The sequence below is a fragment of the Thalassospira sp. MIT1004 genome (genome assembly GCF_001858545.1).
Classification (GTDB): domain Bacteria; phylum Pseudomonadota; class Alphaproteobacteria; order Rhodospirillales; family Thalassospiraceae; genus Thalassospira; species Thalassospira xiamenensis.
In genome coordinates this window covers 115,344-173,014 of sequence record NZ_MCAO01000043.1, presented here as the reverse complement: position 1 = coordinate 173,014, position 57,671 = coordinate 115,344, and the positions used below count along the sequence as shown (strand labels likewise).

The window sequence follows — 57,671 nt, the reverse complement described above, 5'->3', positions numbered from 1 at the left end:
TGTCGCCCGCATCACGACGGAGGATGAAAAGTGCGGCCCCTTCGCCGATATTGATGCCGTCGCGGTTAAGGCTCATGGGATTACAAAGGCCGTTTGAAACCGATTGCAGGGCATCAAAGCCGCGCACGGTCAGACGGCAGAGGCTATCGACGCCCCCGACCAGAACCGCATCACACAGCCCGGTATTGATCAGGCGCGCCCCGGCGGCAAAACCCTTGGCACTGGACGAGCAGGCGGTTGAAATCGCGTAAGACGGCCCGCCAAGATCAAAGGCGTCGCGCAGGAAATCGGCAGGCGATCCGATTTCCTGATGGCTATACAGGAACGTTTCAGGGAAGGCCCCGCCATCAAGGGCGGCTTCGTAATCGGTTGTGCCTTCTTCGATGCCCGATGTGCTGGTGCCGATGATGACGCCAATGCGGTCGCGGCCAATATCGGCAATCAGATCGGTGATGTCGGTTTCGATCTGCTGCGTTGCGGCCCAAAGCAGGCGGTTGTTGCGGGTATCGTGACGGGCAAGGTTTTCGGGCAGAGGGGCCGGATCGGTGACGACAGTGCCAAGGATCGTGGCGCGGTCGGGCAGGAAGCCATCGCGCGCGATCATATCCGCCGGGCGGTCGCCAAACAGGGTTGTGCGGCTTTCATCAATCCCGCTGCCAAGGGCCGATACGATGCCAAGGGCGGAAAGATAGAGCGAACCCGGCGTCATGACGACGATCCAGTGTGTTTTGACTGGATCGTGATGACATAGCCGAAACGTTCGTTGCGGATTTTGGCAAAACCCTGCCAGACATCGCGTACCGGGCGTTCGATCCGGGCATAGAAGCGTCCGTTGCTATCGATGCGAAGCGTGCGTTCCCCCATGGTTTCGCGGATCGACAGATCGCGGGGCAGGGCATCGCGCACGACATCGAGCGGCCAATAGACCATGACGATATCGGCCAGCATACGGCGTGCATCAAGTGTTGCGGGCAGCCGGTCGGCGGTTTGGACCGACAGGGCATCGGTCGACCAATCGATATCAATCGCGCGACGGCCCAGATCATCGATCATGACGATGCGGGCGTGATCGCGTTCAAGCGATATGCGGGCCTGAAAGGTGCCGGTTTCGGTTTCGTTGCTGCTGGTGTTTTTCCAGTTTGCGGTGACCTGCTGGGTGACGTCGATGGCGTCATCATCGGTCCATGGCTGTTCGGGCAGGGTGAACTCATAGCCCTCGTCAAGCATCACGGTTTGCGCCGGTGTTGATGTGAAGACATCGGGCATGGAAAAGTCAGGCATCGACAGATCGGGCATGTTCATTGTCTCACAGGCGCTCAGGCCCGTGGCAAGCATGCCAGCGACAAGGGTTTTTACGACGACGGAGCGCATAGATCGTGCAACATCTCAAGATAGCGTTCGGTTTTGGCGACCAGCGGGTTTTCCATATTCCATGCATAACCTGCAAGGATCGATACGACCATACGTTTCAGTTGTGAATCGTCATCGGGCTGATTGAAAATAATCGTCTGTAACCGTCCATCATACCATGCATCGACGTAAGCCCGGAACGTATCGACCCCCTTTGACAGCGGTTCGGCGAAATCCATGTTCCAGTCGACAGCATTGCCATTATGACGCGCGATCAGGGCCTTGGCGGCCAGTTCGGCGGAATGCAGGGCAATGGTGACCCCCGATGAAAAGACCGGATCAAGGAAGCCCGCCGAATTGCCGAGCAGGACATAACCATCGCCAAAAAGTTTTTCCGACTGCGCGCTATATCCGGCGATGGAATTGAGGTCACGGATCGGTTCTGCATTGACAAGCAGCGAATCAAGGCGTGTATCATGGATCAGCTGATTGAAAATGTCCTGATCCGACATGCCGGCAAAGGCCGGATCGTTATCGGGATAAATCGCGCCGATGGATGCGGTGCCATCGGAAAACGGGATCAGCCAGTACCAGATTTCATGACGGGTCGGATGCACCGTGATCAGGATTTTTTCGCGGTCATAACCGGGATCGGTGATGTGATCGCGCATATGGGTGAATAACGCGCGGCGTTCAATCGACTTGCCGGGCCGGGCAAGGCCGAGCATCCGGGGAAGCACCCGGCCATAGCCACTGGCGTCGACAACGAACCCGGCGCGAAGTTCACCCGGATTGCCATTTTCATCGGTGAAGCCAAGACGGCAATCGCCATCGGCAAGTTGTGCGGATGTGACGCGATGGCCAAAGCGGATATCGACCCCGGCGCGGGCGGTTTCACCTGCCAGAATGTGGTCAAAGCGGGCTCGCTTAACCTGAAAGGTCGTGCCCCAGCAATCGGATGGTTCGAAATTCTGGCGGAAATCAATCGACATATATTGGGGGCCGCATTCGAAAACGGCACCGTTTTTGAACTGGAACCCGGCATCGGTTACGGCATCCAGAAGCCCGGCGCGTTCGAGCACATTCATGCAGTTGGGCAGTAGGCTTTCGCCGATCACGAAGCGCGGGAATGTTTCGGCTTCGAGCACGGTAACGGCCATGCCGGCATCATGCAGGAATTTGGCAATGACCGATCCGGCAGGCCCGGCACCGATGACGGCGATATCGCAATCGGGTTTCACTGTTCCTGTCCCCGTTTGTTTTGGGTTTGCACGTTATTGTTCGTTGGTGCGGTCATCCAGAAGGCAAGGAACCACGCCCCGATCAGGCCGATTGCAATCACCGATCCGATATCACGCACCAGTGGCACGGACGATGTGGCAAGAAGGCCAAAGGCCAAGACGCTGCTGATCAGCGACAAAAGGACTGCAAGGCGCGTGTCATCATCGTGGGGGCCGTTGCGGCTTTCGGCCAGAAACAGCACGTAATCCGCCCCGATGGCAAAGACCAGAAACAGCGCCATGGTGGTAAAGAAGCTTTGCGGGATGCCAAAGACATAACCGCCCAGCACCGCAAACAGGATTGCCCCGGCGGGGGCGGCAAAAACGCAGATGCCGGTTTGAAGCCCGTAGCGCAGAATGGCAAGGATGGCGGCAACACAAAGTGCGCCGCCCAGGGCAATCCATGCCCACAGGCGGTAGGCGGCAAACTGATCACTGATCGCGGTGGGTGGGTTGATCAGGGTGACGTTTTGGATATCGGCAAGGGTGGTGCGAATTGCATCGATATCGGTGGTGTTGCGAAGCCGGATGATGTCCGATCCGCCGGAATGCAGGCGGGTGATTTCGGGCAATGTCCTTGTCGCATTGTCATCGGGGACAAGATAATCGGCGTCCATGTCCGGTGCGGTGATATTGACCGGCAACTGATCGGACAGGGCCGAGCCAAAGCGATCATAAAGCGCTGTTGTGACCAGATCGCGGTTTTCGGTTTGCCGGGTGATCGAGGGGGTCAGATCGGACAGGCCGATCATGCCGCCAAGCCGGTTATCCATGATCAGCGGTGCCAGGGCATCGCGGATTGCTTCGCCGGTTTCAAGGCGGGCCTGGGGATCGTCGCTATCAATGCGGATGAAGACGGGGCTGCCACCAAGGCCAAGGATATCGGCGATGTTTCCGGCGTCCGATATCAGGGCGTCATTGCCGTGGCCGAACTGGCGGATATCGTTATTGCCGGGGATCAGGAAGGCCGCAAGGGCAAGGGTGACGATGATCGCGGCACTTGCGATCAGCCGCACGCGGATCGGGGCAAATGTTTTGCCAAGGACGGTTTGCAACCCGTCATGCAGTTTGCGGATCGGCGAGGATGGCCGGACATCGCGGGCCGGGATCAGGGGCAGCAGGAACAGCACCGAACAATAGGCTGCGACCAGACCGGCAACCGAATAAACCGCGATCTGGGATAGCAATTGGGTGGGGCTGAGTGACAGCGCGCCAAAGCCGATCACGGATGTCAGAAGGCCAAGGCTTAGCCCCGGTCGGATTTTGTGCAGTCGGTCCGTGGGTGATCCAGCGGCAGAGCGCAGCACAAGGTAATGCAGGGCATAATCGACCGAAATGCCGATCATGGTCGCGCCAAACACCAGCGCAATCGCATGGATGGCGGGGAAGATCACCACCACGGCGGCAAGGCCTGCCAAAAGGCCGCTGCCGACGACCAGAAGGGCACCGAAAAGCGGGATGGGCGAGTAGAACACCAGCCCGATCATCACAAGGATGCCGATGGTCGCGATGATGGCGATGCGTTGCACATCGGATTGCGCGCGGGCGGCCTCCGCCACGGCAAAGAAAATCTGGCCGGTTTTGGCGGTGCTCAGGCCGGGTGTGGCATCGGTGACGGATTGCAGGGCAGCGTTGGCATCCATGACCCAACGTTGATCGTTGCCGGAGCTGCGCAGATCGGGTGACAGGCTTGCCATCACCGGCAGGTAAAATTGCCCGTCGCGGGTGATGATCTCGTTACCGGTGCCGAGCTTGGTGCCAAGGTCAGACAGGAAGGTGGGCAGCAGGGCAAACGGGTCCTGTTTTAGCGACTGGCTGCTGAGTGTCGTTGCCGGGGAATAGAGGTTCTGAAGCGCACGGCGATAGAGCGCTTCGGCGTTGCCATTTGCCAGCTTTTCGCGATCAGACGGGGATAGCAGGCTGTTGGCATGAGGGCCATAAAGCGCCATCAGATCGGCAAATCGATCATTGTTGTGACCGGGAAGGGTGATGCCCTGCGTGCCATCAAGGGCCGCGATCCGGCCCGCGAAATCATTGGCGGCGGTTTCAAGCGTGTCGCGATTGGCGTGCGAAAGCATGAAGATCACCTGCCGACCATCATTTGCCAGCAGATGACGGACGGTGGAGATGTCACTTTGCAGCCCGTTTTGGTCGGCATTTTCCTGCCCGATCAGGGACAGGATATCGGCATCGATCCCGGTATGTCCGCCGCGCAATTGCCAAGTGGCAAAAAACGCCATCGCGATCAGGCAAAGGGCCCAGAGGGTTGCGCGCAATGCCATTACTGATCCGCGCCGGTCAGAAGATCGGCAAATTCGGGCGGTAGCGGCAGGCCTTGCAATGATTGATCGGAAAGGGTGATGGCATCATGATCGCCGGTCGGTTTTTCCAGTCGGACATTTTCAACAAAATCGGTGCCGGTGGCGGTGATTTTGCTGATCTGGTTTTGGATGGTGCTGCCGTCCTTTGGCGTCAGGATGACCTTCCATGCGCCGTTTTCGGTTGTGTCCTTGGCGATGTCAAAACGCTGTTCCAGCGGTTGCCAGTTTCCGGCAAGAACGGCCGAAATCAGTTCGACAAACTGGCGGAACTGATCGCCGCGGGCCAACTCATCGCGGTTGCCCTGATCATCGATCCGGGTGATGCCGTGATCATCAAGGATCGTGGTGCCGGGAAACGGTTGCAACGTGCGCCACACCAGCCCGCGTGACGGGGACAGGATGAAATCGCCGTTTGAGGAAAGCGGTTTGTCAAAGCCGTCAAGATGACGGTCCATGGTGAAGGAGCCGCCAAGATATTGATCCTGATTGATGGTAGTGGGGGCCGGAATATCATCCGCGTGCGCAGTGCCAGCCATGCCAGTTGCCAGCAGGGCGGCGGTTGCGAGGGATGCGAACAGGCGGCGGATTGGGATCAAACAAGGGCCTCCATCTTTGCGATGAAGAAATCGGGGCTGCGATAAAGCATTTCGCCGCTGGATTTTTCGACCGCGACCTGAATGGTGAAGCCCTTGGTCAGTTTTTGACCGGTTTTGGTGTCGCTGATGAGGTAGTCGATTTTAAGCCGGTTTTCATATTCGCGAAGCGTTGCGGTGATCGTGATGTTTTGCCCGAAGGTGCAGGGGCGGACATATTTGACCCGCATATCCACCACCGGCCAGACATAGCCCGACGCATCCATTTGCGGATAGTTGTAGTCGATCTGATCCAGCAGCGCGCAGCGGGCATTTTCAAAGAACTGCACGTAATTGCCGTGCCAGACGACATTCATCGGGTCAAGGTGATAGAACTGCACCGTTTCGGTGACGGATGCACTGATCATGATGTCAGCCCCCCGCCATAAAGCGCCCAGTGGCGCGATTGAATGCGGTCGATCAGAAGGCGGAGTGTTGCTTCGAGCGGCTGATCTTCGGCGATAAACGGGATGTCGTTGCCAAGGGCGTCAAGGAAGGCGGTGATGTCACTGCCAAGCTGATCGGGTTTGATGTCACCGTTTTTAAGGCGCAGCGTGATCGCCTGTTTGACGGCGATAAGGTTGGCAGCCGCGACCTGTTCGGTCAGTTGCAGGATGCGCAGGCAATCACGCGCGGCAATCGTTCCCATGCTGACCTTGTCCTGATTGTGGCATTCGGTCGAACGCGAAAAGACGCTGGCGGGCATGGTGTTTTTAAGTGCCTCGGCCGTCCAGGCGGAAACGCCGATCTGCACGGCCTTTAGCCCATGATTGATCGAGGCGCGATCCGCATCCGATCCCGACAGGTTCGATGGCAGGCCATGATTGAACTTGGTATCGACCAGAAGCGCCATCTGCCGATCCATCAGATCGGCCAGGTTGGCGATCAGGGTTTTCATGCCATCGGCGACAAAGGCAACATGCCCGCCATAGAAATGACCACCATGCAGGATGGTTTCGCCTTCGACATCAATCAGCGGGTTGTCATTCGCACTGTTAAGCTCGGTTTCAAGCGTTGCGCGGAAGGTCGGCATCATGTCGGCAAGAACACCGATGACATGCGGCGCACAGCGCAGCGAATAACGATCCTGCAACCGGGCCGGGGTATAATTGGTGCCGAGATCGGCAAGGTCATCCTCGATAAAGGCGGCGATGCGGGCCTGCCCCGGATGGGGTTTGGCAGCAAACAGGCGTTTGTCAAAATGGGCGGGATTGCCCAGCAACCCGATAGAGGCAAGTGCTGTGATGCGCGCGGTCAGGCGGCAGAGGTAATCCGCACGCACGAATGCCTGACACATCATGGCGGTCATGACCGACGTGCCATTCATGATTGCCAGGGCTTCCTTGGGACGCAGCGTTAACGGCGTTAACCCGGACGCGCCAAGCGCATCCAATGCGGTCATTTTCTGGCCGCGATACAGCACGTCGCGTTCGCCGATCAGGGCGGCGGCCACGTAGGAAAGCGGGGTCAGATCGCCGCTGGCGCCGACCGATCCTTCTTCGGGGATCAGGGGTGTGATGTCGTGTTCGAGAAGACCTGCAAGCTGGCGCAGAAGATCAAGGCTGACACCGGAATAGCCGGTGCAAAGGGATGCAAGCCGGACCGCAAGGACAGCGCGCGCCTGATCGGGGCGCAGGATATCGCCAAGGCCGCAACCGTGAAACCGGCTGAGATGAAGTGGTAATTCGGCGACCAGTTCGGGCGGGACGCGGCGCGATACGGAATCGCCATAGCCGGTGGTGACCCCGTAAATATGGCCGTGATCGCGCAATTCCCGATCAAGGAAATCGGCCCCGGCCTTAATGCGGGTGGTGAATTCCGGGTCGGATGACAGGACGGGCAGGGCACGCTGTTCGGCAAGGGCAACGATATCTTCGATGCGCAGGTTTTCATCGCCAAACTGCACAGTGGTGCGGCTGTTATTCATTCTCGTCCTTTTTCTTCGCCCAGAAGTCATAGAAATTGAACCATTGCAGCGGTTTTGTAACAACAAGCTTTTCAAGCCAGTTGGCATATTGCCCGGCATATTCAGTGATTTTACCGATCCGGTTGGCGCGCGGCAGGGTGATTTGATCGGCCAGTTTTTCCCAGACGATTTCAAAGCGTTTCCCATTGCGCCATGCCGCAACCATATAGACCGGACATTGCAGCAGATGGGCCAGAACAAACGGCCCCTGCGGGAACGGAGCCGGATCACCCAGAAACGGGACGCGCACCGATTTATCGCGTGCGCCAATGGCAACGCGGTCGGCGGCAATGACGACCCATTCACCGCGTTCGACCTTTTCACGCAGCAGCATCGCGGTATCGGGGCCGATATCGGTGACTTCGATCAGATCGACTTGGCTTTGCGGGGCGAATTTTTGCAAGACGCGGCCAAAGCGGGCGGCGTTTTTTTGATGCAGCAGCACATTGACGCGAAAATCGCGGTCGCGGCTGGCAATCGCACGCACCAGTTCGATATTGCCGAAGTGGGACACGAACAGGATGAGGGCCTGATCACGCGGGATATAGGCAAACAGGCTGTCGGCGTGGTTGGGCAGATCAAGATCATCAATCTTCATTTCGCCCGACCATGCGGCGATTTTATCCAGTGCACTTTCGCCGAAATTCATGAAATGGCGGAAACTGTCACGCAGGCCCGGTTTGGGTTGACCAGTGATGGCGGCAACGCGCGACAGGAAATCCTGCGATGCGCGGCGCGCGACCCGTCCGGTGGCAAAGAAATAAGTGATGACCGGAAACATCACCACCAGACACAGCCGACGCCCGCCATAACGATAAACCGCGCCGAGGAACCGGATGCCCCAGTAAATGCCGCGTTCGTCAATTTCCGACCAGTGTTTGGCGGGGGCTCCGATGGTTTCGGGATGTTTTTCGGGATCAATACCAGTGCGGTGTTTCTGCCCGAAATGGCCACCACGCGCAATAAATCCCGGCAGGCGGGCCAGCATGCCAAAGAACAGCCGGGTGTGCATCCAGCTTATCAGGACATTGTCCTTCCACATGCGGAAGTTAGACGTGTTGTTTTCGGGGTAGGTGACTTCGGTCGGGACGTGATGGACCGGAACACCGCGCCAGTAGAGGCGCACCATCAGTTCGGTATCGAAATCCATTTTATGGCCGCAGCCTTCTTCGCGCCAAACGGCAAGGCTTTCGGAAACCGGGTAGACGCGAAAGCCGCACATGCTGTCGCGGATGTGGGTCGACAATGTTTCGATCCAGACCCAGACATGGGAAATCCAGCGCCCGATACGGCGTTTTTGCGGGATGCTGTCATCATAGACCGGAAGGCCGGTGACAAGCGCCGTTGGGTCTTCTTGTGCGATGCGGATCATTTCCTTGATCCGGTCAAGGTTATGCTGCCCATCGGCATCGACCTGAATGGCGTGGGTGAAACCGGCGCGTTCGGCCATGGCAAGGCCGGTCATTACCGCCACACCCTTGCCGCCATTTTCATCCAGATGCATGCAGGTGATGCCGTTTTCGGGATCGTGCAGGGCGGCGACAACATCGTGTGTTTGCGTGTTTGACCCGTCATCAATAATGATCACCGGAAGGTCATATTCGCGCAGACGCGCCACCACATCGCCAAGTACATCATGATGGTTATGGGTCGGGATGACGGCACAGATTTTCATGAGGGGGCCTCGCGCCATTTCAGAATACCGGAGCTGTGATCGCCTTCGGCGTCGGAATGATAGCGGAATTTGATTTTTCTGTTTTTCCGGTCGCAATCAAGTTCAAGCATCAGTTTTGACCCCGGTGCAATCGGTTTGCGGTATTTCAGTTGTGTCACCTCGCCGATGGTGACCGGTACGTCAAAAAGCGTTGCGGCCTGATCCACCGCCCAATGCAATTGGACCACACCGGGCAGGATCGGCATGCCGGGGAAATGGCCCCGGAAATAAAGCAGATCCTTGGGCAGGTGCAGCGCCAGATTGACGCGGTCATCATCGCGATTTTGTATAACGATTTCAGGTGTCACAGGTTCCATATCGGCAAAAAGCGCACGCAGCAAATGAAGCGGGCGTTTGCCCTGACTGTCGGATGGTAACCGATCGACAAAGCGCCAGCGTTGCGGCAAAGCAGCGTCGTCTTCGAATTTGGCGATTTCACGCCGCAATTGCCGGCCCATGCGAAACCGCCCGATATCGGCCAGCATATCCCTGCCAGCGGGCGACAGCACGGCCACCACGCCAAGGCGGCGGTCATTATCATCGGGGATCAGCGCAATGGCGTCTTTGACCAGATGGCTTTGACGCAGATGGCGTTCAACAGCACCCAGCGAAATGCGTTTGCCTTCGACCTTGACCACCCGGTCGGCCCGGCCATGCAGGGTGAAGGTGCCGGTTGTGTTATCGATCTTTGCGATGTCTTCGGTCTGATACCAGTCATCGCCCGCGATATGGGCGGCACGCACGCGCAGGCATCGGGCGTCATTCAGACCAATGTCGACACCGGGCAAGGGATGCCACGGACAGTTGTCGCCGGTCTGCTGGCGATGGGCGATGCCGCCGGTTTCGGTGCTGCCGTAAATTTCGGTCGGGCTGATGCCGAGCATGGCGGTGGTTTCGGTCGCGGCGGCAAGGTCAAGCGGGCCACCCGATGAAAAGATCAGGGATGGGCGCGGCACACCGGCCAGATCGGGATGCAGGTTTTTGAGGTGGGCGGGGCTTGTGATCAGGACATCGCCATTATTGATATCGCCCTGCATCATTTCCCAATAGGGGGCGGGATCGGCGGTAAAGACACGGCTCGTGATCACCGGCCAGACGATGCGGAAAATCAGGCCATAGATATGCTGATGGGATACCAGCCCGACAATGCGCGCGCCTTTGGGGATGTGCGGCTGCCACAACGGTTCCTGTATGGTTATTTCGGCTTCGATCAGGGCGAGGGTCTTGGCGATGGGTTTGGCATCCCCGGTCGAGCCGGAGGTAAAGAACACCGCTCTGCAATCGGATGCGGCGGGCAGTGTGGTTGACAGCGTCGCGTCATTGCCTTTGGCGAGCTTTGCAAGGATTGCAGTATCGTCGAGATAGAGATCGAACTGATCGGCAATGCCATCAAGATAGGCCGGTCGGTCGGTCGCGGGTAAAATCACGGTGGCGCCCGCGCGCCATGCGGCGGTGATTGCGATCAGGAACAGGCGGGCCGACTGGCAATGGATGGCGATGCGTGAAGATGCGGACAGGGCGGGGCAAAGCCGGTCGATATCGGAACGCAGATCGCCTGCGCAAAACACCCGGTCGCCTTCGATGCAAAGGGCGGTATCGGCGTTTTGCGGATCATGCAGTTTTTCGATAAAGCCGGTCATCAGGACTCTTTGATCTTGCGGTCATGGCGGGCGCGCAGAATGCGGCGGACCGGCCATTCGCCAATAAACAGAATGCCGATCAGCAGATAGGACAGAAACCCATTATAAAGCGTCCATATTTCCATGCTCGCATAAAGTGCCGTCCATGTGGCAATCATCGCGTTGACCGCGAAAAACCCGATCCAGACCTTGGTCAGTTTGCGCGTGTAGGCAATCGAATAGTCGTCAAGATCGGGCATTCTCAGCCGGGCGAGGCGTTCGACCATCGGTCGGTCGGTAAAGAGCGTGACGGTAAAAACCGCCCCCATCGTCAGGCTGACAATTACCGGATAAAAGCGGATGGCGAGAAGTTCGCTTGCCAGACCACCCGCGGCAACGATACCCGCGACCAGAACCGCAAGACCGGCAGGCCCATAACGTTTTTGCACCGCAAATGTCACGGCACGCAAAAGCACCACGATCAAAAGGCCGATCAGGATGAATTGCGGGGAAAATACCGACAGCCCGAAATAGACCAGAACCGGATAGGCGACACCCAGTGCGGCAAGCAGAATGGTCGCGACCCGTTTAGGAACTGACCAGGACATGGATCTTCTCGACGACGTCATCGACGGTGCGGACAGACCGGAATTCCATGGCCGGGATTTTCTTGCCGGTGATTTCCTGGAATTTGACGATCAGGTCGACGGCATCAATGCTGTCGAGGTCAAGGTCTTCGAACAGGCGGGCGTCAGGGGTGATATCCTCGGACGGGACTTCGAAAAGTTCGACAAGGTAATCGTGAAGCTGTTGATAGACGTCCTGGCGACTGTGCATGATTACCCCTCCTTGCCCGAAGCCTGAATGAATTTCGCCAGATTGCGCACGGATGCAAAATGGGTTTTGACATCTTCGTTCTTGGCATCGATCCGGACATCATATTTTTTCTGGATCGCAACGCCAAGTTCAAGGGCATCGATGGAATCAAGGCCGAGCCCATCGACAAATAGGGCTTCTTCGCTGTCGATATCCTCGACACTTATGTCTTCGAGATTGAGCGTCTCGATAATGAAGGCTTTAAGTTCTGTTTCCAGCGAAGTCATGCGTCAGTCTGTCCAGATAATAATCCTTGATGATCCGGGTCAGCAAACGGGCCTGTTTAGCACGGCTTAATGTCGGATCAGCAATGTCCCCAAATGATAGCGGTGCATCGACCACGAGGCGAAAACGGATTTTCGACGGCGGAATGCGATACCACGGTACCCCCTTTTTCAGGGTATCGTGATTACAGTGCACAACCACAGGAATCAAGTCGACTTGTGTTTCTATCGCGATATTCGCTACCCCGCGTTGCAATTGGCCCAGTTTGCGGCGGCTGGGCGTGCGCGTGCCTTCGGGGAAAATCAGGATACAGGCACCGTTTGCGAGATGATCGCGCGCCTGCGAAATCAGGTTTTCCGGGTCATCATTATTGCGAATGAAACCAGCCGCACGTACCACACCGGCCATGAACGGATTGCGAAACAGTTCGTGTTTGACGACACACTGGCAGCGATCCATCTGGGCCAGGATCATCACGACATCGAGCAATGTCGGATGATTGGCGATGATCAGCGCACCACGTGCGGATCGCAGGCGTTCAATATTTTCGGTCTGGGCGACGGCCACACCGGTGACATCAAGCATCCATGTGAAAAGGCGAAAACCGCGACAGATGACAAACTGGGCGTATTTGCGCCGTTTGGCGCGGTCGCGCAGGATGATCATCATGGCGGGGAAAATGGTGATGGCCAACAAAAGCCCGCCCAGACCAAAGGATGAAAAGGCAAATCCGGTCGCCAGCAGCCGCCAATACCAGTTAAAGCCCTTTGACGACCGTGTCGGCCTGCTGTGTTTATCAGCCATGCGGTTGCATGGCCCAGCCGCCGGATTTCCCCGGCAGGTTCAACCCGGTTTTTGACGATGCCCCCAGACAGGCGGCGATGGCGCGTGCCTGGCGGTGTGGCATGGGGGCGGGATCATGATCGGGGATCGGATCGAACCAGAACATTCTGCCGTCCGGTTTCGTTGGCTGGTCAAAGCGGATGGCAAGGGCGGTGCCGGAAATGTCGTCCGGGTCCTCGGCATGGTAAATGTCGGGCAGCGGCAGATCGACATAGCACAGGATGACCGGGCCATCTTCGCTGGTGAGCTGGCATAATGTTTCGGTGAGGGCGGCTATCAGGCTGTCATTCCCGGCCGAAATCGCGGTGTGGCTTTGGGTGATCGACCAGTTGATCGAGGCAACCCCGACAAGCGCGTTATGCACCGACATGCTGAAATCGGCGGGGGAGAGGGTTTCGTTTGTCGCGACCTGATGGAGGAGTTTCAGCGTGCGATCAATATTGCCGTGGCGGGAGGCAAAAACGATATGCGGATTATCGCCATCACGGATGGTATGGTCGAGCACCTCGGCGGCGGCGCGACCATAGAGGTCCAAGCGCCGCCGCCAGGCGGGTTTCAGGCTGCGCGCCAGATTGGCACCGGTCATATCGTCAATCGGGATTGCGGTATGCGGGATTTCGGTATGCCCGGCTGTTCCGGATTTCAGGACCGCGCGATCATCGCGGTCTTCCCAGAAAGCCCAGTGCGAAATTCTGGCGTGCAGCAAACTCATATCCAAACCTAGTTCGCGAGTACGGCCTTTGCCGAGACTTCGCGCAAGATATCCTGTCGCAGATTGTTGACCCAGCGATTGTAATTATAATGGATCGACGTGCCATCATAGTTCAGATTGGTGCTGTCGACATAGGAAATGGAAAATTCGGACTGGTCAAAATCGATTTCGACTTTGGCCAGATGGTTGCGTGGGGAATAGGTGGCGATCAGTTCACCTTCGGCCTTGCGTTGAACGATCCATTCACGTTCGCCTGCGGCCTTGATGATGCTTTCTTCGATCTGTGCCATGCTGAGTTTTGCTGCATCAGCCGGGAAGGGCTGACTGCTGACATTCTGAACCGGGGCTGTGCGGCACGCGGCAACAACAAGTGCCAGCAAACCGACGACTGCAAATTTCAAACTGCGCATATCCAACCTGCCTTTTATTGATATTATCAGATTGATCCGGTTGATCGGATCAATTATCGCGTTTTTTATTGCCCGAGCCGGGCAGACGTCCCTGATTTAATGAACCCGTCGCCAACAAAACAACCAAAACTTGCCAGATACATGAAAAAAAACGCAATCATCGATGTCAAGACCGCGTTCGGGGGCGACGTTTTATGGTGCTGGCAGCGGGTCGATGATCTGAAGGGTGACCGCGCGGAAAAACGCCGCCAAAGTTCGGCCCAAGCGTGGCAGATGCTGGGCGATCTTGGACATTATATCTGGCCGGATATCGCCGGGGATGGGACATATGAAACCGTGCGGCAAAGTTCGGGGCAGCCGGGCCTGATCATCGATGGTGTGACCCATTGTGCGAGTATCAGCCACAGCCGCGATCTTGTGGCGGTGGCGATTGCCAAAGACCCGGATGCCATGATCGGCATCGATATCGAATATCGCGACCCGAGCCGTGATATCGACGCCCTGTCGCGCTGGCTGTTTGACGGGGATGCGAATGGCCGGGATTTTTATCAGGGCTGGTGCGATTACGAGGCGGCATTCAAGGCGACGGGCGAAACCGACCCGGTGATGCAGTCACGGGCCACATTGATCGCGATTGAAACGATGGATGGGTTTTCTGGTGCGCTGGCGCGTTTAGCGGCTTGAATTTGCGCGATATTATTGCGACAGGTAAAGCAGTCGGCAATTGGGGCGGAAAGAAACATGACGCAAAATGTCTGGGTCGGTCAGAATATCACGTCGGGCGCGCGGATGCGGCTGTTCTGTTTTCCGTTTGCCGGGGGCGGGGCGTTGGCCTATCGGCCGTGGCTGACACAGTTCCCCGATGACATCGATGTGGTGCCGGTCAATCTGCCGGGGCGTGAGCAGCGGTTTGGCGATCCGGTGATTGATGATCTTTCGGCGATGGTTGCGGCGGTGGCCGATGGGTTAAAGCCGGTTATGGATCGGCCATTTGCGTTTTTCGGGTATTCGATGGGGGCGCTGATTTCCCATCATCTGGCGTGTCATCTGCAACAGGCGGGGATGGCAGTGCCGGTTCATCTGTTTGTTGCCGCAAGGCGGGGGCCGAATGTGGCGGGGCATCGCGCACCGTTACATCATCTGTCATCAGATGAGTTCTGGCAGGGGATTGCCAATTATGGCGGGACGCCCACCGAAATTCTGGAAAATGCGGAATATCGCGCCCTGTTCGAGCCGGGGCTTCGGGCGGATTTCAGATTGTCGGAAACCGCGGTTTCGACCGGATTGCCCAAACTGTCCTGCCCGATTACCGCCTTTGGCGGGGCGGATGATCCGAACCCGGTGCCGGATGAACTGGATGACTGGGCGGCGGCGACCACGGGTGATTTTGCCAAGCATGTTTTGCCCGGCGGGCATTTTTTCCTGTGCGATGGCGGGGATGACATCGTGCACGTGGTCCGGGACGCGCTGATGGTGGCGTAACAGATCAGGCGGAGGTGGTTTGACGCCCGTCGACAAATTCGCCGTCGCGGACGTGATAGATCGTATCGGCCGCGTCAAACCAGCGGTCATCATGGGTGACACAGATGATGATCTTGCCCTGCTTGCGTAAGGATGGCAGGATTTTTTCATAGAAGACCGAGCGGAAATGCGGGTCCTGATCGGCGGCCCATTCATCAAGGACAAGAACAGGTTTTTCTTCAAGCAGGGCCGCGATCAGGGCAAGGCGTTTGCGTTGCCCCTGTGACAGCGATGTCGTTGAAAAGGCGTTGTCATCAATTTCGACCTTGTCATCGATTTCCATCTGTTTGAGCAGGGTTTCAACCCGTTTCGGGTCGATCTCATCAATGCCGTAAAGTTCGCGAAACAGATGATAGTCCGAGAGGACAGTCGCGAAATGATCGCGATAAAGCTGCAAGGCGTCGGAAGGGAGCGGGCAATCATTGACCATGATCGAACCGCTTGCCGCCGGGCGAAGGCCGGTCAGGACGGCGATGATGGTTGATTTGCCTGCGCCATTGCCGCCGGTGATAAAGGTGATTTCACCCTTTTTGAAGGTGGCATTGATCGGACCGACGGCAAAGCCGGGGCTATCCGTCGTGCCAGGATAGGCGAAACGAACGTCGCGCAGGCTGATTTCGGCGAAATTGCCAAGGGCACTGCGCAATTTTTCAAGGGTTTCGGGCGATGATGTGCCGTTCGTGGCCTCGTTCGCATGTTGGGCGTCAAGGGCGTCTTCGAGCTGGTGATCGATATCGTTGATCTTGCGGAGCGCCACATCGGAATCGGTAAAGCTGGGGACTGAGGCAACCACGGCCCCGATCGGGCCGATCATGAACAGGGCCGCGGTCGTGGTTTGCACGGCAACGTCATGATAATCCGATGTGAAGATCGGAACGATGAATACCATTGCCGCCATCATCCCGTAGAAGGCCAACTGGATCAGGGCGAATTCACGCGACCATTGGGCCTTGACTACGGATTTGGTGTCGCGTGCCCGGATGGAGCGGTCATTGAGTGCGCCGAGCAGCGCATCGCGACGCCGACTGTTCATTTTGACTTCCTTGAAGCCATGCAACAGATCGGTCAGGCCGCCAAAAAGCAGGTTTTCATCGTCAATCGCGTCACGGGTGGCGGCGTTGATTTTGCGCATGCGTTGCAGATGGATGGTTGAAACCACAACGGCCAGAACGGAAATCATCACGAAGGCGAAGGTCGACAGCCATGCGAGATAGGCCGCGACACAGATGATCAGGACCACCTGCTGCACACCATTCAGCATCAGGGGCAGGGCGGCCGATACGGTTTGCATTTCCTGGGTGAGGGCGGTTTGAACCGCACCCTGTCCGACCTTGGCCAGCGTATCGGGGGCGGCTTTTCGCACGCGATCAAACAGGCTGAGGCGGAGTTGATGGAGGATGTGTTCCACCTCGGCGGCGATCATGTCGCTGGATTTTTTCTGGGCCCAGATATAGCCGATCAGCGACAGAGCCATCATGCCGAGATAGCGCATGCTGGCCACACCGTCTTCGGCCTGTTCGGCGGCCAGATTGACGATGATCAGCACCATGGTGGTGGCAATCGATGCCAGTGACAGCAGGCCCACGGCATGGCGCAGATCGATGCGGGTTCGGGATCGCAGAAGATCAATAAGCAGCATGATCAGATCCTTCCACGCGGGTCGTTGCGGTCAAGTTCGTGCAGGGTGCCGGCTTCGAGATGCAGGCGGCGGTCGGCAGCATCGAAATAATGATCGTCATGGGTGACGGCGATGATGGTTATGCCGCGTGCTTTGATCTGTGGCAGGATTTCGTAATAGAATTTTTTACGGAAATAGGGGTCCTGATCAGCGGCCCATTCATCAAGAACAAGGATCGGGCGATGTTCGAGAATGGCGGTGATCAGACCAAGCCGTTTGCGTTGCCCGGCCGACAGGGCGATGGAAACAAATTTGCCGTCGCGAATACCCGTTACATGGGACAGTTCAAACAGGTTGAGCCAGTAATCTGTTTCTTCGGGATCAATTTCGGCCGATCCGTGCAGTTCGGAAAACAGGTGGAAATCGGAAAACACGGTGGCGATTTTATCGCGGAAAGAAGCGATATTTTGCGCGCCAAGCTGGATATCGTCAAACCGGATGGCACCCGATACCGGGCGATAAAGGGCGGTCAGAAGCTTGATCAGGGTGGATTTGCCCGCCCCGTTGCCGCCGGTGATGAAAATCAGTTCGCCCTTTTTTACCGAAAGGCTGATCGGGCCAAGAACAAAGCCGTGGCGCGGGTCGCGGTTGGGATAGGTAAAGCAGACATCATCAAACGCGATGTTTGAAAATGTATCGGGCAGCTTTGTGCCGTTTTCGTCAATCGGTTCGGCAATTTCGTCCAGATCCTGTGACAGGGTTACCATGCGCGCGGCGGCCTGTTCGGCCGCCCCCAGAACCGCCATTGCCTGCACCACGGTGCTGATCGGGCCAATCATGAACAGGACTGCGGTGCTGACCTTGGAGACCGTGGAGCCGAAATTATCGGTATAGACCGGCACGATAAAGACGATCACCGCAAGCAGGACATAAAAGGCGGTCATGCCCATGATCATCTGACGGAACATCAGGCTGTGGGTTTCCGCCGTGATCTGTTCCTTTTGCAGTGAATTTGCCGAAAAGGCATTGAAAAGGGTGCTGCTGCGCGATGACCACATGCGGACTTCGCGGATGCCCGAAAACAGATCGGCGACCTTGCCAAACAGGCTGGTTTCGGCGAGATGGAGTTTGCCAAACCACATGCCGAGCTGTTTGCCCATCTGCAGATAAATGACAATCCCGGCCCCGATCACCAGCACGATCAGGAAAAAGGCCAGCGTGGACAGCCAGAAGACATAGATCATCACCGCAACCACCAGCAGAAGCGATCGGAACGACATGCCGATCATGTGCGAGTTTTGCGAAATGACCTGAGTGCTTTGGGTGATGCTGTCAAACAGGCGGGCCTGACCAAAGGTTTCAAGCCGGGCAAAGTCGGCATGGGCGATCTGCCCCAGCAGTTTGCGACGCACCTTGTCGATGCCCTGTTCGATCTGGGTCGAGATGTTGGCAAGAAGGAAAACCTCGGCCAGGAAATAGACCACGGCAAGGGCGATGAAGCCGCCGGCCAGAAGCCAGTCGACCTGATCGACACCGTTATCGGCAATGCCTTCGGCGGCGGTATTGACCAGACCCAGCAGGACCGCACTGCCCGCACCTGATAGCGCACCGGCAAAGGCAAGCCGGGCCATCAGTCTGTTATCCCCCCAAGACAACAGTTCGAGCAATTTCATCTGTTTGCAGTCCCCATAGAACCCGACGTGGGCATTTGTCCGCGACTGTACCGATGACCGGCAGGGCTGTCCAGTCGCTGTCCAATTGGGGGCATAACGGAAAGCCTTTTTCGCGTCGAAAGAATTCAGATATTTGCGCGGTATGGCAGTGGAATGGGGCCTTCGCTGTTGATCACGAGCACGTTGCTTTGGGCATTCAGGCCAAAACGGGCACGAAGATCGTTGTTTTTTGCCACATGCCAAAGCCCGGCGATGCCTGCAATGCCGGTATCCCATGTTTCAAGCGGGGCGTCGCCATTGATCCCGGCGGAAAGCGTGTTTTGGACCAGAAGCGCCACGTCATCATCAATCGCGATGCTGTGGGTGGATACTTCGCGCAGGATTTCAAACGCCGGGAGACTCGGTTTGCCACAGGACAGTCCGATCATGCGGGTCAGGAGCTTGCCCGGAACCGATGTCAGTTCACCGGTTGCAAGGCTTGCCTGAAGGCAGGCGGCGTTTGTTGCCTCCACCGTGCAGACATTCGGTTTTTGACCGCTTTCATGCCAGAGCCCGATGGCGCAACCCGCCGCCATGCCGCCAACCCCGCATTGCAGGAAAACATGATCGGGGGTGATGTTTTCAGCCCGAAGCTGGCGGGCGCATTCGATGCCGAGAACCGCATAACCCGCCATGATATCGCGGGTAACGTCGAGTTCATGGCCATAATCGGTATCGGTGATCAGAAGCACGTCGGGCGATTGTGCGGCATTTTCGGCGGCAAGGACCGCATCGTCATAGGTGCCATCGATGCGGACGATTTCAGCCCCGGTATCGGTGATGCGCCGGATGCGGGCCTGATCGACCTCTGTGCCGACATAAATCCGCGCATGACAGCCGAATTTTTTGGCCGCCCAGGCCACGGCAAGGCCGTGATTGCCATCGGTTGCGGCAACGGCGGTGTAATCCGCGCATTGCGGGCTTCCGGGTGTCAGGCCGCGTTTCAAAAGCTGCTGTTTCAGGCCATAGGGGGCACCCAGTGCCTTGACCCCGCCCAGACCGAACCGTTTGCTTTCATCCTTGATCCAGACGGTGCCAAGACCCAGTTCGCGGGCAAGGCCGTCGGCGCGGATCAGCGGGCTTTGGCGATATTCCGGCCAGGAGGATATCAGGTCGAACGCCTGATAAATATCGTTGCGCCCGGGATCAAGGGCGATGATGGACGTCATCGATTTCTCCGAAATCTGGCCGTGGTCCGGTTTTCTGTTATATGTTCTTCTGGTTTATGAGGGGCGTATGATGTTGCGTCAAACACAATCTGAATATCAACGATCGTGCAGGGTTGTCGTGAAGATGATTGTGTTAAATCGCTGAGAATAAGGGTATTAATTCATCTTCGCTCTCGACGGGTTTCCCGATGATCCATTAGGATATGGGGCATTGGGATGCGGGGATTGATTCATCACAAACGATGAGTGGACGGTTTTGCGTTTTGAGCTCGGCATGAGAATGATTGCGACCGGTATGCTGGCAATTCTGTTGTTGGCGGGGGCGGCGGGTGCGTATGCGCAGCAAAGCGGCACCGATGCCGAGGATGCAAGTGCCGATATGTCGCCGGTTGACGTCCTGCCTGATATCGATGTCGACACATATGACGATGCGATCATCGACCCGGCAAAATCCAACCCGGACCTGATTGATGGCCTGATTTACAAACCCGATGCCATTCCGTTGTCGCAATATCGTCGCCGGACAACCGACCCGGAAAGTCTGGCGGCGTTGAGCAACACCGATGTGATTGCCGGTGATGGCCAGACCGAACGATCCTATTACGCGGCGATTTACAGCGGCAGCACGAGTGGCGTGTATTTCAAGGTTGCAGCCCAGATTTGCGAGATGATGAGCCGTACCTTTGAGCGCCATCGCGTGCATTGCGTGCCGTTGCGATCCCAGGGTGTCGGCAGCAATATCCGCCTGATGAAGGAAGGACGGGTGCAGCTTGCCATCGTGCAGTCGAACAATAACTGGGAAGCGCAGAAGGGCATTGCGCCGATCCCCGGTGCGCGGTCGGTGATGTCGCTGCATGATGAAATGGGGTTGCTGGTGGTGCGCAATGATTCCGGCATTGAATCGATTGGCGATCTGCGCGGCAAACGGATCAATATCGGGCCGGAAGGGTCGGCATCGCGGGAATTGTGGCTTGAGCTTCTGTCGCGGTACGATATCACGCTTGAGGATCTTGATACCGTTTACAATGTTGCGCAGGATTATAACGAACTTGGCATCTGCGAGAATTATATTGATGCGTTCGGTCTGTGGATCGGGCATCCGGCGACGCTGATTGAAGATACGCTTGGCTGCGGGGCGCGGGTTGTCGGCATGGGCGGCCCCTTGACCGATGAGATGGTGCGGGCAAACCAGTATTTCTTTAATCAGGTTTTGCCAGCAAAGACATATAGTGCGCAGGAAGAAGCGATTGCATCCTATGGGTTCAAGGCATCCCTTATCGCCTATGAACCGGCCGATCCGTATGTGGTGTACTGGATCACGCGGATCGTTCATGAAAATATCGACCGGATGAAGGAAATGTATCCGACATTCCGAAGCGTGGTTGCCGACGATATGTATGAAAAGGGCAATTTCCTGCCGTTCCATAAGGGGGCGGCATGTTATTGGGAAACCGATGCGCATGCCTGCGACTGGCAACCCTATTATCAGCAGGCCGACCCGAAAGGGCCGAGCAAATGGAATTACAGTTATCAGCAATAAGCCGCGTTATTAAGCGGGGATGGCCGGAACCCAGCCGATGCGCGGCGCCGTGCCATGGGGTGATGATTGGCAAAACAGGCCGATCAACCCGTCATCGAGCAATTTCCGGCAGGTCGCAAGATCGTCACTGGCGCACCAGATTGCGCTATCGGGTGCGGACGGGAATTTTGCATCCTGATCGGGGCCGATATCCCGGCGCAGCAGAAAACGGTTCCCGCCAAATTTCGCGATCAATCCATGAATGGCAAGGCCGGTTGAGACCGTGCTGATCAGGCTTGGGAAATTGGTTGGGGCGACGGTGCTGAGTGCGATGGTGCGCCCGCATTTCCGGGCGATTTCGATGCGGTGTTCGACCATCCGGCGTTGCCACCCCTGTCCGCGCCATTGCGGATCAACCGCGACCCCGTCGATATGGGCGACCTGGCCCAGCAGATCGGGGGACAGGTGATGGTCGGTGCCGAAATTCGGATCGGTTTCGCGCGGTAACCCCAGCACGCAATAGGCAATCAGACGGTCCCCGTCAAAGGCCCCAAAAATCTGCCCGCAGGCATCCAGATGATCGGCAAAGAACTGATCGGTTTCGGTGGCGGCATTGCCCGGCGGCAGGTCCGCGATCACCTTGTGATGCAGGGCGATGATGGCCGGAAGATGGGATGAACCAAGCCGGGGCAGTTGGGTCATTCGATGACCTCCGCGTAATCCAGCAGCGACAGCGGCGGATAGAGTTTCAGTTTGCGCGCCGATGACAGCCGGATCAGATAGGAAAACCGGTCAAGCGTTTCGACCGGGATATCGGCGGGTGATATGCCACCGATCAGAATTTGTTCGACCTTGCTGGCGGCGAGACGGCCGACAAGTTCATAGCGGCTAACAAGGCCCAGCATGGCGTGACCATCACGGACTTCAAGTTCGGTCGCGCTAAAGGCGGCAAGCCCGTTGGCAAAACCGGCATCGGTCAGGGTATCGCGATAATTGCCGATGAAGTTATCCGGCCCGATATACAGGATATCGGCCCCCTTGCGTGCCAGTTCGGCAACGGCGGGGGCGATGTCATCGGCGGATGGTTCGTCGTCGGTGCCAAGGGGGGCGGCCAGAACGTCAAACCCCATTTCGCGGCCCAGTTCGGTCAGATCGGCGACGTTGGAAACGGAATTGTCTTCGCGGCTGTTATAGACCACGCCGAGTTTATCCATCGGGCGATAGGCGCGGATGGCATTGATCTGGGCGGCAAGCGGGGCGATGTGGGTTGCCCCGGTGACATTGGGGCGGCTTTGGCCCGCAGGCGCGGCAATACCGGTTTTCCAAGGCGATGAAACCATCACATAGACCACCGGAAGATCGGTGATGTTTTTCGCCGGATCGACGGCATCATATTTGCCGACGACAGAAGATGTGATCCCGGTGCCCCATGTGTAAACCAGATCGGGCGGGTCTTTGCGGATCTGATCGATGATGGCGGGCACGCGCGACAGATCACGCGCAACGTCATGAATGGTCAGATCGACGGGGATGTTGTTTTCGTCGAAATAGGCGCGAAATCCCTGTTCGACATTGGTTTCACCCCGCCAAAGGATCATGGCGATTTTAAGCGGGGCCTTTGATGATTGCGCATATGCCGTTGGCAATAACGTCGCGCTGAGTGCGACGATCAAGACCGCAAGAATGCCAAGCAGACGAAAAGCCGGGGGACGAGGGAATGTCATTTCGTCCCTCCTTGTGCTTTTTGTTCGCTCTTTTGTTCGCTCTTTTGTTCTGGGGGAACATGACCGATCAGAAGTTCAAAGCACAGAACCGAAACGGCGGCAAAGACCCCGAAAATCAGGACGGCCTGCGTTGTTCCGACCAGAAGGGTCAGACCGGCGGCCAGCAGCGGACCGGCCGCCCCACCCAGACGTTCGGCCAGACGCAGCACCGCAAGGACCGGGCCGGTGCCGTGATCCTTGGTGAAATCCTTGCTGAGTTTCAGGCTGGCGGAAAGCTGTGCCGGGATTGAGGTTGCCTGTGCGAGGCCTAGCAAGGCGACGGCAACCGCAAACAGGGCATATTCGGGAAGCCAGCCCGCCAGCAACAATCCGGCGGCGGTCAAGCCACCGCCAATGCCGACCGCGCGGGTTTCGTTCTGGCTTTTGTCGGTCCATTTTGCCGCGGCCCAGCCGGTCAGGATCGCGACCAGCCCGTAAAGCATGATCACCCGCCCGGTTTCAGCCGTGGTCGCACCCGATTGCAGCAAGATCATCGGGGTCAGGTAATATAAGAAGCCGCTGAGGATCAGTTTGGCGGGAATGGCGGCAAACAGGATCAGCACCTGCAAACGGCGATTGCCGAGCATGGCACGAAGGGCGGCCCTGGTCGGGACCGGCGGTGGGGTTTTGCCACGCACCATATTATCCATCAGGAAGAAGGCCAGAAGGACGGCAAGAAACGCAATGGTCGCACCGGCGATAAAGGTCATATCCGGGCCGAAATGGCCAGCGACAATCCCGCCGATGGCCGGGCCGCAGATATCAGCCAGCATGATGCCGCTGACCATCATGGCGGTTCCCTGTGTGCGGTTGCTGTCATTGGTGGCATCAAGGACATAGGATTGACAGGCGACAAAGGTGGTGGCGTAACCGATCCCCGACAATGCGCGCCACAGGACAAGATCCCAGATGCCAACGGCAAAGGCGGTACCGATCAGACCAAGTGTCGCCAGAAATGCGCCACACAGATACATGCGCAGTGACCCGACCTGTTCCTGAAACAGGCTGCAGATCGGCATGGCAAGGGCAACCATCAGAAGATGCACCGCCATGACCACGCCTGCGCCAAGCTGCCCGTCGATGCTGTGGGATGTCACTTGGCTAAAGAAGGCCGGCATGATCGGACGGGCCAGTTCTTCGGCCAGGACAAACATGAAGGCCAGCATGCGAACCCCGATCAGCTTTACCTCCCGTTCGCGTTGGGGATGTGTGCCGACCTTTTTGGCGGTGGTGTTGATCAGGGAATTGATGCGTTCCATGAACTGGCCGATTTCGTCATGGGTGCTTTGGCCATGCAGCAGGGTGAATTTGCGGTCGCGCACATTGCCGAGAACCTTGCGCGCAACCCTTACTGGCAGGGCGACATTGACGGTTAACACCAGCAACATCAGTTCAAATGATAAGGCGAGGGTTATGATGAAAATGATCGCAATGTCATAAAGGTTATCAGTAACCGGGCGCATCAGGGCGGCACGGGCATGACCAAGGACCACCTCGATATCGTCATGCTCTTCGGCGCGGGGCAGGTTGAGGCGGGTCACGATATAGGCGGTATCGTTGCCCGACGGGGCCGTTAAGGCGGCGGCGATTTCATCCGATGGCAGGCCGCCCGCATGCAGGATGTCGCCCCCCATGTCGGTGATGGCGGCAAAAACCAGATCGGGGTCGCCATCGCGAAGCTGATAGACGACGGCTTCAAAGCCGACAATCTCGCGGAGCGGAATGCCGAGCCGCAGGGCATTTTCGATTTTTTCGCCAAGAACCCGGGCTTCGATTTCGGCCTTTTCGCGGATTTCGGCTTGCAGATCAGCACGCGCCAGTTCGGCGGCCCGCCAAGAAATCCCGACCAAGGCAATGCAAAGCGAGATCGTGCTGAACAGCAGCAGAATCCAGATCGTGCCCTTGGGGAAAAGGCGGCTTCGGATATTGCCGCCATGAGGGGATGCGGGGGTATCGGGTTTGATTTTCGGATTGGCAGAGGGGGTCATTTCAGGGGCTCCGCCGGGGTTTTCGATGTGTGTTCGGTGCCGTCCTTTTGGGTGTCGTGGGGCAACTGATCGCGGATTTCACGGTACAGGGAAATCAGTTCGATTTCGCTTTGGGTCAGGACGTCGCCATCATGGGGGCGGGTATTGGGGGCCTTGCCCGCAACAGCGCGCGCCAGATCTTCGTGCAGTTCTTCGAAAACGCGATGGCGACGGCGCATCAGAATGAACAGGACGCCAAGGATGGGCACAATCATGCCCATGCCGAAGGCCGCCGATTTCCACATTTCAGAGAAGGCATTGGCAAGTTTGGCTTCGGAGGCCTGCGAGTTTGCGGTGATGACGACCAGACCCGCGCATTGGCCAAGGCTGTCGCGCAGGACCTGTCCGGCGGTGGCGATCCCCGGTGTGAAATCGATCCAATGATCACGTGTCTGTTGCGATATTGCCGCGCCAGAGAGCGCCTGATCATTGGGGGGGCTGTCTGGGGACCGCGTGGCGTTGCTGATTGGGGTGCCGTTGCAGTCCAGAACGGCGACATTGCGGATATCGTTGGCCATATCCAGACGCCGGTTCAGGACCGATTGCAGATTTTCCATGTTTTCCAGCCGCAAGCCCAGATCGATCCCGGCAAGGACATCCTGACTGGTTTCATTGAGAATCACGGTCATGCGCTGGGCCAGAAGGGTGTGCAGGGTCTGGTCGAATCGCAGATAATTCAGGACCGTGGTCATGCTCAGTGCGCTTGCAAGCACAAGGAAAAGGGCCAGCCCGATCTTGGTAGACAGCTTCAAAACGTGTCTCCGGCGAGATATATTTTCAAAGTATTTTCAAAACATGATCCTGTTAAGCCGGTTATATCCTCAGAAAGCGGCTTTCACAAACCATATGGTTGATTGCGTCGGGGTTGGGGTCAAGGCTGTTTAAAACCTTGATTCGGTTTGCAGTGCTGATAGTTAGCGATTATGATTTGGCGCGGGACAATAAACCGGGGGACGTTATGGGGGCTGAAACGCTTGAAGTGCTGAAACGGCGCAAACAGCACCGGCTTGCAAGTGGTGTTGTGCAACGCAATGCCCTTTGGGCCGCGGGGACCGGTTTTGTTCCGATTCCTGTTCTCGATTCTGCAGCGACGGTTGCCGTGCAGCTTAAAATGCTGGCGGAACTGAGCGATGTTTACGGTGTTCCGTTCAATAAAAGCAGTGGCAAATCCGTGATTGCGGCCTTAACCGCGTGCATTACCAGCGGCGTTTTGGGGCGGGCTCTTTTGGGGACGGGGATATTTTCCAATATTGCCAAGGTGATGCCGATTGTCGGATCGACACTGAGCATCGTGACCATGCCAGGTTTCAATGCGGCATTTACCTATGCGCTTGGTCGGGTTTTTCAGCAGCATTACGCCGCGGGCGGGACGATGGCGGATTTTGACGCCCAAAAGGCAGAGGCCGATTTTCGCCGGAAATTCAAGGAAGGCCTGAAATTCGATCAGGACGAGAAAACGGCGTGAAGAACGCGTAATCGCGCAATAACAGGAATTCGGGTGGCGAAACGATGCATTTGATTTTGATTGTAATTTATCTGTTGGCCTGCATTGTTTGCGGCATGCTTGGCCGCCGGACGTCGTTCGGATTTCTGGGGCATTTCCTGCTGGCGATTGTGATTACCCCGATTGGTGATTTTCTGGTTCAGATTGTTGCGCGCCCGTCGCGGGAGCTTCGTGAAAAGCTTAAAGACCTTGATTATGAATAAGATGATGACTGACGGGCGATCAGCATGCGTCACGATAAATCCGACGACGAGATGATGAATGGTTGATAGCGCGACAGTCGCACCCGGTGCACCAGACCAAAACGGAACCGCCCGCAAAAGAGGGCGGTGGTCGATCTTTTGGCGGCGCTTTTTCATTAGCGCGGGGGAACGCCTGCGGCGGTTGCGCACGACATTTCTGATCGGGATTCTGTTTTTGCTGATCGCGATTTTCGCGTTGGCACCGCAGATTTTCATTACCGTGCCTGCCGGGCATGTGGCGGTGATGTGGTACCGGTTCTTTGGCGGGACGGTGGTTGACAGAAGCTATGGGGAGGGCATTCACATGATCTTCCCGTGGGATGAAATGTATATCTATGACGCGCGTCTGCAAAATCAGGCGCGGGTTTATGACACCATTTCATCGAACGGCCTGTCGATGGAAGTCGACATTGCGGTGCGGTATCGGATCAATCGCGAAGCGGTCGGGATGCTGCACAAGCTTGTCGGGCCGAATTATGCGGAAATCCTTGTGTATCCGGAAATCGGATCGCATGCGCGTGAACTGATTTCGCGTTACACGCCTGAACAGCTTTATACCGAAACCCGTGCCTTCATTCAGGCCGAAATCCTTGAACGGATGGTCAACGAGCTTGGATCATCACTGGTCAATCAGAGTTTTCAGGGGCGGCTGGTGACGGTTGAAGACGTTCTGATCCGTTCCGTGATCCTGCCCGAACGCGTTGCGGATGCGATTGAACGCAAGGCTGAACAATATCAGGCCATGCTGGAATATGATTTCCGTCTGGCGCGCGAGGAAAAGGAAAAGGAACGCAAGAAGATCGAGGCGGAAGGTATTCGGGAATTCCAGGATATCGTCGCCAAAACGATTACCGAGGAATATCTTCGCCTGCGCGGTATCGAAGCCACCATGACGCTTGCGACATCGAAAAACAGCAAGACGATCATCATTGGTGGCAAAGATGGCCTGCCCGTGATCCTCAATACCGCAGATTCGCCGACGGCCAGCTCCCCGGATTCAGATTCGGGGGCGGAGCTTGTGAACGATACGGCGGAAAGCCTGCCGAATTCCGGGGCGCTTAATGCACGGTCGCAGGAAATCGCGCCGCAAAATGCGATTTCGCCGGGCGTTCGTGCCCCGGTCGATCCGTCGGACAAACGTGCGCGCCCCGGTGCGGCAAATTCGGCCACACCGCCGGTAACACCGTCGATGAAGCCGACAGCCCCGACAGCGGGGGCGTCAGAGGATGTTTCAACGACGGGTAAAACGGCTGGTGATGTTCTGAAATCGATTGCCCCGCTGTTTGATCCGACCAGTGGTGACGGGGGTGGTGTTGTCAAACAGAGCGACATGGAACCTGCCGCGAAACATGAGAGTGCGGGGCAGCCTGAAATTTCAAAAACCGGTAGCAAATAAAGGGTGTTGTGCGTTGCTACTTCAGGTTAGTTCAGGTAAAGTTGAAGAATAGATTTTGCGTGCAGGACATCAACTTACAGGTACAAATTCAAGAGGCGATAATGAGCGAAGCAGAAACCATCGAAGAGACTGAAGAACTGGCCGTCGCGAAAGCGGATGAAATGCGTGCCCAGTCCCGTGACTGCATCCATCGTCATAGCGTTTATGCTGCGGTTGGTGGTCTTGTCCCGATCCCGTTCCTTGAAATGGCCACCAGCAGCACGATTCAGGTGCGGATGCTTGCAAAGCTTTGCGACATCTACGGTGTTCCGTTCTCTGAGAACGCGATCAAGAGTTCGATTTCGACCCTGGTTGCAACGGTTCTGCCGATGACCGGTGTCGGTTATGCAACGGCGGCACTGGTTCGCAAGGTTCCGGTTGTTGGCACGATCTTTGGCGTTGTCGCAATGCCGACCTTTGCTGGTGCCTGCACCTACGCGCTGGGGCGTGTTTTTGCCTGGCACTTTGCCAAGGGCGGAACGGTTGACGATTTCGATGCCGATGAAATGAAGGGTCGTTTCAAGGACGAATTCGAAGACGGCAAACGCAAGGCGTCCGAATTTGTCAAAGGCGGCAAAACCACGGCCAAACCGGCAGCGGGTGCAACGACCGCAAAAGCCTGATTGATCGTCGGGTTTTCAGACCATATTTCGAGAATGCCCAAAGCGTGCTTTGGGCATTCTTTTTTGTCTGTTGTTGATGATGCATAAAAGGCCACCCGGATGTCCCCGATCACAACCCATCGCCTTATGTTCCAGCGCCCGAAAGGTACGGGAACATTTGCACCGTCCGATATCCTGCGCGCGGTGTTGGCGGTTATTGATCTGGAGGGGCTTGACGATGCCAGGTGCACCGCACTGGCAGAAAGCCAGTTGAACGACGCCGAAAAGACCCGATTGGCGGGGTTCCGGCATGACCGCCGCCGGAAAAGTTTTATTCATGGACGGTTGGCGGCGAAGGCGGCGTTGAGCGCGTATTTTCCGGGGATTGATCCGCAATCGATTGAAATCGGATCGGGGGTGTTTGATCAGCCGATCATTGTTGGCGGCGGGGATGATTTGCAGGGCATGTCGGTTTCGCTGTCGCATTCGGATCGGTTTGCGGTTGCCGTTGTTTTTCATCGTGCCCATCCGTTGGGCATTGATGTCGATCTGCCGACGATCACGGATGTGCCTGCAATTCTTGACGGGATCGCCCCCGACGTGCGGAACATGATCCGCGCCCATGATCTTGACGACCACGGGGCGGCCTGCCTGCTTTGGGTGGCGCGCGAAAGCCTGGCCAAGACCATTACCACGGGGATGATGACGCCGCTTGAACTTTACGCGCCGTCATCGATTGATCGCAAGGGGGCCTGTTTTGAGGTGCGGTATGCCAATTTCGGCCAGTATCGCACACTCATCTGGCCCGGTGCGCAGGGGTGGCTAGGCCTGACATTGCCGGATCAAACGGGGTTCGATCCGGCAAGCCTGCTCTCAGGCCGGCTCTGGGGTTAGAGCTTTTTTTCAATATGAAGGCGGATGCGTTCGGCGACTTCGATCACATGGGGATCGAACATCATCGATCCGTGGGTGCCGCTGACCCATTCAAGGGTCAGATTGTCGCCCGCGACCTTTTGCCAGCCGCTATATTGATCGCCTTCGATGCTGGGTGCGGCGCGGGTTCCGGTTGTCGGACGCAGCAGCAGGACATCAATTCCGTCAATTTTTGGCGGGACATAATGGACGGCGGCGAGTGCGTTATTCTGGAACACGGCCAGCAGGCGGCGCATGGTGCCGCGATCTGCCTCGTCGGGCAGAAGATCGCAATTCTTGCCGCGTTCGAGCAACAGGTCGATGCGTTCCTCAGGCGTTAACGGACGCAATTCGTCAACCGTGACAAGGCCGAGCTCGGCAAAGATATCGGCAAGATATTCTGCCTCGCCCTTGCGTAGGATGGCGCGGACCGCATCGGGCACGGCAATCGCATCGAGCAGGATGATATTGCGTACATCAATGCCGGCCTGCTGCATGCGGAAGGCGGCCTCAAACGCCAGCAATCCGCCGAAGCTCCATCCGATGACATGAATCTGGCCGTTGGGAACGGTTTCGCGGATGGCGGGCATGTAGGCGGCCACCATTTCCTCGACCGTTGGCTGCAAATTCTGGCCTTCTTCGAGGCCTTGGGCTTCGACCATGTAAAGTGGCTGATCGGGGCCGAATTCACGGGCAAGGTTTTGATAGCACAGCACATTGCCGCCGACCGGATGGAAGCAGATCATCGGTGGTTTGGTGCCCGATGCATTGACGGTGACAATCGGGCTTTTGGCGTCACTTTCGTTTTCGCGTTCGGAAATGCGCGCGGCGAGTTTTTCGACCGAGGCACAGGTAAACAGATCGCCGAGCGGGATTTTGACGTTGGTAACCTTGTTGATTTTTGACAGGAACTGAACCGCAAGGACGCTGTGACCGCCGAGTTCAAAGAAATCGGCGGTGGCGTCATCGACAGTGCAATCAAGGACTTCGCCCATCAGGCGAGCAACGGTGCGTTCATGGTCGCTGCCAAGCGGCTTTGCGGTGGTGCTTGTGGCATGATCGGTATTTTCGGGGATGGGAAGGCGTGAAAGATCGATCTTGCCATTTACGGTCAGCGGCAGGTCATCCATCGTGATCAGGTGGTTGGGCACCATATAGTTCGGTAGGGCCTGTTCAAGTTTTGCCCGGCATGCCGCGACATCGAAATCGGCATGGGCATCGTCATCGGTGACGACATAGGCGACCAGGACAACATTGCCGTTCTGGTGGCGGTCATGGGCAACCACGGCCGCACGGCGGATATGGGGATGGGCGAGCAGGGCATGTTCGACTTCGCCCAGTTCGATGCGGTTGCCGCGGACCTTGATCTGACCGTCTTCACGGCCAAGGAAAATGATTTCGCCGTCACTGCGCCGTCGACCCATGTCGCCGCTGCGATAGAACCGTTTGCCGTTGGGATCGGTGACAAATTTCTGTGCGGTCAGGGCCGGGTCGTTCAGATAGCCGCGCGCGACACCGGCACCGCCAATGCAGATTTCGCCCGGAACCCCATCGGGTAACGGACGGCCCATATCGTCGCAGATTTCAATATGAACGCCCTGAATGGCCTTGCCGATGGGGGGCGGCAGAATCTGTTTATGGTTGTGCGCGGTCATCACATATTGCGCCGATGAAACGCAGCATTCTGTCGGGCCATAGGCATTGACCAGTTTGCGGTCGGTCTGGCCGGGCAGGGCAAAGAAACGTTCGACCATTCGGGTGGATACGGCTTCGCCGCCCAGAACCACCATCCTTGCAGGGCAGGAAAGCCTGTTTTCTTCCCAGTAGTCGAGCAGCAGGGAAAACAGGCTTGGCGTTGCGTCAAGCTGATCAATGGCGTTGGCAACCATCAGGTTATGCAGGGCTTCGGGGTCGCTTCGCGTAGCCGATCCGGTGATATTCAGGCAGTGCCCGTTCAGGATGGCGGCGAAAATCTGAACGATGGAGCCGTCAAAGGCAAAAGGCGCGATACAGGTCAGGTTCAGGACGCGGTCCGGATCATCGGCACCGATCTGTTTTAACTGCGTATCAAGAACCGACTGGGCCAGGTTTACAACCGAGCCATGTTCGATCTGAACACCTTTTGGCGTGCCGGTGGTGCCGCTGGTGAACAGGACATAGGCAAGATCGTTTGCACTGGTGTCTGTTGCGGTGTGCGCATCACTTGCGGCATTCAGGACGGCCAGATCGTGGCGTCGTTTTTGCGACGGGGCGGGCTGTTGGGCCGCATCCGTTGTCAGGACGAAATCGAATGTGTAGGGGGCCGGGTCGAACCCGTCCGCATCGATTGCGGATCGTTTGGCGGCAAAGCCGCCCTGTTCGCGTGCCCAGTCTTCAAGGAAGCATTGTGGAACAAACAGGTCTTCGAGGAAATCGAGACGGGTGTTGTAGCCTTTGCCCGCCGTGTCACGGGCAAACTGCGCCAGATCGGCAAGGTAATCATCGCGGCGATCCGCATCCCAGACATTGCCAAGATAAATGGCCCCGCCGGGGGCGAGCAGGGTTTTTGCCTTTGCCAGGACGGTTCGCAGATAACCGTAGCCGGGGAAGTTTTCGATGACGCTGTTCATGATGATCAGGTCGAACGAGCCCGGTTCATAAACATCGATATCATGTGCGCCAAGCTGCCGACCGATGACATGGGTCATGCCAAGATTGATCGCCAGGGCCTCGGTCCGTTCGACGTTGCGGCGCGACAGATCGGTCGCGACATAGGTGCCGACCACGGGAGCAACGTGTTTCATGGTGAAGCCGGACGCACAACCGATTTCAAGCACACGGGCATCGCGCGATACTAGACCGGCGACCTTGTTCCGCGCATTTGCGCCAAAGGCATCCATCGCACTTTGCGCAATCGGTTGACCGGTAAATGCACTTTTCCAGCCACCAGCCAGAATGTTGTCGGCATCGTCACCCGCCAGATGATCCCACAGTTCGACCGACATCAGGGAGCCGTGATTTTCCGTCAGGGTATCGATATCGTCATGGTCAAGGCATAGAATATCGGTGACGGTTTTGCAGCGCCACTGCAACTGGTGCAGATCGCCGATATGAGCGCCTTCGGATATGATCAGCGGTAGCGCTGCATTGCGGACCAGTGTGGTGCGGCGGATCAGCGGCACATTCGGATCAAGCGGCACAAAGGCGAGGCCTGCCTTCAGGACGCCAAGGGTTGCTGCGATGTAATGGCGGTTGCGCCCGGTCATCACACCGACAAGCGAGCCGACGGGCAGGTTAAGTCCGGCAATGAAATGCGCGATACGATTGCTTTGGCGGTCCAGTCCGGCATAGCTGATTTCGCCGGTTTCATCGCGGGTTGCGATGCGATGCGGATGAGCTGCGGCAATCTTCGCAAACCGATCGGTGATGCTGCCGGTTGTTGCCAATGGCTGGTGATCGGGTTGGTTGTCTGCCCCGGGTGGTGTATCGAGGGTTTCGAAATCGAAATCGGCGATTTTCATTATGCGTCCCTTTGGGCATTTTGTGCGGCGGCAGCAGCGAATTTGCCAAGGAAGGCCAACCAGCGCTGCATGGTTTCCGCATCGAACAGATCGGTATCATATTCAAGGGTGAAGCGTGCCTGACCGGCTTCTTCGGTCAGGAACAGAATGATGTCATGTTTGGCCGTCGTGTTATCGACAAAGGCATCCATGTTGGATGGCAGGATGCCGTCGGCATCGGGGGCAAGCATCGGCAGGCCGGATTGTGTCCCGTCGGTTTGTGCCAAGTTGCTTACGGCTTCGAAGCGCTGATATTCGAACACCACATTGACCAATGGCTGGCGGTTGGATTTGCGTTTTGGCGCAACCGCGCGAACCAGTTCATCAAACGGGAAATCCTGCCGGTCCAGCGCATTGGCAATATTGATATGGGTGGTACGGATCAGATCGCCAAGATCGGTGTCGTCGTCAAGCTGCATGCGGATCGGCAGGACATTGACGAAGAAGCCGATCAGGCCTTCGGTTTCCATGCGTTCGCGCCCGGCAACCCCCATGCCGATGACCATATCGGTTTGGCGCGTCAGGCGATAGAGCATGGCGGAAAACAGCGACAGGCCCACCGATGACAGGGTTGTTTTGTTCAGGCTGGCAAGCCGATGCAGGCCCGATAAAACATCATCGGGCAGGGCAAGATGCACATGCGCGCCGCGGAAGGATTGTTTTTCCGGTACAGGGCGATCCGTTGGCAGATTGATCTGTTCCGGCGCGTTGGCAAGCTGTTGACGCCAGTAATCGGCGGCATCGGCCCAGTTCTGTTTGGATTGCCAATGGGCGAAATCCTTATACGTGATCGGAAGTTGCGGCAGGGCAGCGTTCCGTTCATGGACAACGGCGTCATAAAGCGCGCCAAGTTCATTGATCAGGATGCGCGAAGACCAGCCATCGCCGACAATATGATGGGTCATCAGGATCATCAGGCATTCATTTGCCGCCACCTTGATCACACGCCCGCGGATCAGGGGCGGCTGGTCAAGGATGACCGGTGTTGCGGCTTCAAGCCGTGTCAGGCGAAGGGCTTCGCGGGCCGGATCGCCATGACCGGAAAGATCATCAAACGCGACGGCAGGCGGCGTGGTGGCGTGGATTTTCTGCGTGATCGTGCCGTCCTGTTCGGCAAAGCCCGTGCGCAATGTTTCATGACGGTCCACCAGACGGGTCAGGGCGGATTGCAGGATATCGGCCCGCAAATCACCGGTGCAGCGGAAGACATAAAGCATGCCATAGGCACCGCTGTTGCCGTCCATCTTTGAGAGCAGATAAAGCCGTTTTTGCGCGTGGCTGGCCGGGTAATGTTCCATTGCCGGTGCGCGCGGGATTTGGCCATTGCCGGTGGCGGCGATATCGAGGGTGGCATTTTCGATATGGCGGGCCAGCCCCGCAACCGTCGGATCGGCAAAGAAGTCGGCCATGCTGATGCGTTTGCCGGTCCGGTCCGCAATGCGGTTCACGATCCGGATTGCCATCAGGCTGTGACCGCCAAGCTGGGTGAAGCTTGCGTGCCGGTTACGGATGGGGCTTGCGAAAACCTCGGTAAAGATATCGGCAACCAGTTCCTCGGCCGGGGTGGCGGGCGGGGTATCTGTGCCGTTATCAAGGGCCAGCGCACTTGATTGCGTGCGCACCGTTTCGAGCAATGTCTTGCGATCCACCTTGCCATTGGCGGTGATCGGGATGGTATCGACGATATGCCATTTCGCCGGGATCATGTAGCCGGGCAGATGTGTGCCAAGCCACGTCATCAGGGCAGGGAAATCGATATCCTGCCCCTGTGCCGTCTGAATACAGCCGATGATTGCCCCACCGTCAGGGGCGGTGGCATCAAACAGGGCAACGGCATTTTTGATGCCGGGTGCGGATTGAAGCTGCTGTTCGATTTCATCCAGTTCGATGCGGAAACCGCGCAATTTGATCTGATTGTCATGGCGGCCGCCAAATTCGATCCGACCATCGCGGGTCCAGCGGGCAAGGTCGCCTGTGCGATAGAGCCGTTCGCCAGGTTGATCAGGATCAGCGATGAACCGTTCGCGGGTCAGGTCGGGACGTTGCCAGTATTCGCGCGCCAGCCGTGACCCGCCAATCATCAATTCGCCCCAGACGCCGACGGGCGCGCGTTGACCGTTCTGGTCAAGGATCAGGGTTTTGGTGAAGGGGATCGGTTTGCCGATGATGGTGGCGTCGGTATCGCCCGACAGATCATTTTCGGCGATCGGGCCGACAACGGCGAAGGTCGTGCTTTCGGTCGGGCCATAACAGTTCAGAACCGTGACGTGCGGGCAGGCGGCGATGAAGGTGCGGACATGCTGTTTGCTGATCGCGTCCCCGCCGACCATCAGTATTTCAAGACAGGCAAGGGTGCGGGGATCATGATCGACCTGACGATTGAACAGGCCGACACTCATGAACATTTTCGTGACATCAAATTGCGACAGAGCATCGCCGAATTTGGCCGGATCAAGCAGGTCATTCCGGTCAATTACGGCGATTTCCGCCCCACGCAGCAAGGTGGCCCAGATTTCAAAGGTCGAGGCATCAAATGCCAGCGGCCCCGCCTGTGCCACCACATCACCAGCGACGATTTTGGCGTAATCCGCCCCAAATGCCAGCCGACGCACGGCCCCCTGTTCGATCAGAACCCCCTTGGGCGTTCCGGTCGAGCCCGAGGTATACATGATATAGGCAGGCAAACTGTCCGGGTTGGTCAATTCGGGCAGGGTGAAGTCCCCCGGTGCCGGGGCAATGCCCGCGATATTGATCCGTTGCGGGGATGGACCGCCGGTTTCGGACAGGGCATCAAGCGCGTCATATCCGATGTCATCGACCAGAACCAGTTTGGCGCGGCTGTCTGACAGGATGAAGTGATTGCGCGCCGCCGGATAGGCCGGATCAAGCGGGACATATCCCGCGCCGATGGCGGCAATCCCAAGAATTGCCGCAATGGCCGGACGACCGCGTTCAATATGCATCGCAACCAGATCGCCCGGTTTGACCCCGGCGGTTCGCAGGCAGTGGGCAATGGCGCGCGCATCGGCATGCAGTTCCCCAAAGGTCCATGTGCTGTTGCTATCGCGGATGGCAGGGGCATCGGGGGTGACAGAGGCCTGATTGGCGAATATCGCAAAGATCCCGGCATTCGTGTCCGCATCAAGGCTGGTTTCCGGTTGCGGACCCTGTTCCCAGATTTCGATATTTGTTTTCTGATCATCGGGCAGAAGATCAAGATCGGCAATCGGTATGGTTTTCGCGGTAGTTTCCGTCGTAACCAGTTTTTGCAGGGTTTTTGTGAAGATGTGACCGAGTTCGATCATGCGCGCCTGATCGAACATATCGGCATAATAGTCAAACGAGATGGACATTCGTTCGGGCAGATCACGGACAAAGATCGCCAGGTCGTTTTTGCATTGCTGCCGGCCAAGGCCGATGGGGAGCATGGCTTTGGCCTGATCATCTGGTCCGTAATCGCCCTGCGCATAGTTCATGTAAGACAGGGATATTTCGGACAGCAGGGTGCGTTCGGGGGTGGCAGGTGGCGAGAGATCATCGAGCAGCAGATCAAGGAAATAGGCCCGGTGGCGTAGCGCATCGATATGGTGGTTTTGCACCTTGTGCAGTAGGGATGCGAAGGTTTCATCATTAGCAATCTGCATGCGGAGCGGCAAAAGCGATACCATCATGCCCGGCACGTTGCGGAAACCCGTCCCGTCGCGCTGGTTGACCGGGACGCTGATCACCAGATCGTCGGTTGCGGTGATCCTGCCAAGCACGGCAAACCACGTCGCCATCATGAGCGAGAACATGGTGACGCGTTGATCTGATGCGAATTTCCGTGCCGATTTCAGCAAGGCCGGATTAATATCAAACGCGACGATTTCGCCCCTGAAACTGTGGAAAGCCGGGCGTCTGCGATCAGACGGCAGATCCAGTTTCGGAAGCGGCCCTTGATAGAGGGAAAGCCAGTAATCACGTGCCGTTTCAAGCCGCTTGAGGCTTTCGGGTTGCTGGCTCCAATACGCGTAATCGCGAAGCTGATAAGGGAGTGGGGCCAAGACCTGCCCACGATAAAGAGCCAGCAAATCCCCCAGCAGCATTTCAATGGTAAAGCCATCGCAAACCGTGTGATGGATATCAAAGAACAGTGCCTTTTGACCGTTGGCAGCGCAGATCAGACGCCAGCGCGCGGGGATTTCCGTTGCCAGATCGAACGGCATGACAAGGTCCGCGCCGACATCTTCAAGCGATAGCGAAGCATCAAGTTCAATTGGCGTCAGATCGGGCAGGGCGTCATGAAGTGGCAGAATTTTCATCGCCCAGTCATCGCCATCGGCAATCAACCGGGTGCGTAGGATTTCGTGGCGTTCCGTCAGGCGGGAGATGGCATCGCGCAGGCGATCAAGATCGATACTGTCATCAAGCATGAAGGCATGCGGCAGGTTGAAGGCCGTACCCATATTGCCGCTATGTTCGGCATGCAGCACGGAAACCTGTTCGGGGGCCAGCGGATATAATTCCATTTCAGGCGCGCGGCGCGGATCGGTTTCGATCCCGGTTTCTGTTGCTGCCTTTACGGGTTTTGATGCCGATGGCAGAGATGTTTCTTCGGCTGGGGGATTTGCCGATGACTGGGGAAGTTCCGCCGTTTCAACGGATGGCGATATTTTTGCGGCCAGGGCGGTGATCGCCGGGGTTTCAAACAGATCGGCAAGACCGATATTGCAGGCAAGTTCGGCATTCATACGATCAACGATCTGCATGCCGGTGATGGAATCGCCGCCCAGGGCATAGAAATCCTCGTCCGGGTCGATGGTGTCATAACCAAGGATTTCGGCCCAGATTTTTGCAATTTTTTCCGCAGGAGTGGCCTTTTCGTCCGATATCGCGTCACGATGATCGGATATTTCAGGTATGTTGACATCGCCCGCCGGTGACGGGGCGAATTGGGCCGTCAGATCGGATACCGTCGGTGCGGCAAACAGGTCCGAAATCGCCAGCGACAGTTTCAGTTCGGCATTCATGCGATCAACGATCTGCATGCCGGTAATGGAATCGCCGCCAAGGGCAAAGAAATCATCATCCGGTGCGATGGCATCATAGCCGAGTGTTTCGGCCCAGATGGCCGCGATCTTTTGCGAGATATCCGTTGCCGTGACGGATACAGATGCCGGTGTGGTCACGGGTTTTTCCGGTTGTGCAGCTGTTTCACCGGCAAGGGCCGGATCAAGCACGACAAGCTGTGCAGCGGTGCTGCACATGGCATCGCGCCAGAAGATCGGGGCCTGTTGCGGGGTGATGGCGGCCCCGTCCTGAAGCGGTACATTGTGGCGCGCCGCCATGCCCTGATCGGCAAGGGCACACCAGTCGATGGTCAGTGCCGGGCGGCCCTGCGATCTGCGGTAACGGGCAAAACCGTCAAGGAAGGCGTTGGCCGCACTATAGGCGGCCTGACCGGGTACACCGACGATGGCCGTCAGGCTGCCGAACATGACAAAGGCCTGCACAGGGTCGTTAAGGGTCAGGGCGTCAAGATGACGGGCCCCCTTGATCTTGGCGGCCATGATGGCGTCGAACGCATCCATGTCGCGCACGGCAAGGAATCCGCCATCAGCAAGCCCGGCGGCGTGCGCGATGGCGGTGATCGGGCCAAGACTATTTCGGATCGTGGCAAGGGTATCGGACAGGGCGTTTTTATCGGCAACGTCGCAGGTGTGGATTGATACTTTAATACCCTTGGCGCGCAGGTCGGCCAGTTTAGACTGCGCAATGGCATCAAGACCGTCTTCACCGCGACGGGCAAGAAGGGCAAGCGTGATTTTGCCGCCCAAAGCCATTTCATCGGCAAGGGCCATGGCAAAGCCGCCGGTGCCGCCGGTCACGACACAGACGCCATGATCGGGCCAGTTGGGTTGCGGCAGGTTATCGTGCCCTGAAATCGGGCGCAGTTTGCGGCGATAACGGACCTGATTGCGATAAACCGAAACCGGATCGCGGCCAGGATCGGCTGCCAGTTCACCACCGATATGCGCGATGAAATCAGCCGGTGAGATATCAGTAAAGGAAAGGGCAAGACGCGGTTCTTCGGCGGCCACCGCGATGGCAACACCGGCAGCGGCACTTTGATCCGGGGAGGCCGGAATGGTATCGCGGTCGATCTGATAGGCACCGCTTCCGGCAACGACAAGCCGCATCCGTCCGCGCATCGAGCGCAGGATATCGCGCAGGCATCGGGCGGTGCGAAGGGCGATGTCTTCGCCCGGCTGCAACGCCAGAATGACGTTTTGTGCCTTTGCCAGCATATCCTTGCCGAGCATATCTGGATGGACGCGTTGACAGGCGGGCGGGATCGGCCAGAAATCGCCATCGGCAATCATGATGGTGTTTTCGGGGACCGGTTGCATTTCAACCGTGCCCGGCAACCAGTCAATTTCGAGCAGTTCCGGCATGGCGGATGCGGCTTTGCCGTTAACATCCCCCGAGAAACGAATACCGCGTATGGTCAGAAGCAGTTTGTGGCTGTCGGCATCAAAGAAGGTGAAGTCGGCCTGGCCCGGATGACGACGTTCGGCACAGACAATGATATCGCCGCTAAACGGGGCGTGCAGCGTGATTTCGTCAATGCCGACGGGGAGAGAGCCATTATCCTCGGTCGTCAGAATCATGCTGCATGCAATATCGGCCATGGCCGGATGAATGATCCAGTCGCGCAGGTCGGCATGATATTGCGGTTTCAGTTTCAGATGCGTGATCGCCGTGGTTTCGTCCGCGCTGTAATGCATGGACATCCGGCAATCCCAGCGGTCGCTGATCGAAATCGGGCCGATCTGGGGGGCATGGGGCAGAACATGGGCCTGCAAGGTGCATTTTGCCCGCACATGATCAAGTGACAGCGAATTGTCTGTCCGGTTCTTTTCCGGCGCGTCATTGGCCCAGCGCGCGGTGGCAAAGACCGACCATTTGCCGTTTTTCAGACGGCCACCCAGTTCGACATGCCCGTCATTTCCAAGCAGCAGCGTTGCCGTACCATCGGGCAGGGCATTGGGAAGAAGGGCCTTTTGCCATTTAAGGTCGGAAATATGAACGGTTTGGTCGCCTGTCCCGTTTCGGGCCGCTGTTGCGATCATGGCGGGAACCGCCATGCCGACCAGTGTCGGTTGTCCGTTCAGGTGATGTTCATTTGTCGGCCAGAAGGACGGGGCGGCGACCGGAATGGCAAAGCAGCGGCCCCTTTCGGTTTCGACCGGGCCGGTCATGATGGCGGTATCAGGGGCCCGGGTGTCGCCAAAGACCGGTTTGCAAACGATTTTCGCAAAAGGTGCATGGGGAAGGGACACGCGGCGCGCGCGCATGTCGTCGGGCCAGATCAGGTTCGCACCGGCCAGCCATTCACGAGCGTTGGCGGTTGCATCGGCAGGATTGGTCGAAACCGCAGAAACCGATGATGCCCCAGTGGCAGGTTTGGGGGCCGCGCAATTTGCCGTTTCACCGGCGATCAACCCGGCAAGAGCGGTAAGAATGCTGTCGCGATCCGACACCGCAACGGCGAAGCGATGCTTTAGCTGATCGCGCCCGGTGGCAAGCGTGTGGCAGATGTCACGGACATCAAGGGTGGTGTCCCTGGCGATGTCGCGATGCAGTTTGGCGGCATAGTCGGTTAATGCCGCCTCGTTGGCAGCAGACAGCGCAAGGATGAAGGTCCCGTTTTGCGCGGTTTCATCCTGTGGATTTGCGCTGCGTTTCGGGGCGGCTTCAAGGATCACATGGGCATTGATGCCGCTTAGCCCGAAGGAACTGACACCGGCGCGTTTGGGCGCACCGCGATCTGCCAAGGGTTCAAGGCGATTGGTCGGGCGCACCGGGGCCCGGGCGAAATCAATCCGGCTGTTGGGGGTTTCAAAGAAGGGTTGTGGCGGGGCCTGATCAAAGCGGAGTGCCATGATGGCGCGCGCAAGACCAAGCGCACCCGCCGCCCCATCAAGATGGCCGTAATTCCCCTTGGCCGAGCCGATCAGGGCAAAGCCATGTTCATCCGTGCTTCCGGCAAAGGCACGGGTCAGGCCATCGATTTCAATCGGATCGCCAAGCGAGGTGCCGGTGCCGTGGGCTTCGATATAGGATATGGAACCCAGTTCGATGTCCGCCGTTTGCGCGGCCTGCCGGATGACATCTGCCTGCATGGCCGGGTTGGGGGCGGCCGCGCCGCTTGAGGCGCCATCCTGATTGACGGCACTGCCGCGGATGATGGCATGGACGGGATCACCATCGGCGATGGCGTTGCCAAGCGGTTTGAGGACAAAGACAACGCTGCCTTCGCCCATGCCGGTACCATCGGCGCCGTCGTCAAAGGCGCGGGTGCGGGCGGTGGAAGAATCAATCGTAAAGCCGCCGTCCGCATCGGGCGGGCAGGGGATCAGTTTTACGCCACCGGCAAGGGCGATGGTGCATGTGCCGCTGCGCAAATTCTGGCAGGCCTGATGAACCGCGACCAGCGATGACGAGCAGGCGGTATCGACGATACTTGCCGGGCCGTGCCAGTCCTTTAGGAAGGACAGGCGTGTGACCATGTTTGACGGCACGTTAAGGGCAAAGACCTGTTCGGCCTTGTCACGTGCGACATGCTCCATGGCAACGCGCCATGCCGGGTTTGCCCCGCCACCGGCAAAAATCCCGACCTTTTTACCGCGCAGGGCCTGCCCGCCGTAGCCGGCATTTTCCATCGCCATCAGGGCGGTTTCGATAAACAGGCGTTGTTCCGGGTCAATCAGGGCAGCATCGGCGGGTGCCATGCGGAAACGGCCCGGATCGAAATCAAAGATGCGGTCAAGATAGGCGGCTTCGCGGAAGCGGGCCGGAACCGAACGGCCAATGGCGGCCATCATGTCGCGGGTTTCATGATCGCGTTCGGGCGGAAGCGGACGGACGCGATCCGCCCCGCGCGCAACATCGGCCCAGAATGTTTCGATATCGTCCGCCCCGGCAAGCTGAAGTCCGATACCGATCACCGCAATCGGTTCGTCGGTGGCAAGCCGGGCACCCTGCGCCGACGCAAGATCGTCTGTTGCCAGATCCAGCCCGGCCAGAAGTTCAGCTTGGCGGGCGATGGTGGCACTGGCGAACAGATCGGCGATGCTGACCTTGCCGGGCCAGCGGGCATTGATTTTTTCATGCAGACGCAGCAGCAAAAGCGAATTGCCGCCGACATCAAAGAAACCGTCTTCGCGATCCGCCATCACACCGGGCAGGATTTCCTGCCAAAATCGTTGCAGAACGCGTTCCAGATTTGCCAGATCATGATTTTCGGCGTCGGGCTTTGCCGCGATAGCCGGTTTTGATTTCCGGCGGGCGGTTTTGGGTGAACCGGCCATCGGTGTGCCCGAAAGGGTCTTTCGGTCGATCTTGCCGCTGCTGGTAAGCGGGAGATGATCAAGGGCAAAGAAACGCGCCGGGATCATATATTCGGGCAGGCGGGTGCGCAGATGATCGCGCAGGACACCAATGGTCAGGTCGCCATCGCCCAAGACAAAGGCATGCAATTCATCAAGGTCGCCAACCCGCACAGCCTTGACCAGGGCGCGTTCAACCAGATCGTGGCTTTCAATCGTGGTTTCGACTTCGCCGCATTCGATACGGAAGCCGCGAATTTTGACCTGATGATCGATCCGGCCAAGATATTCGACCGATCCATCGGCAAGGAAACGCCCCAGATCGCCGGTGCGATACAGTTTATGGCCCGGATTGTGGGGATCGTCGGGGAATTTTTCAGCGGTCAGTTCCGGGCGGTTGCGATAACCGCGCGCGATTTGCGGCCCACCCAGCACGATTTCACCCGCAGTGCCAATCGGCATGTCGCCAAGCCTGTCATCAAGGATGCGAATGGAGGTGTTGGCAATCGGTTTGCCAATCGGAACGATATCGGGATTTTCAAGCGGCGAGCAGGCATGCCAGGTGACATCCACCGTCGCCTCGGTCGGGCCGTAAAGGTTATGCAGTTCGGTCCCGAAGCGATCAAACAGCAGATCGTTAAAGCGTTTCACCAGTACCGGGTCGAGCGCCTCGCCACTGGCGAAAACGCGTTTGAGGCTGCCAAGATGTTCGATATCGACCAGCCCGTGTTCGACCGAGAACAGGAAACTTGCCAGCATCGAAGGCACGAAATGCATGGTGGTGACGCTATGATCGCGAATGGCCTGAGCCAGCTGTTGCGGATCGCGTTCAACACCCGGATCGGGCAGAACAACGCGCGCGCCCGTCCATGACCACCAGAACAGTTCCCAGACCGACACATCGAATGTGATCGGGGTTTTTTGCAAAATCACGTCATCGGGGCCAATCGGGAAGGCGTCCTGCATCCAGAGGATGCGGTTCAGAACACCCCGATGGGCGATTTCGACACCCTTTGGGCGACCGGTCGAGCCGGAGGTGAACAGCACATAGGCAAGGTCATCGGGTACGTTGATTGCATCAGGGATATCGGCATTTTCGGTGCCATCAATGATCAGGACTTTATCGGCGTCAAACAGATCGGCCAGATCGGCGGTGGTGATGACGCGCGGATAACCAAGATCATCAAGCATATCCGTGCGGCGCTGTTCGGGGTGATCGGGGTCAAGGGGGCTATATGCCGCACCGCATAGAAGAATCCCGTGAATGGCGGCCAGCATATCGACCGAACGACGCACGGCAACGCCGATGACATCACCCGGACCAACCGATGCCGCACGCAGTTTTGCGGCAATCCCGGACGCACGACGGGCGAATTGTTCATAACTTAGCGTTGCAGATGTTCCGATAACCGCCGGTGCGGTTGGTGTGGCGCGGACCTGATCAAGGAACGGTTCGGAAATGCTGCGTTCAATCGCAAGGTCAAGATCGGTGGCATTGAATTGATCGATCCGGGTGCGTTCGTCGGCCGGCAAGATCGGCAATTCGGCGATCTTGGCGCTTGATGACGTGGACAGGGCCGCAGCAGCAAGGATTTCAAGCCGGTTGAAAATCGCCTGAATGGTGGATTTGTCAAACAGGTCGGTATCAAATTCGATCTGGCAAAGCAGGGCGTCGTTCTGTTTGCTGAAATAGAAGGCAAGATCGAATTTCGAGAACGGGAATTCGGTTTTCAGCAGCGAGAGTTCGGCATCGCCGAGTTTGCCAAGGTTAGGGATGCTATCCTGCCAAGCGACCAGAACATCAAACAGCGGATTGCGTGCAGGATCGCGTGGTGTATTGACGGCGGCGACAACATCCTCGAACGGGGCGGCCTGATCGGACAGGGCATCGATGATGGTTTTGCCGGTTTGGGCTAGATGATCGTCAAATCCGGCGTTCGGATCGACACTCTGACGCAGGACAACGGTGTTGACAAAGAAGCCGACCACATCATCAAGGGCGGTCTGTTCACGGCCCGCCACCAGCATGCCAAGCGGGATGTCGGTCTGCCCGCATTGGCGGTACATCAGGATTTGTACCAAAGCGGTCAGAATGGAAAAGGCGGTTGTGCCATGCCGATCCGCCGCGTCATTAATCAGGTGCGCGGTGTCCTCGCCAAAGGCAATTTCATGGAAATCGCCCGCAAAACGCCGTGCCTTAGGCCGGCGGCGATCCGTTGGCAGAGCAAGCGGTTCAGGCAGGGGCAACAGCCGTTCTTTCCAGCGGGCCAATAGATCCTTGCCGTCGGTCGAGCTTAAATAGCCATGTTGCCAGCTTGCAAAATCCTCGTAATGCCGGTCGAGCTCCGGCAAGGGCGCGGCGGGGCCGCCGGTTTCGGCGGCATAAAGGGCGGCAAGATCGCGTAGTAATGTCGGCATCGACCAGCCATCACAAATCGCATGATGCAGGGAAACCAGCATCCAGTGACGGTCGGGGGCAAGTGTGATCAGATCGGCCCGTGCCAATGGTTTGTTTTCAAGGTCGAACGGACGGACGGTTTCGCGTGCGATGAACAGGCGGGCGGGACCTTCGTCCATTTGATGGCGACCAAGTTTCAATGAACCGACCGGTGCCAGATACTGGCTGACGCCATCAGGATGATGGGGATCGGATTTGAAACGCAGGCGCAGCGCATGTTGCCGTTCTTCAAGTTTATGAAGGGCGGTCTGCAATGCATCGGCATCAATCGGGCCATTGATTTCAAACGCGGCCGGGACGGAATAGACCGCCATGTCGGGCTGCATGCGTTGCAGAACCCAAAGGCGGGCCTGTCCGCTTGAAAGCGGGAATTTCGGGCCATCTGCCTTTGGAATCAGGAATTGTTTGCCATTCTGTTTATGGTTGGCAAGCAGGGTTGCGATCCCGCCGACTGTTCGGGCGACAAAGATATCCTGAAGTTTCGGGCGGACGCCGGTGGATTTTTCGAGCAATCCGGCAAGGCGCATGGCGACAAGGCTGTGCCCGCCCAATGCAAAGAAATCCGACGATGCGGTAATGTCCCTGTTGCCAAACAGGGCCCTGAATTGTTCGGCAACGATCTGTTCCAGTTCGTTGTCGGTGGCGGGGTTGCCGGTTTGGGGAGCAAGCGGTGCCGTATTGGCCAGGGCACCAAGAAGCTGTTTGCGATCTACCTTGCCATTCACATTGACCGGCAGATGATCCAGCACCACAAACCGTTCGGGGATCATGTAATCGGGCAGATTGCGGCCAAGGATCTGCATCCAGACATTGCTGTTATCCTGATCGGCGGCGACGGCCGCACCAAGGAAGGCATCGGCACCGACGCCAACCGGCATCACGCAGGCATTGCGGATGCCGTCAATCTGGCTCAGTCGTTTTTCAATGGCGGCGGTTTCAATCCGGTGTCCGCGAATTTTGACCTGCCCGTCACCGCGGCCGCCAAATTCAATCACACCATCTGAGTGCCAACGCGCGTGGTCGCCGGTTTTGTAAAGGCGGGTTTCGGGTAAATGATCGAACGTGACGAATGCCTTGGCGGTGCGTTCGGGCGCGCCGGAATATCCCAGCGCCAGCCCGTCGCCCGCGGCGTAAAGTTCACCCCAGACCCCAGTCGGAACCGGTTGCCCGCCAGTATCAAGAATATAGGTGCGCGTATTGCCAATCGGCCGGCCAATCGGGATGGTTGCCGAATTTACGTCCTGTGGCGTGATCGGATGGATACAGGTAAAGGTCGTGTTTTCCGTCGGGCCATAGCCGTTGATCAGGGTAAGGTCCGGGCAGGCGGCCATGACTTTTTGCAGATGGGGTGGGCTTAGCGCCTCGCCCCCGGAAAGCAGTCTTTTGAGTGGGGCAAAGCAGTCCGGCGCGTCATCGGCGATACGGTTAAACAGGCTTGCGGTCAGCCACATGGTGGTGACGCCGCCATCCTTCAGGGCATTACGAAGGGCGGCTGGATCAAACAGGGTTTCGTTATTGATCAGAACCAGTTTGCCGCCATTCAAAAGCGGCGCCCAGATTTCAAGGGTTGCGGCATCAAAGCCAAGCGATGCGGCCTGTGCCATGACATCACTGTCATCAAACGCAAGCGCCCGATTGTTCACAACCAGTCGTGCAACAGCCCGGTTGGGGATCAGTACACCCTTTGGCGCACCTGTCGAGCCGGACGTGAACATGACATAGGCCAGATCATTGCCAGATCGTTTGGCAAAGGTCGCATCCGATGTTGCGTTGGCGTCGGGCATTTGCGCAATACGAACGCGATCAGACAGCCCCGACAGGCGTTCAAATTCGGCGTTGTCACACAGCAAAATACTGGCACCGCATTCTGCCATCAGGGCGGCAATGGCATCGCCGGGCAGAGATTTGTCAATCGGCAGATAGGCCGCACCATGCCATGCGATGCCAAGAAGGGTGATAATCGCATCAAGGGAGCGATCAGCGGCAAGGGCGACAATCGACCCGGGGGCAACATCAAGGGCATCAAGACCGGCAGAAACGGCGGAAACGTGTTGCCCCAACGTGCGATAGGTGATTTTTCGGTTGTGATCCTGCAGGGCAATTTTATTCGCGTTGGCCGGGTTTGTGACCTGCCGGGCGAGCAATTCGCCAAGGCCGCAGTCCCGCGGGTAATCCGATGCGGTATCGTTCAGCGTGATGGTCAGGTGATCGCGTTCGTCTTCGGGAAGCAGATCAACAAGGCCGAGCGGCATTTCCGGGTTTTTAGCAAGCGCGTGGGCGAAGGTCAGGAAACGTTTGGCAAAATGTTCGACCCATGCGTCGCCAAAGACGTGGCTTTGATATTCGACAGCCAGAGATGTTTCCGGGCCGTTTTTCATCATGCCGACCATCAGGGGGAATTTGCCCGCCCCGAAGTCGAGATCTTCGATCACGAAGGGGCTGTCGCTGGATTCCATCACATGGACGGCATCGAATGGCAGGCCGGTCGGGCCCTGTGCCGCCTGTGTCAGATCATGCATCAGGCGCGACAGGGGGTAATCCTGCACGTCAAGCATGGAAAGAACTTCGTGCCCGACCTGTCTGGTCAGGGCATCAAGATTATCTGCCATATCCGGTTTGATCGCGACGGGCAGGACATTCACAAAGCAGCCCATCGACTGCATGGTTTCCTTGTCCCTGCGACCGGCAAAAGGCAGCCCGATGACGGCTGTGGCGTTTTCCTTGTGCCGCGCGATCACAGCGATGGTCAGGGCGGCCCAGAGGGTGGTCTGGGTCGTTTTGCGGATATGACTGGCAAGCTTTGCGAAAGCCTCGGCGTCTTTGCCGGTCAGTTTGATCAGAAGGCGTTTGCCGCCGCCATTCCGTTCTGCTGCCGGGTCGTCAGGCAGACCGGCAGATAACAGTTTATCGGTTCGGGCCGACCAGAATTTTCGCGCGATTTCGCCGCGTTCCCGATCCAGATTGTGATGTGCATTGCGCACAAGTTTTTCGATATCAGGGACGTTTCCGGGCGTGTTTCCGGCAAGGATGGCAAGAAGCTCTTTTTGCAGCAACATGATCGATTGGCCATCAAAGCACAGATGATCGATTGCCATGGCCAGTTGCGGGGCTTTTCCGTCGTCATGTTCGATATAGCCAAACCGGGCCAGAGGACCCGTTGCGAGATCAAAAATATCATGGCGGATTTCTCGGGTGGTGTCGATTTTGCGCACAGTGACCGGCATATCGGCATGCACGCGCTGGATCAGCTGCCCGTCCTGTTCGACAAAGGTGGACCGGAGGGCATCATGGCGTTTGACGATGGCGGCAATCGCATCGCGGACCGCATTGAAACCGGTTCCTTTGGGAAGGGTGATGCCTGTAACGATATGGTAATTGGCACTTGCCGGTTGGTCACGTCTTGCAATCCATTGGCCTTCGATGGCGGGATGGGCCGGGAAGGATTTGAGGATCGGACCTGCTTTGGTGTCATGACTTTCGGCATCGGAAGGTTCACGCAGCAAGCTGAGGATTTCGGCCTTCAGGTCACGGGTTTCGGATTTCAGGGCATCATCAAATGCACCGGTCGGTGCATCAAAACAAAGATCGTGCCCGTTGGCATGCAGGCTTAGCACAATGTCACGCTGACGGAGTTCGTCGAGCAGGTTGCGCGCGGTTTGTGTGCGGCGTGACAGCTGATCGGTATTCATCACAGAACTCCCTGTTCACGTGACGGGCGGGGGGCTGTTGTGGCCGGTTTTGCTGTTGCCGTTGCTGTTGGCGCGGATCGGGCATTGGTCGGCGGGCTGTTTGTCTCAAAGGATGCAAGCAGGTTGGCAACACCTGAAACAGTGCGGCCTTCGAACATTACGGCGGCGGGAATTTCGGCAGTCAGGACTTCGGAAAGCCGTGTTGCGATCCGCACGGCGAATAAGGAGTCCCCGCCAAGTTCAAAGAAATCATCATCGGGGCCGATTGCCGGATCGCCAAACATATCGCGCCAGACGGCAAGAATGGTGGATTGCGCGTGTGTTTCAGTTTGGGAATCGGACGTATTTTGTGCCGGGTTTTGTGCCGGGGGCAATGTGGCCTCCACTGGGGCAGCGGCAACGGCGATAGATTTGGGATCGGCGTTCACGGTGGTTGCCTTCTCCGGCCAGAAGCGGCGCCGGTCAAAGGCGTAGGTCGGCAACGGAATGCGATGGGCATCACTGGTTTGGTTCACCCTGTCCCAATCGGGCGATGTTCCCATGACCCAAAGCCGGGCAATCGCACCGGCCAGTGCGGTTGATCCGGTGATCGCGACATCCGTTCTTCGGGCGTCATCGGGGCCGGGGGCAGGTTGCAGGGCAATGCTGTTGCCGGTCGCTGTGCCATTGACAATGGCAAGGCGGCTTGCCGTGTTGCCAAAGCCGCATTCGACCATGATCGTTTCGGGCATTTCGGCCAGAAGTCCCTTGATGTTATCGGCAAAGCGCACCGCATTGCGCAGATGTTGAACCCAGTAATCGGGATTGGTGGCGTCTTCGGGGGGGAGCCAGTTGCCAGTCAGGTTGGACTGGATCGGAAGGGTTGGCGCGTTTAACCGGATTTTGGCGACGACATGGCGGAATTCATTCAGAACCGGTTCCATCATCCGTGAATGGAAGGCATGCGAGACCACAAGCCGACGCCCGGATTTACCCTGTGATTTGATGTGTTCTTCAAGCGCATCAATGCATTCGGTGCTGCCCGCCACCACGCATTGACGCGGGCCGTTGATTGCAGCCATCGACAGATCGGGGCCAAATGCCGACAGAAGATCACCGACTTCGGCCTCGGTCATGGACAGGGCAAACATTGATCCCGGTTCGGTCTGCCCCATCAGGCGACCGCGCATCACCACAAGGCGAAGCGCATCTTCAAAGGACATGACCCCGCTAATGCAGGCCGCGACATATTCGCCAATGCTGTGCCCGGCCAGTGCTGCGGGCAAAATGCCGTTTTCGATCAGCCAGTTTGCCAGCGCATATTCATAAATGAACAAGGCGGGCTGGGCGATTTCGGTGCGTGCCATGCGGCTTGATGTTGCCGCGCTTTCATCGGGAACAGTCAGTAATTCAAAAAGATCATCGGGGCCGCCCGTCTGTGCCACATGCTTGCAGGCATCGCGGATGATCTTTGCCGATGTTTGATCCACTTCATAAAGGCCTTTGGCCATGCCCGGTCGTTGCGATCCCTGACCGGGGAACAGGAAGGCGATGGAAGGGATATTGCGTTGGGCAACGGCCTGATGGCGGGCGGTCGATTTCGGATGGGTCAGGGCTGAAATCGCAGCCTTGATGTTCGTGGCAACGATGGCGGCCCTGAAACGATAGGCGTGACGCCGTGACAGGCTGTTTGCGACATCGGATATCGCAATGTCTGATCCGTTGCGGTCAAGCCAGCTTGCGGTGTTTTCCAGAAGTTTTTGCAAGGCGGGTTCGCTTGCCGCCGAGAAGGGCAGGATACGGGGAATATCGTTTTGTGTCTGGCGTGATGCCGGTTCATCGAAACGGGGGGCTTCTTCGATGATGATATGCGCGTTGGTGCCGCCAACCCCGAAGCTGCTGATGCCCGCGCGCAGCGGTTCATCATCATTATTCGATAATGGTTGAGCAGTGTTGTTTATTTGAAATGGTCCCTGATCCAGACCAAGGTTTTCATTCGGTTGATTGAAATGGCAGGTCGGCGGAAATACCCGATGGCGGATTGCCAATACGGCCTTGATCAGCCCGGCCATTCCGGCGGCACTGTCCAGATGGCCAATATTGCCCTTGACCGAGCCAAGCCACTTTGGATGCGTTGGCGTTGTATCGGCTTTTGCATAAACCTTGTTCAGTGCGGCGATCTCTATCGGGTCGCCAAGGGCTGTTGCGGTTCCGTGGCCTTCGACAAAGCAGATGGTGGATGGATTGATTTGGGCATCGTCAAGGGCCGTTTGAATGGCCTTTGCCTGACCATCGACAGAAGGCGCGGTAAAGGCGGCCTTTGCTGAACCGTCATTGTTGATGCCGACACCCTTGATCACCGCATGGATGGTGTCCTTGTCGGCAATGGCATCATCAAGACGTTTCAGAAGAATAATGGCCGCACCGCTGCCGCCGACAACGCCGTCTGCCTTGCTGTCAAACGGACGGCAAACGCCGCTTCGTGATCCGATGCCGCCCTGCGTGAAATAATATCCGCCAGCCGGGCTAAGCCCAAGGGCCGCCCCACCGGCAAGGGCGACGCGGCATTGACCGGATCGCAACGCATTGACTGCCAGGGCAAGATTGACAAGCCCGGTCGAACAGGCGGTCGAGGATGCGATGGCGGGGCCAGTCAGGTTCAGCTTGTAGGCAAGCCGTGTTGCAGCAAAATCCTTGTCATTGCCGAGTGTCATGCCATACCGGATCGCATCGGGGCGGTCGCGCAGGCGATCACGCAGGCTGTCGACCAGATAGGTCGGGAAACCGACGCCGACATAGGCACCGACCGGGCCGTCACGCGCCGGATCGCAAGACCCGTCTTCCAGAGCGCTAAGGGCGACTTCAAGCAGCAGGCGTTGTTGCGGATCGGTTTCGATGGTTTCGCCCGCGGTCATGGCAAACGGTGCGGGATCGAACATATCGAGATCGTCAAGAATACCGTGGCGTGCGACGAAATCGGCGTCTTCGAGCGCCGACGGATCGCCGCCCATTGCGCGCAGGCGGGAAATATCGACGTCCTTTATCTGATCGATACCGTTTTCAAGCATCGACCAGAAGGTGTCGCGGTCATTCGCGCCGGGCAGGCGCATCGCCATGCCAATAATCGCAATGTCGTGATTTTCAGACACATTGCGTTGGGGCTTTACCGGTTCGGCTTGTGCGGTTTCGGGGGCATGTTGATCACCCGCACAAAGGTGACGTGCGAAGGAATTGATGGTCGGGTGCTGGAATATTTCCACTGATGCAATGTTGCGCCCGGCGAGTTTTGACAGGGCAAACTGGGCGCGCGGTACCAGCAATGAATGGGCGCCAGCTTCAAACAGGTTGGTGTCAAATTCAATTTCGTCTGTTTCGATCAGCTCCATCCAGATCCTGGCAATTTTACCGGCCAGTTGATGGATGCGCGCCTGATCGGGTTTGCTGGATGCAGGGGGCGATGCTTTGGACGCAACAGGCTGTTTGCCATCCGGGTTTTGGGCGAATTCGGCAAGTGCCTTGCGGTCGATTTTGCCCGACGGCAAGAGGGGTAGCGTTTCCACCCATTCAATGCGGGTCGGAACGGCCGCATCGGACAGGTGGCGCGCCAGTTCTGCGCGCACGGTTGCTGCGTCCGGGCGTTTTGACAGGCTTGCGTTGGATAGAAGATAACCGATCAGTTCGCCGCCATGATTGGTTTTGACATGCAATACCGCAGCCCGTCCGACGTCGGACACGCGCGAAAGCTGGTATTCTATTTCCCCGATTTCGATGCGTTGCCCGCGAATTTTGACCTGTTCGTCCGTGCGCCCGTGAAAATAAAGCAACCCGTCTTCGCCCAAGGAAACCAGATCGCCAGTGCGATAAAAGGTTTCATCGGTCTCGCCCGTCGGATCCGTGACGAATTTTTCCTCCGTCACGTCAGGCATATTGATATAGCCGCGGTTAAGTCCTGCGCCGCCAAGGTAAATCTCGCCCGGGACGCCAAGTGGTACCCGTTTTCCGTTTTCGTCAAGTATCCGGACAAAGCTACCCTTGTCGACGCGGCCGAGCGGGATGCTTTTGGTTTGGGTGTCCCTTGGTATCAGATACACGGCGGCATGAATTGTCGCCTCGGTCGGGCCATAACAGTTCCAGATATCGACGGTTTCGAACGCGGAATAAAGCCTGCGGACGAGTGTTGGCTGCATGATTTCGCCGCCCGTGATCAGACGGCGCAATTTGAAAGCACCATCTGCCGGAACGGCATCAATCACGCTTTCATAAAATGACGGGACCGACATGATGTGGGTGACATGATGTCGTGCCACACCGTTCCAGAATTTATGCCCGTCACTGAGTATCGCGTGGGTCATCAGCCACATGCGATGGCCACGGATCAGCCCGATGCAGAATTGCAGCATCCACGGATCAAATCCGAGCGACGGGAAAAGACCCATTATTTCAGGGTTGCCGTTTTCATGTGATCCGATACCGAATTGCGCAATGGCGACGTCGATTTTATCGGCAAGGGATTGGTGATGAACGGGAACCGGTTTTGGCTGCCCGGTCGAACCCGATGTATGGAAGACAAAGGCAATATCGTCGCCACAAATATCGGCATGGATATTGTCAAAGGTGATGCTGCCGTCAATGCCGGTTACGGCATTGATATCGTTTATCGTGATGGAGGTGTCGCCGATTTTGCGCCATGTGTCGGTGCTGTCACTCAGAACCAGACGGCAATCAAGATGGCGGGTCATCGACGCATTGCGCGCGACGGGCTGCAACGGATCAAGCTGCACACAGGTTGCCCCGTATTTCAGAATACCGATCACAGCGGCCGTCTGCTGCGCACTGGGGGAAATGTTCATCCCGACAAAATCGCCCGGTGCAATGCCGCATTGTTTCAGGTGGTGGGCGACGGCATTGGCCATATGGCCCAGCGTTGCAAACGTGACTTCGTGATCATCTTCGGTGATCAGGGCGACATCGCCGGGGCGTGATGCAATGGCATGATCGATGCGTTCGGGAATGAGCCGTCCCGGAGCCGACCTTGTGAATGTCGGGCCGGTTTCAAGCGTGCGGATAATGGCAAGCTCGTTCATCGGCGGTGCGGCGATGGCCGCGATATCCTGTTCCGGGTCGTCCAGTGCGCGGGACAGGAAATAACGGAAACGTTCGGCGATGCGCGTAACGGATTTAACGTCGTGGCAAGCGGTGTCATATTGCCAGATGATTTCGGCTTCCTGCCGGTCTGGGCTTATGGCCTGCATCATATAGATCAGGCCAAGATCAGTGACTGGCCCGTTATAGATATTGACCCGGCGTGTATCCAGCCCGGCAAAGGATAAGGGTTCTGCGCCGTCCAGACTGTTGAAAAAGGCACCGCCGCCCGAAAGACCCCGGGCACCCAGACGTGCTGCACGCATGCGCGGCGCGCCAAGGCGCATATGACGGACATCGCGACGTGCCCGGGCAAAGATATCGCGGGCCAGTTCCGAAAAACGTGTGTGTTCACCCAAATCGGCATCGAAGGGTACGATATAGGAAAAGGCACCTGGTGTCTGGCGTTCAGTCCGTCCCATCCGGTTCAGAAGCGGCATTGTGACGCTTGGATGTTTGATATGGGTGACCTGACCCAGCAGGATGAAATAGGTGGCCATGACAATCGCGGTGGGCGATGTGCCACAGGCTTTGGCCGTGTGGATCAGTCTGGAAAGGTTGTGCGCATCCAGCGTCTGTTCCAGCCGGGCCTGAACCAGTTTTCCGGATGGTTTGTCGGATGAAAACCGCGTGATCGCGTGATCGTTTTGCAGGCGTTCCTGCCAATAGGCAAGGTCACGTTGATAGGCCGGCGTTTCGGGATAGGTCGCGTCAGCAGTGATAAAGTCGCCATAGGACCCGAATGTGCTTTCGGGGACGGTAGTACCGGTTTTAAGTGCGCTGTAAATTTCCGCCGCGCGTTGCGCCATCAAATGCCCGGCATATCCGTCACAGATCAGATGATGATAGACCCGAACCCACCAGTAACGTCCCGTGCCCAGTTGCAACAGGCGATGGCGGCAATGATATCCGTTTTCCGGGTCAAGTGGCCGTCGGCGGATTTCTTCGACTTCGTTATTGGCGATCAGAACCGGATCATCGGTAAAACTTAGATCGATGACGCTGAAATCGGTTTCGCGGCAGTCATCGGCAAAGGTCTGAAACGGCTTGCCGCCTTCTGATGCAAAGCGCAGACGCAGGGCGTCATTTTCCTGATCGGTTTGGACAATGGCCTTGTAAAGGGTTGCAATATCAAGATCGCCCTCAAACCGGATGACGCTGCAAATATTGTAATTTGCGCAATCGTCGCCCTCGGCCCAGTCAAGCCATATGCTCGACTGCGGCGTTGTAAGCGGTTTTCCCTGCCGTTCTGTCCCCGGCGCAAACGTGTTTGTGCGCTTCTGCAACGTCTGACCTTTCAAACGTTGATTGCGCCATGCAGCAAGCGGTTTTTGAAATCCTGTTCAACAGGCTTTTTGTGTGACCCCGACCACATGGCTCATCCCCAACCATATCCGAAAGAATATGCCCGGGAACGCGCCCTGAATGCAAGTGGTCGTAGCGAAGAATTGTAAGTTAAGTCCGTGAAAATACAATCAAAGGTCATCAGTTAAGGTGCCTGAACAGCTTGTTGTTTCTCGCTTTTTACCTGATTTTGCAGATGATCACGGCCGTTCGTATAGTGTTGCACTCTTATCGGGTTTTTCAGCGCGGCAAGATATCTGCCTGCATGTATGGACATCAGATTCGCAAATCCCCGGTTTGCATCAGTCGGCAACGAACAGGTCACGCGCGGCGCGGACGACCCGGCTGATATGTTCGGCGACGGCGGCGACCCCGCGGGTGTCCTTGGTATCGGGATGCAGAAGCATCCAGTAATTTCGGGTAAAGCGGATATCGGGCAGCAGGCGGACCAGGTCGGCCACATCACGGGTGGCGTAATCATGCAGAATGCCAATGCCATGCCCGTTGCGCACTGCTTCCATCTGGGCCACGACACTGCCGCATTCAAATCGGCGCTTCATCAGTTTGCCAAGGCGGGCGGCGTAGTCAAGCGCACGGCTGTAAATCAGGTCTTCGATATGAGTGACAAACAGCCGGTCGGTCAGGTCGCGTTCAGACCGTATAGCGCCATATTGTTTGATGTAGCTTTGGGAGGCATAGACGCTAAGCGTGTAGTCGGTGAGCTTTTTGATCACCAGCCGCCCCTGTTTGGGGCGATCAAGGGTGATGGCGATGTCGGCTTCGCGTTGGGACAGCGAAAAGGTGCGCGGGAGGGGCACCAGCTGGATCACCAGATCGGGATGCCCGGCGGCAAAGCCCGCGAGTTCACGTGCAAGGAAGTAATTGCCAAGTCCATCGGGCACACCAACGCGAACGGTTCCGGCGATGCCTTCTGCTCGGCTGGGGAAGGCGGTGCCGACTTTAAGGAAGGCGGATTCAGCGGCCTCTGCCGCACCCATTAATGCCTTTCCTGCCTCGGTCAGTTCCGAGCCAGTGGTGCGCCGTTCGACAAGCTTGGTGCCCAGTTCCTGTTCAAGCGCGGTCAGTTGCCGACCGACCGTGGCGTGGTTCAGGCCAAGCTGACGGGCGGCCGAAAGGATCTGGCCCTGTCGTGCGACGGTCAGAAAGATGCGAATGCGGTCCCAATCCATGATCTATTGACTTTAAAAATTGCACATCGAATTTGCAATAATGGTAATTGATGTGCATCCATATGCATATCCATAATCGACCTGCTTTGCGGACGGTTTTTTATGATCCGCGACAAAAGATCACCACGATTATCGGGAGAAGCCGAATGTCCAGCCAGATCACCCATTACATCAACGGCAAACGTGTCGCCGGGACTTCCGGCCGGACAGCGGCCGTGTTCAACCCGGCCACCGGTCAGCAGAGTGCGACCGTTGATCTTGCATCGAAGGCCGAGGTTCGAAATGCTGTCGAAAGTGCACGTGCGGTGGCCGCGGAATGGGCCAATACCACGCCGCTGCGTCGTGCCCGTATCCTCAATAAATTCCTGGGCATCCTTGAAAGCCGTTCGGAAGAACTGGCGGCGGCAATCACGGCCGAGCATGGCAAGGTGCTTTCGGATGCACTGGGTGAAGTCACCCGCGGGATCGAGGTTGTTGAATTTGCCACCGGCGCGCCGCAGCTTTTGAAGGGCGAATTCACCGAGAATGTCGGTACCAAGGTTGATAGCCATTCGGTGCGTCAGCCGCTTGGTATTGTGGCCGGTATTACGCCGTTCAACTTCCCGGCCATGGTGCCGATGTGGATGTTCCCGGTTGCGCTTGCCTGCGGCAACTGTTTCATCCTGAAACCATCCGAACGCGATCCGTCTGCGTCGCTTCTGCTGGCGGAATGGCTGAGCGAAGCCGGTTTGCCGGACGGCGTTTTCAACGTTGTGCAGGGTGACAAGGAAGCGGTTGATGCGTTGCTGTTTGATCCGGATGTCAGCGCAATCAGCTTTGTCGGTTCGACCCCGATTGCAAAATACATCTATGAAACCGCGACCGCGCAGGGCAAACGTTGCCAGGCATTGGGCGGCGCGAAAAACCACATGATCGTGATGCCCGATGCCGATATGGATCAGGCGGTGGATGCCCTGATGGGGGCGGCATATGGATCGGCAGGCGAAC

General features: G+C 57.4%; 35 protein-coding genes (2 of these 35 cut by a window edge). 9 read left to right on the top strand and 26 right to left on the bottom strand.

What is annotated here, in order from left to right:
• The 15 genes in view from BC440_RS16740 to BC440_RS16670 are tightly spaced (at most 56 nt apart) and all read right to left on the bottom strand, a layout consistent with a single transcriptional unit that may run on beyond the window.
• Positions 1–709 carry the 5' portion of a beta-ketoacyl-ACP synthase gene (locus tag BC440_RS16740; protein ID WP_071240654.1) on the bottom strand. Its footprint begins 1,022 nt before the window's first position, so 709 of the gene's 1,731 nt are visible here — the first part of the coding sequence; the start codon lies at positions 707–709; its stop codon lies beyond the left edge, outside the window.
• Positions 706–1,296, bottom strand: a complete 591-nt coding sequence (locus BC440_RS16735) for a DUF3261 domain-containing protein (protein ID WP_175484502.1) — start codon at positions 1,294–1,296, stop codon at positions 706–708. Before BC440_RS16735 ends, BC440_RS16740 begins: the two co-directional genes overlap by 4 nt.
• A 56-nt stretch (positions 1,297–1,352) precedes the next feature.
• The gene (locus BC440_RS16730; protein WP_071240652.1) at positions 1,353–2,591 is read right to left on the bottom strand and encodes an NAD(P)/FAD-dependent oxidoreductase; all 1,239 of its coding nucleotides are present in this window, start codon (positions 2,589–2,591) and stop codon (positions 1,353–1,355) included.
• Entirely contained in the window at positions 2,588–4,912 is a 2,325-nt protein-coding gene (locus tag BC440_RS16725; protein WP_071240651.1) for a hypothetical protein, read from the bottom strand. The genes BC440_RS16730 and BC440_RS16725 overlap by 4 nt, the downstream gene beginning before the upstream one ends.
• On the bottom strand, positions 4,912–5,547 hold the full coding sequence (locus tag BC440_RS16720; RefSeq protein WP_071240650.1) for an outer membrane lipoprotein carrier protein LolA: 636 nt from the start codon (positions 5,545–5,547) through the stop codon (positions 4,912–4,914). Before BC440_RS16720 ends, BC440_RS16725 begins: the two co-directional genes overlap by 1 nt.
• Positions 5,544–5,951, bottom strand: a complete 408-nt coding sequence (locus BC440_RS16715) for a thioesterase family protein (RefSeq protein WP_071240649.1) — start codon at positions 5,949–5,951, stop codon at positions 5,544–5,546. The genes BC440_RS16720 and BC440_RS16715 overlap by 4 nt, the downstream gene beginning before the upstream one ends.
• Positions 5,948–7,510, bottom strand: coding sequence for an aromatic amino acid ammonia-lyase (locus tag BC440_RS16710; protein WP_071240648.1), 1,563 nt, complete (start codon positions 7,508–7,510; stop codon positions 5,948–5,950). Before BC440_RS16710 ends, BC440_RS16715 begins: the two co-directional genes overlap by 4 nt.
• Positions 7,503–9,224 carry a glycosyltransferase family 2 protein gene (locus BC440_RS16705; RefSeq protein ID WP_071240647.1) on the bottom strand — a complete coding sequence of 574 codons (1,722 nt, stop codon included), beginning with the start codon at positions 9,222–9,224 and terminating at the stop codon, positions 7,503–7,505. The genes BC440_RS16710 and BC440_RS16705 overlap by 8 nt, the downstream gene beginning before the upstream one ends.
• A complete protein-coding gene (locus BC440_RS16700; protein WP_071240646.1) occupies positions 9,221–10,903 on the bottom strand; it encodes an AMP-binding protein in 1,683 nt (560 codons plus the stop codon). The genes BC440_RS16705 and BC440_RS16700 overlap by 4 nt, the downstream gene beginning before the upstream one ends.
• Positions 10,903–11,490 (bottom strand): hypothetical protein, encoded by a 588-nt coding sequence (locus BC440_RS16695; protein ID WP_071240645.1) that lies wholly within the window; start codon positions 11,488–11,490, stop codon positions 10,903–10,905. The genes BC440_RS16700 and BC440_RS16695 overlap by 1 nt, the downstream gene beginning before the upstream one ends.
• Positions 11,471–11,719 (bottom strand): acyl carrier protein, encoded by a 249-nt coding sequence (locus BC440_RS16690; RefSeq protein ID WP_007090637.1) that lies wholly within the window; start codon positions 11,717–11,719, stop codon positions 11,471–11,473. Before BC440_RS16690 ends, BC440_RS16695 begins: the two co-directional genes overlap by 20 nt.
• Before the next feature lie 2 nt (positions 11,720–11,721).
• A complete protein-coding gene (locus BC440_RS16685) occupies positions 11,722–11,985 on the bottom strand; it encodes a phosphopantetheine-binding protein (RefSeq protein ID WP_007090636.1) in 264 nt (87 codons plus the stop codon).
• Complete coding sequence (locus tag BC440_RS16680; RefSeq protein ID WP_071240644.1) at positions 11,960–12,787, bottom strand: lysophospholipid acyltransferase family protein; 828 nt, start codon at positions 12,785–12,787, stop codon at positions 11,960–11,962. The genes BC440_RS16685 and BC440_RS16680 overlap by 26 nt, the downstream gene beginning before the upstream one ends.
• Entirely contained in the window at positions 12,780–13,538 is a 759-nt protein-coding gene (locus BC440_RS16675; protein ID WP_071240643.1) for a beta-ketoacyl synthase chain length factor, read from the bottom strand. Before BC440_RS16675 ends, BC440_RS16680 begins: the two co-directional genes overlap by 8 nt.
• An 8-nt stretch (positions 13,539–13,546) precedes the next feature.
• Positions 13,547–13,948 carry a hypothetical protein gene (locus BC440_RS16670; protein WP_071240642.1) on the bottom strand — a complete coding sequence of 134 codons (402 nt, stop codon included), beginning with the start codon at positions 13,946–13,948 and terminating at the stop codon, positions 13,547–13,549.
• 141 nt (positions 13,949–14,089) lie between these two features.
• Here BC440_RS16670 and BC440_RS16665 point away from each other — a divergent pair, with 141 nt between their 5' ends.
• Together BC440_RS16665 and BC440_RS16660 are read left to right on the top strand one after the other, a co-directional pair.
• Positions 14,090–14,632, top strand: a complete 543-nt coding sequence (locus BC440_RS16665) for a hypothetical protein (RefSeq protein ID WP_071240641.1) — start codon at positions 14,090–14,092, stop codon at positions 14,630–14,632.
• A gap of 57 nt (positions 14,633–14,689) precedes the next feature.
• On the top strand, positions 14,690–15,430 hold the full coding sequence (locus tag BC440_RS16660) for a thioesterase domain-containing protein (protein WP_071240640.1): 741 nt from the start codon (positions 14,690–14,692) through the stop codon (positions 15,428–15,430).
• Positions 15,431–15,434: 4 nt separating this feature from the next.
• Here the strand turns inward: BC440_RS16660 and BC440_RS16655 are convergent, their stop codons facing one another.
• The 3 genes from BC440_RS16655 to BC440_RS16645 all read right to left on the bottom strand — a co-directional run bounded on the left by BC440_RS16655 (position 15,435) and on the right by BC440_RS16645 (position 19,968).
• On the bottom strand, positions 15,435–17,108 hold the full coding sequence (locus BC440_RS16655; protein ID WP_071240639.1) for a cyclic peptide export ABC transporter: 1,674 nt from the start codon (positions 17,106–17,108) through the stop codon (positions 15,435–15,437).
• Positions 17,109–17,110: 2 nt separating this feature from the next.
• Positions 17,111–18,760: a cyclic peptide export ABC transporter gene (locus tag BC440_RS16650; protein ID WP_071240638.1), complete on the bottom strand. Its 1,650-nt coding sequence runs from the start codon at positions 18,758–18,760 to the stop codon at positions 17,111–17,113.
• Positions 18,761–18,885: 125 nt separating this feature from the next.
• The gene (locus tag BC440_RS16645; RefSeq protein WP_071240637.1) at positions 18,886–19,968 is read right to left on the bottom strand and encodes a diaminopropionate ammonia-lyase; all 1,083 of its coding nucleotides are present in this window, start codon (positions 19,966–19,968) and stop codon (positions 18,886–18,888) included.
• Positions 19,969–20,242: 274 nt separating this feature from the next.
• Between BC440_RS16645 and BC440_RS16640 the strand changes: the two genes are divergently transcribed.
• Positions 20,243–21,508 (top strand): TAXI family TRAP transporter solute-binding subunit, encoded by a 1,266-nt coding sequence (locus BC440_RS16640; RefSeq protein WP_083379401.1) that lies wholly within the window; start codon positions 20,243–20,245, stop codon positions 21,506–21,508.
• Positions 21,509–21,517: 9 nt separating this feature from the next.
• Here BC440_RS16640 and BC440_RS16635 read toward each other — a convergent pair whose 3' ends face one another.
• The 4 genes from BC440_RS16635 to BC440_RS16620 are packed head-to-tail and all read right to left on the bottom strand — an operon-like array spanning position 21,518 to position 26,029.
• Entirely contained in the window at positions 21,518–22,189 is a 672-nt protein-coding gene (locus BC440_RS16635; protein WP_071240635.1) for a GNAT family N-acetyltransferase, read from the bottom strand.
• The gene (locus BC440_RS16630; protein ID WP_063094793.1) at positions 22,186–23,211 is read right to left on the bottom strand and encodes an ABC transporter substrate-binding protein; all 1,026 of its coding nucleotides are present in this window, start codon (positions 23,209–23,211) and stop codon (positions 22,186–22,188) included. Before BC440_RS16630 ends, BC440_RS16635 begins: the two co-directional genes overlap by 4 nt.
• On the bottom strand, positions 23,208–25,238 hold the full coding sequence (locus BC440_RS16625) for an MFS transporter (RefSeq protein ID WP_071240634.1): 2,031 nt from the start codon (positions 25,236–25,238) through the stop codon (positions 23,208–23,210). The genes BC440_RS16630 and BC440_RS16625 overlap by 4 nt, the downstream gene beginning before the upstream one ends.
• Positions 25,235–26,029 (bottom strand): hypothetical protein, encoded by a 795-nt coding sequence (locus tag BC440_RS16620; RefSeq protein ID WP_071240633.1) that lies wholly within the window; start codon positions 26,027–26,029, stop codon positions 25,235–25,237. The genes BC440_RS16625 and BC440_RS16620 overlap by 4 nt, the downstream gene beginning before the upstream one ends.
• Positions 26,030–26,235: 206 nt before the next feature.
• Here BC440_RS16620 and BC440_RS16615 point away from each other — a divergent pair, with 206 nt between their 5' ends.
• The 5 genes from BC440_RS16615 (at position 26,236) to BC440_RS16595 (ending at position 29,954) form a co-directional block, all read left to right on the top strand.
• Positions 26,236–26,742, top strand: coding sequence for a DUF697 domain-containing protein (locus BC440_RS16615; protein ID WP_071240632.1), 507 nt, complete (start codon positions 26,236–26,238; stop codon positions 26,740–26,742).
• A gap of 44 nt (positions 26,743–26,786) precedes the next feature.
• Complete coding sequence (locus BC440_RS16610; protein ID WP_037992693.1) at positions 26,787–26,984, top strand: hypothetical protein; 198 nt, start codon at positions 26,787–26,789, stop codon at positions 26,982–26,984.
• A gap of 181 nt (positions 26,985–27,165) precedes the next feature.
• A complete protein-coding gene (locus BC440_RS16605; protein ID WP_233421779.1) occupies positions 27,166–28,419 on the top strand; it encodes an SPFH domain-containing protein in 1,254 nt (417 codons plus the stop codon).
• Positions 28,420–28,520: 101 nt separating this feature from the next.
• Complete coding sequence (locus tag BC440_RS16600) at positions 28,521–29,081, top strand: DUF697 domain-containing protein (protein WP_007090619.1); 561 nt, start codon at positions 28,521–28,523, stop codon at positions 29,079–29,081.
• Between the two features lie 99 nt (positions 29,082–29,180).
• Positions 29,181–29,954, top strand: a complete 774-nt coding sequence (locus BC440_RS16595) for a hypothetical protein (RefSeq protein ID WP_071240631.1) — start codon at positions 29,181–29,183, stop codon at positions 29,952–29,954.
• Here BC440_RS16595 and BC440_RS16590 read toward each other — a convergent pair.
• From BC440_RS16590 to BC440_RS16575, 4 genes are all read right to left on the bottom strand, one after another.
• A complete protein-coding gene (locus BC440_RS16590; protein WP_071240630.1) occupies positions 29,951–33,472 on the bottom strand; it encodes an alpha/beta fold hydrolase in 3,522 nt (1,173 codons plus the stop codon). The genes BC440_RS16595 and BC440_RS16590 overlap by 4 nt on opposite strands.
• Positions 33,472–49,029 carry a non-ribosomal peptide synthetase gene (locus BC440_RS16585; RefSeq protein WP_071240629.1) on the bottom strand — a complete coding sequence of 5,186 codons (15,558 nt, stop codon included), beginning with the start codon at positions 49,027–49,029 and terminating at the stop codon, positions 33,472–33,474. Before BC440_RS16585 ends, BC440_RS16590 begins: the two co-directional genes overlap by 1 nt.
• Entirely contained in the window at positions 49,029–55,436 is a 6,408-nt protein-coding gene (locus tag BC440_RS16580; RefSeq protein ID WP_175484500.1) for a non-ribosomal peptide synthetase/type I polyketide synthase, read from the bottom strand. Before BC440_RS16580 ends, BC440_RS16585 begins: the two co-directional genes overlap by 1 nt.
• 360 nt (positions 55,437–55,796) lie before the next feature.
• Positions 55,797–56,684, bottom strand: coding sequence for a LysR family transcriptional regulator (locus BC440_RS16575; RefSeq protein WP_071240627.1), 888 nt, complete (start codon positions 56,682–56,684; stop codon positions 55,797–55,799).
• A 146-nt stretch (positions 56,685–56,830) separates the two neighbouring features.
• On the opposite strand from BC440_RS16575, the gene BC440_RS16570 reads away from it, so the two are divergent.
• Positions 56,831–57,671, top strand: partial view of a CoA-acylating methylmalonate-semialdehyde dehydrogenase gene (locus BC440_RS16570; protein ID WP_062953560.1) — the 5' portion only. 659 nt of this gene lie beyond the right edge of the window; the window shows 841 of its 1,500 coding nt (coding positions 1–841); its start codon is at positions 56,831–56,833; its stop codon lies beyond the right edge, outside the window.

Excerpts from the sequence above, each read along its gene's own strand:
- BC440_RS16660 (WP_071240640.1), top strand. The coding sequence starts at position 14,690 with ATGACGCAAAATGTCTGGGTCGGTCAGAATATCACGTCGGGCGCGCGG.
- BC440_RS16625 (WP_071240634.1), bottom strand. The coding sequence starts at position 25,238 with ATGACCCCCTCTGCCAATCCGAAAATCAAACCCGATACCCCCGCATCC.
- BC440_RS16680 (WP_071240644.1), bottom strand. The coding sequence starts at position 12,787 with ATGGCTGATAAACACAGCAGGCCGACACGGTCGTCAAAGGGCTTTAAC.
- BC440_RS16645 (WP_071240637.1), bottom strand. The coding sequence starts at position 19,968 with ATGACGTCCATCATCGCCCTTGATCCCGGGCGCAACGATATTTATCAG.
- BC440_RS16640 (WP_083379401.1), top strand. The coding sequence starts at position 20,243 with ATGAGAATGATTGCGACCGGTATGCTGGCAATTCTGTTGTTGGCGGGG.
- BC440_RS16695 (WP_071240645.1), bottom strand. The coding sequence starts at position 11,490 with ATGTCCTGGTCAGTTCCTAAACGGGTCGCGACCATTCTGCTTGCCGCA.
- BC440_RS16705 (WP_071240647.1), bottom strand. The coding sequence starts at position 9,224 with ATGAAAATCTGTGCCGTCATCCCGACCCATAACCATCATGATGTACTT.
- BC440_RS16610 (WP_037992693.1), top strand. The coding sequence starts at position 26,787 with ATGCATTTGATTTTGATTGTAATTTATCTGTTGGCCTGCATTGTTTGC.
- BC440_RS16600 (WP_007090619.1), top strand. The coding sequence starts at position 28,521 with ATGAGCGAAGCAGAAACCATCGAAGAGACTGAAGAACTGGCCGTCGCG.
- BC440_RS16735 (WP_175484502.1), bottom strand. The coding sequence starts at position 1,296 with ATGCCCGATCTGTCGATGCCTGACTTTTCCATGCCCGATGTCTTCACA.
- BC440_RS16595 (WP_071240631.1), top strand. The coding sequence starts at position 29,181 with ATGTCCCCGATCACAACCCATCGCCTTATGTTCCAGCGCCCGAAAGGT.
- BC440_RS16630 (WP_063094793.1), bottom strand. The coding sequence starts at position 23,211 with ATGACATTCCCTCGTCCCCCGGCTTTTCGTCTGCTTGGCATTCTTGCG.
- BC440_RS16635 (WP_071240635.1), bottom strand. The coding sequence starts at position 22,189 with ATGACCCAACTGCCCCGGCTTGGTTCATCCCATCTTCCGGCCATCATC.
- BC440_RS16590 (WP_071240630.1), bottom strand. The coding sequence starts at position 33,472 with ATGAAAATCGCCGATTTCGATTTCGAAACCCTCGATACACCACCCGGG.
- BC440_RS16615 (WP_071240632.1), top strand. The coding sequence starts at position 26,236 with ATGGGGGCTGAAACGCTTGAAGTGCTGAAACGGCGCAAACAGCACCGG.
- BC440_RS16670 (WP_071240642.1), bottom strand. The coding sequence starts at position 13,948 with ATGCGCAGTTTGAAATTTGCAGTCGTCGGTTTGCTGGCACTTGTTGTT.
- BC440_RS16725 (WP_071240651.1), bottom strand. The coding sequence starts at position 4,912 with ATGGCATTGCGCGCAACCCTCTGGGCCCTTTGCCTGATCGCGATGGCG.
- BC440_RS16700 (WP_071240646.1), bottom strand. The coding sequence starts at position 10,903 with ATGACCGGCTTTATCGAAAAACTGCATGATCCGCAAAACGCCGATACC.
- BC440_RS16675 (WP_071240643.1), bottom strand. The coding sequence starts at position 13,538 with ATGAGTTTGCTGCACGCCAGAATTTCGCACTGGGCTTTCTGGGAAGAC.
- BC440_RS16655 (WP_071240639.1), bottom strand. The coding sequence starts at position 17,108 with ATGCTGCTTATTGATCTTCTGCGATCCCGAACCCGCATCGATCTGCGC.
- BC440_RS16650 (WP_071240638.1), bottom strand. The coding sequence starts at position 18,760 with ATGAAATTGCTCGAACTGTTGTCTTGGGGGGATAACAGACTGATGGCC.
- BC440_RS16685 (WP_007090636.1), bottom strand. The coding sequence starts at position 11,985 with ATGACTTCGCTGGAAACAGAACTTAAAGCCTTCATTATCGAGACGCTC.
- BC440_RS16690 (WP_007090637.1), bottom strand. The coding sequence starts at position 11,719 with ATGCACAGTCGCCAGGACGTCTATCAACAGCTTCACGATTACCTTGTC.
- BC440_RS16585 (WP_071240629.1), bottom strand. The coding sequence starts at position 49,029 with ATGAATACCGATCAGCTGTCACGCCGCACACAAACCGCGCGCAACCTG.
- BC440_RS16710 (WP_071240648.1), bottom strand. The coding sequence starts at position 7,510 with ATGAATAACAGCCGCACCACTGTGCAGTTTGGCGATGAAAACCTGCGC.
- BC440_RS16665 (WP_071240641.1), top strand. The coding sequence starts at position 14,090 with ATGAAAAAAAACGCAATCATCGATGTCAAGACCGCGTTCGGGGGCGAC.
- BC440_RS16715 (WP_071240649.1), bottom strand. The coding sequence starts at position 5,951 with ATGATCAGTGCATCCGTCACCGAAACGGTGCAGTTCTATCACCTTGAC.
- BC440_RS16575 (WP_071240627.1), bottom strand. The coding sequence starts at position 56,684 with ATGGATTGGGACCGCATTCGCATCTTTCTGACCGTCGCACGACAGGGC.